Origin of the sequence: Macellibacteroides fermentans, assembly GCF_013409575.1 — a bacterium.
Lineage (GTDB): Bacteria > Bacteroidota > Bacteroidia > Bacteroidales > Tannerellaceae > Macellibacteroides > Macellibacteroides fermentans.
This window is the reverse complement of record NZ_JACCCY010000003.1, coordinates 1-57,671: the sequence shown is the minus strand read 5'-3', so window position 1 is coordinate 57,671 and position 57,671 is coordinate 1. Positions and strand designations below refer to the sequence as shown.

Below are 57,671 nucleotides of genomic sequence, written 5' to 3'. Positions count from 1 at the left end.
CAGGTAGTTGTAGACAGAGCTTCGGCTATGAGCATCATTTTTGCATCACCTAAAATTGATATCAGTAATGAAGTTTTACTAAAGTTAGGTTATTCAAAATAATTGCTTAAATTTGTGCGCTTTATAAGAATTAGTAACATGAAATATAAATTGAAAATGAAGAAACTTATTATCTTTTTAATGATGATTCTCCCTCTGGGAGCATTTGCCCAGGATGTTAAAATTGCATTTGTTAAAACACAGGAAGTGATCATGGCTATGCCTGAAGTTTCCGCGATGGAAAAGACAATGACAGAGCTTAACGAGAAATATAAAACTGAGTTGAAGCAGATGCAGGAAGAATATCAGAAGAAGTATTCTGACTTTGTTGCTCAGCAAGATTCTTTGACAGAGAACATCAAGTTAAGAAGAATGCAGGAAATTCAGGATATTCAGGAACGTATCAACAATTTCGTACAGGTAGCTGAACAGGATGTTCAGAAGAAACAACAGGAATTGTTTACTCCTATCCAGCAAAAAGTACAAGCTACAATCAAAGCTGTAGGAGACGAGAAAGGTTATATGTATATCATCGATCCTTCTGTATTACTTTACATAGGTACTTCAGGAGTTGATGCGACTCCGCTTGTAAAATCCAAGTTGGGACTGAAATAATAAAATACAATATTGTATCCTGAGGATGCCTTTCTTTGGAAGGCATCCTTTTTTATATGGGAGGAATCTATATGCTGAAAAACAATCCGGGTCCGATCGGCCTTTTTGATTCAGGTTACGGTGGTCTTACTATTTTTGAGAAGATACGTGAAGCTATGCCCGAATACGATTACTTGTATCTGGGCGATAATGCCCGTGCTCCTTATGGATCGCGCTCTTTCGAGGTGGTTTATCGCTTTACTTTACAAGCGGTAGAAAAACTATTTGAAGAGGGATGTCACCTGGTAATTCTTGCCTGTAATACGGCATCAGCCAAAGCCTTGCGTACGATTCAGCAAAATGATCTGCCCCATATAGATCCGAACCGGAGGGTGCTGGGGGTAATCAGACCTACAGTCGAGTTGGTCGATTCTATCAGTAAATCCAAACATGTTGGTGTGGTAGGCACAACCGGTACGATATCATCCCAGTCCTATTCGCTGGAGATAGGGAAGATGTTCCCTCATATCAAGGTTTCGGGTGAGGCATGCCCCATGTGGGTTCCCCTAGTTGAGAACAACGAGTTTAATGGTCCAGGTGCAGATTACTTTGTACAAAAACATTTGGATCTCCTCTTTACGAAGGATCCGCAGATTGACACCATCATATTGGGATGTACTCATTATCCCTTGTTAATGGATAAAATAAAGAAATATGTGCCTTCCGGAATTACGCTGTTAGCACAAGGTGAGTATGTGGCTGCAAGTTTGAAGGACTATCTGATGCGGCATCCCGAGATGGATCAAAAGATAACGAAGAATGGCGTAAGCCGGTTCCTAACCACCGAATCTGCCGCTAAGTTTGCCGAAGCAGCCTCAATTTTTCTGAATCAACAAATCGACGTACAGCAAGTGGCTATCGATTGAAAAATTGAAGTCTGATTTATACTAATGTATTCAATAGCCAATCGAAGGTGATTGACTAACCTTTGATTAAAGCCGATCTGCCCGGAAATAGTTTGAATTCCGTATGCTGAAGGAATAGGGGGATACAGGGTTTAGGTTACTCTGCCTTGTCAGGAAATGGATTTGCCAAAGGGTATAAGGGCTAAAGCTGCCATTTTAAAGTGCTGCATACCAAACGGTATCCCGATGATGGTAATGCAAAGCAATAATCCAAAAGCCAGGTGAGTAACGCAAATCCAGATCCCACCAAGTAAAATCCATAGCAGATTCATGATTATCGACAGGCAGCCTCCCGAGTTTCCGCTGTCGGTAACCTTACTTCCAAATGGCCATAAAGCCAACATGGCCAATTTTAAAGTCTGCAGTCCAAAAGGGATACCGATAATGGTTACCATCATAAGTAAACTCGCTACCAGATATTCGATGCTGGTAACAATGCCTCCGCAAAGAAGCCAGATAATATTACCCAGAAATTTCATTTTAGATTTGTATTAGACTGAATTAAAGCAATCGTTCGGTTGGATGAGGTTGTATGTAGCCGGTTACAACTATCTATTTCCTGTAACAAAGCATTTTTAACCAATAAGAAGCTATCCCTGAGTTCAGGTTTTACCGGTTTGGAAGGGGGAGCTTCCACATGTAGCGGATTAATTGGCTGACCGTTTTTATATACCCTGAAATCGAGATGAGGACCCGTAGATAAGCCGGTAGATCCTACATAGGCAATTACTTCGCCCTGCTGTACAGTACTGCCAATACGTATGCCACGGGCAAATTTAGACAGGTGCATATAGGTGGTACTGTAAGCCGAATTGTGACGGATTTTGATAAAGTTTCCGCCACCACCCTGAAATCCTTTGGCAATTACTACTCCGGCACCGATACTTTTTACCGGAGTACCTGTCGGTGCGGCGTAATCGATTCCATGATGAGCTCTGTAACGTTTTAAGATAGGGTGGAACCGGGCATTGGTATATTTGGATGTAATACGGAAGAAGTCCAACGGGGCTTTTAAAAATGCTTTTCGAAGGCTTTTACCCTCTTCGTCGTAGTATTCCTGAATGCTATCCTGCATGAATGGAATTGCATTGTATGTTTTGCCTTGATGTGTAAATACCGCTGCTTCGATCGACGAGATATTGAGTGCCGTGGTGTCATCAATATAGGCCTCATTGTAAATGGCCGAAAAGGAGTCGCCTTCCTTCACATCGAAAAAGTCGATTTGCCAGGCATATACGTCCGATAGCTTGATAGCCAACAGCGGATCGGAACCAACTTCCTTCATGGTATTCCACAACGACGAATTGATGGTGCCGCTAACAAACTTTCGTTTATAGGTAATTTCTTTGGTGAACGGATAGGCTGCCGGCAATTCCTCGCATAGATTAATAACAACAAAATCGGTCAGCGATTTAGGAAAGACGATATATTTGATGGTAGCCATGCTATCCGGAGTCGTAATTGTACAGAATTCCATTCCGGCTTTAAGTTTGGTAGGATCCAGTACACCTGAAGCACATTGGCTGATACTGTCGGCCTGTGCAGGAGTAAATCCTAAACGGGCAAAGATGGTTGCCGGATTATCACCCGGTTTCATAACATAATGTGTTACATCCAGCGAGTCGGTACAAATTCCATACTGGTATTCTCGTAAATCAACCACTTCTTCAACCGGTTTTTCTGGTTGTTTGCATCCAAAACCAATGGATAAAAAAGTAAAAGCTCCTACTAAAGCAAGCCAATTAGAGATGGTATTAAAATATTTGCAGGTCATTATTAATGGATATATTCAAGTCAGACTTCATTCAATGTTACAAACTTAGTGAAAAATCACCTATTTGAATCCCCAACTATTAAAAAAGAAAGTGAAAGTCCCAATTTAATAGATTAATACCCTTTTACTTGTAACTTTGTGCGCTCAAATAAAAATGAAATCCGGTACATGAATCGTATTTGGCACTTACCAAAGCCCGGTAGTTATAAAAGTAAACTATTTAAGCTTACCGGTCCCATATTTATCGAAAATCTCCTGATTATGTTGTTGGGGGTGGTCGATACGTTTATGCTCAGCAATTATGCCGATAGCTCAGTAGCTGTAGTCGGCGTAGCCAATCAGCTGCTTATGATGGTTTTTCTGTTGTTTAACGTGACCACAACCGGAACAACTGTATTGTGTTCTTTGTATTTTGGTGCAAAAGACAATAAAAGTTTTATTCAGGTGATGGGCGTATCCATCCTTTTTAATGCTTCTATCGGTTTACTAATAAGCGGATGTTTGTATTTCTGGGGAGAAAATATGCTTCAGATGATGAATATTCGTCCCGAGCTGATGCAAGATGCTACAGTTTATATGCGTACGGTAGGAGGTTTTGCATTCTTTCAGGCAATAAGTCAGACTATATCAGCCGTTTTGAGAGCCGCCAACAAGCCCAACTATGCCATGCAGGTAACGCTGATTATCAACATCCTGAATGTATTTGGAAATTACTCGCTTATCTTTGGCCATTTTGGAATGCCCTCTTTAGGAGTGCAGGGAGCGGCTTTGTCCACCACCATCTGCCGGGGTGTAGCCATGTCGTTGTTATTTGTAGTTCTATTCAGCAGGTTGGTTAAGCGTTTACCCCTCGACTATTTCAAGCCCTTTCCATTTGGCAAACTAAAGGCAGCTTTGAAAATTGGTATTCCGGCAGCTTCTGAGCAGATAAGCTACGATGCCTCACAGGTGATGATTGTCTATTTTATCAACATGCTTGGAACGGAAGCGCTGGCGGCAAGAGCTTATGTGGTAAACATTGTTATCGTAACCTATCTCTTTTCGCTCTCTTTAGCCCAGAGCTCAAGTATCTGTGCCGGCAATCTTATCGGGATGGGAAAGAAAAGGGCCACCTACCTCTTAACAATGTACGCGCTGAAGCGTTCGTTGATCGTAACAGGGTGTGCAAGTATGTTCATCCTTATCTTCAGCCGGACGATCTTGTCTCAGTTCACACAAAATGAAACCATAATTACCTTAGGCATAGGAGCCTTGATGGTCGACTTTATATTGGAACAGGGCCGGGCGGTTGTGTTGCTCTTCATACTTACATTACGTTCGGCGGGAGATGTACTTTTTCCGGTTATAATAGGTCTTTTTTCCATGTGGTTCTTTGCTGTGGGGTGTGGGTATCTGTTCGGAATTGTTTTTGGATGGGGGCTGGCCGGAATGTGGGTAGGCTTTGCTTTGGACGAATGTTCCAGAGGAACCTTGCTCTATTTCAGATGGAAATCGAAGAAATGGATGTTGCGGAATTTAATACGCCCAATTGTTAAAATAGACTAAACTCTATCTTTGCTTGGAACTTTTACCCCTGCTTCTACGTCTTACTTATGTGTGATTTAATTTTTATAGGTTTTATATGAAGAAGGGGATACTTTTAATTTTGTTTTTTCTGCCGTTTCTATTCTTCGGATGTAAGTCGGCCCAAGGGGCGAAAGCTTCTTTTACAGATTTAAATGGCGAATGGAATGTGGTTGAGATAAATAACAAAAAAGTAGTCCCCGAAGTATCAACCCAGGTTATGATATTTGATGTGTCTGCAAAGCGTATAAGCGGTCATTCGGGATGCAACCGGTTTTCCGGAGCAATTGAATACACAGACACACATAAAAATATAATTAAGTTTCTGCAAGTAGCTTCTACACGAATGGCTTGTCCGGATATGGAAGGCGAAATGGAGATGCTGGAAGCTATAAACAAAATTGTTAGATTTGAAGCCCTTGAAAAAGGCAAGCCGGTACAGTCTATTGCTCTGTATGGAACAGATGGAAGCAGACTAATGGTTATCGGCAAACGGTAAATAGTATTTAGTAGTTGTAAACAAGAAAAGGGTGCTCCCGCGATGGAAGCGCCCTTTTCATATTGTAATCAGTAGTCCAAATTTTTAATCTTTACCCTCAACTTTTGTAGGTTATCTATTTTTACGTATCAACCTGAAAAGTGAATCAGTAGCTAAAAGTATAGTTAAATCCGGCTTTAAACCATATACCCGGTTGAGGGATATTTCCCAGATCGTAATATACGGCGTCAAACAGATTGTTCACCTCGGCATAGAAGGTTGCCTTCTTAAGAGAATAGCTTATATTCAGATCTGCTACACAATAAGGAGCGTAGGCTTCCTCCCTTGCGGGCTTAAGTGCCTCGTACCGGGTAAAACTTCCGGCCCTGTCCTGCCAGCGCACATACCAGGTGGCAGAGATGTTTTTAGATAACTTGTGACTAACCTGGGCGCTGAATTTATGTTTCAGATAATCCAGTGCGTAATTGGAAATATATCCTTCGCTGGACTTGTCCTGGTCTATATAGCTATAGCCTAATGAAACCTTCTTAATAAAGAATGATTCGCCAAAGACCTCTTCGGGTAAGAAGGTGATGTTGGTCTCTATACCCAGATTATTTACTTCGGTCAGGTTTTTACTTTCCCATAAATCATCCGGATTTTGTTTTACCCAGTCAATCATGTTACTACCTTTTCTGTAGAATCCGGCAATATGTCCGTTCAGGAAGTGGGTTCCATATTTAATACCCAATTCAAAGGCCTCACTCTCTTCGGGTAAAAGATTGGGATTCCCTATGTTGGTTTTACTCTTATAATACAAATCGGTGAAGGTTGGCATACGCAACGACTTGTTCCAGCTTCCATATACCTTGGTGTTGGTGCCGATGCGGTAACTAGCATCGATGCCCGGATACAACCTTATCTTATTGTCGAGGTCGGTATGGTAATTGGCGAGCAATCCGGCCGAAAGAGTGAATCGTTTTAATAAAATATTATGTTCGAGGAAAAAACTCAGGTTACTACGGTTGGCACCTTTGGTGAAAAATATACCATCGGATGAAGGAACTTCCTGGGGTTGTTTAAGATCCGTACCCAACACGTTGCTTCGGATGCCTTCGTTGCGGAATTCCGTACCTGCAGTGGTTTGTCCCAGTGCCCACGAAGTTGAAGCATTAAGGGAAGAACCGAAAACCTGCGATTCGTGGTAATTGTGCCAGGTGTACCAGGAGGCAGGGTTATCGCGGAACAACTCGAAACGATCGGTGTGTCGTGTCCAATATAATTTGGGTGTGAAGCGAATCCGTCCTTTTGTCTCCGCACCGGCCGATAAGAAATACCGGCGTGTTTTGTCGTACTGGTTGGGATAGGCAGCCGAATAAAAACTATTGGCCCCGTAGCCTTTGTCGTTTATACCCGCCTGAAAGGATAGATCGGCCTCATCAGTCCTGGCTACACCTTGCCAGAATAGATTGAGTATCTTAAAATCGGTATTGTCTGTATAGCCACCCGAAGAATTGTATCCGGCCGAAAGACGCTGACTGAAATTACCAGACTGGTGGTTGATGCCCGCTTCCAGTTTCCACCATTCGTGCATACCTGCGGATACATCTGTAGTGATCACCTTTTCGGCTTTCGCTTTGGTAATGATGTTTATGGCTCCGGCAAAAGCGCTGGCTCCGAAAATACGGGAAGCCGGACCCGAAATAATTTCTATACGTTCAATGTCGGAAAGGTTGACAGGAATATCGAAGCTGTAATGACCTGTCTGAGGGTTGGAAAGATTCACGCCGTTAAGAAGTACGGCAATCTGATCGAAAGTTCCTCCGCGGATGGAAATATCGGCCTGGGTTCCCCCTTCGCCTCGTTGCCGCACATCCACGCCTGCGGCATACTCTAATAAATCCTGGATACTGGTGACCGGCGCCGCCGCAATCTCGCGGGCTGAAATAACCGTCACAATTCTGGCAGCCTGATTCAGCGCCATGGGTGCTCTTGAGGCGGTAACCTCCACTTCGTCCAACGAAACCGATGTTTCTTCTTCCGAAGCAGCATGCTTAATTACTTCCTGAGCCTGAGCTGTGTCTGGAAGGGCAAAGAGCAGGGTTGAGGCCGTAATAACGCCGATGTTCACCACTTTGTGCAAACTGCAGAAAACAGCAAAGTTCTTCCGTGCAAAACGACGGAAACGCAGTGCTTGTCCTGCAATCTTTTCAACTTTTTTCATTTGTAAATTAATTTGTTATTATAATGATAAAGAAAAAGGAACAGACTCTACCCGAAGGCTATGTAGCTATATCTTGAAGAGCCGATTCCATATTTATTTTTTAACAGGATAATCTTTATAAAGCAAATACTTTTTTCTCATTTTACGGTAATTGTCCAGCTCCGGCTTCCACGAATCACGAATCTCCTTTTCGCTCATTCCCCGGATAATCTGATAGCGTAGCTGTTTAGTACCGGCCAACAGATCGAACCACGAAGGTCTGGAGAAAAAGAAAGCCTGATCCTTGCCCGCCATCTTATAGAAATAGAGCAGGAAACGCAACGTTAATCCCCCTTCGAAAGGCAGTTCCCTCAGGTCGACTCCGTAGCACGTCTTCCCATTCTGAAGCGGTTTGGTATCAAAGCCCGGAAGCGGTTCGGGAGTAAAAGAAAACTCTCCGTATTTTTTGTCGGGATACCCTATCACCTGAAATGGAAAGAAGGTACCTCTTCCCACACTTATATTGGTTGCCTCGAAGAAACAAAGGGAAGGATACAGACGGATTGCCTGATCATTGGGCAGGTTGGGAGAGGGTTTTACAGGCAGCCAATAGGGATCACCGTGTTTCCAGTTCTCCATTTTCACAACCATCAGTTTACACGAATCCGGTGTACTGTCAAGCCATCCCTCTTCGTTTATCATCCAGGCAAGCTCGCCCACGGTAAGTCCGTGCAGCACCGGTATCGGATCTACCCCTACAAAAGACTCCATTCCCTTTTGTCGTACCGGTCCATCCACGTAATCGTTGGGGTTGGGGCGGTCCAGGACAATAAAATCTTTGTCGTTCTCCGCACAAGCCTCCATCACATAATGCATGGTACTGATGTAGGTGAAGAAACGTGCACCCACATCCTGTATATCAAAAACCACCACATCTATGCCTTCCAGCTGTTGGGCGGTTGGTTTCTTGTTTTTCCCGTAAATAGAAATGATCGGGGTGCTGGTTTTAATATCCCTGCTGTCGGCCACCTCTTTCCCGGCATCTTCAGTCCCCCGGAAACCATGTTCGGGGGCAAATACCTTTTTAACATCAATCCCTTTGTTAAGCAATGCATCCAGCAAGTGTACCTGCCCGTCTTCAATTACGGAAGTCTGGTTTACCACCAGGGCAACTCGCTTGTCTTTCAGCAAACGCGTAACAACCTCCATCCTTTCTGCCCCTAATTTCAAGGAAGATTTTTTTGGAGGAATACCCGGACCGGCCATTGTATACAATGGAAAGCACAGGATGAAAACAAACCAAGATATAACTTTCATTTTCTATACATCCCTTACTGGCAACAAAAGTAGCAAATGTCGCTATGATTCCCTAAATTTGCACCTATTAAATTGAACATTAACAGATGGACCCTATTGAGATAATTAACAGGTATTATTCCAATACCTCCGATGTGTATCATATACTGGTTACACACAGCCGCTCAGTGGCAGACAAGGCGCTGGCAATTGCACGGATGCATCCGGAGCTTAATCTGGATACCCGATTCGTTGAAGAGGCAGCTATGCTGCACGACATCGGCATCTATCTGTGCAATGCCCCCGAGATCGATTGCCACGGAGAGGCAGAATATATTTGTCACGGTTATCTGGGAGCCGACATCCTTCGCCGCGAAGGATTGCCAAAACATGCTTTGGTGTGCGAACGTCATACCGGAACGGGCATATCACCTCAAATGATAATCGAACGAAACCTGCCTATCCCTCACCGGGATATGCGGCCCGTAAGTATGGAAGAGCAACTTATCTGCTTTGCCGACAAGTTCTACAGCAAAACAAAACTGGAAAAGGAAAAGTCGGTCGAGAAGGTACGAAAAGGGCTTGCTCGTTTCGGAGACGAGACTCTTTTACAATTTGATACATGGTGTAAACTCTTTTTAGGGGAATAAACCAAGCATAATCGGGTTATTTATTATACATTTGCCAGCTGAAACTGCAAAGAAATACAGGATGTTTCATAAACATAAAATCCTTATCATATTATTTATCACCCTTTTGGGAGGTTTGGTGATACGCGCCCAGGAGGTTCGTGTAGCCAATGATTCTTCTGCTCCGGCCAGGCAGGATACGGTTTTTGTACCTAAAGATACCGTAAAGCTTACTCCCGATTCGCTTCAAATCAAGACAGATACCTTGATGGCTAAGGATACCGTCCGCAAAAAGAAGAATTCGCTGGATGCCGTGGTTACCTATCAGGCCAAGGATTCCATACTGATGACTGCCGGCAACTGGGCCTATCTGTTTGGGGAAGGGAATGTCAAGTACCGACAGATCGAACTTCAGTCGGAAGTGATCGAGATGAACATGGACAGTAGTCTGGTATTTGCCAAGTTCGGTCTGGACTCGATTGGCGAAGAATTTGGTTATCCGCTCTTTAAAGACGGAGAGCAGCAGTACGAAAGCAAAACCATGCGGTATAATTTCGGGACCAAGAAGGGATACATAACCGATGTAATCACTCAGCAGGGTGAAGGGTATGTTACCGCCGGACGCACCAAAAAGATGGCAAACAACGACATGTTCATGATGGGAGGGAAGTATACCACCTGCGACGACCATGACCATCCTCACTTTTATCTGCAGCTTTCCAAAGCGAAGGTACGTCCTAAAAAGAATATTGTAACCGGACCGGCCTACCTTGTGATAGAGGATGTGCCACTTCCGTTGGCTATCCCCTTTGGATTCTTCCCGTTTTCGGAAAGCTATTCGTCCGGTATCATCATGCCTACCTTTGGCGACGAGATGGACCGTGGTTTCTTTTTGAGGGACGGAGGTTACTACTTTGCCTTAAGTGATTATGTGGACCTGGCTCTTACCGGCGAAATCTATACCAAAGGATCGTGGGGATTGTCTGCCCGTTCCGCTTACCGTAAACGATACAAGTACTCCGGTAATTTCAATGCATCGCTGCTTACCACCATTCTGGGAGATAAAGTGGTGCCAAAGGAATACAGTAAATCCAAAGACTTTAAAATTACCTGGACGCATTCGCAGGATGCCAAAGCCAATCCTTACCGAAGCTTCTCGGCAAGTGTGAACTTTGCAACCAGCAGCTACGACCGCAACCAGCTTACCAATATTTACAATCAGAATTCCACCAGTAATACCAAAGGATCGAGTGTAAGTCTTTCACAACGTTTCCCCAACAGCCCCTTCAGCTTGTCGGCCACAATGAATGTGAACCAACGTTCCAGAGACGCCTCCATCTCGGTAACCCTGCCGGATGTATCGGTAACCATGAGCCGTATCTATCCGTTCAAGCGCAAACATGCCGTTGGCAGCGAAAAATGGTTTGAAAAGATATCTATGAGCTACTCCGGTTATCTGCGTAACAGCATCGATACAAAAGAGAGTAAGCTGATGAAGTCAAGCCTGGTGAAGGATTGGCGTAACGGTATGCAGCACAATATTCCTGTTTCTGCTACATTTACGTTTCTTAAATATATCAATATATCCCCATCGTTCAACTACACCGAGCGCTGGTATACCAGTAAGGTTATGCAGGCATGGAATGAAACGAGCAATCGGTTGATGCCTTCGGATACCATTTACGGGTTTAACCGGGTATATAACTACAACGCTTCATTATCTGCCTCAACTACGATGTACGGATTTTACAAGCCGCTTCCATTCCTCGGTAACAAGGTGGAGATGATCCGTCACCGTTTCGAGCCTTCGATCAGCCTTAGTGCTGCACCCGACTTTGGCGATCCGAGATACGGTTTTTATGAATCCTATACGTATATGGACGAAGACGGCGAAATGTACACCAATACCTATTCTCCTTATGCGAATCAGATATTCGGTCCGGCACCTCAGGGAAAGCAGGGATCGTTGAGCTTCTCCATCAGCAACAATGTGGAGATGAAAATCCGAAGCGACGAGGATTCTACAGGATTCAAAAAGATTAGTCTGATTGATAAGCTTTTGTTGGGAATGAGTTATAATATGGCTGCCGATTCCTTTAAGTGGAGCGATATGTCTATGAACCTCCGGTTGAAGTTCTCAAAAAGCTATACGTTGAATCTTAATGCCATGTTTGATACCTATACTTACGACGAGAGAGGACGTAAGGTGGATGTACCCCGATGGGAAGCAGGCAAAGGTTTCGGCCGGTTAAGGTCGACAAGTACCAACTTCTCGTATACATTGAATAACGAAACGTTCTCCAAATTGTTTGGCGGAGGTAAAACCGACGAGACAAAAAAGGAGGGAAGTCAGCAAGGTACAGGCGAAGAGGGTGAACTGGCAGACGGATTGAATCCCGAAACAGGCGCTCAACCAGCCGAAGGCGGCCGTTTACGCGAAAAGAAGAAAGAGGTTGGCGAGTTTGATGCCGATGGTTATCAGGCCAATAAAGTGCCATGGAGTCTTGCATTCAGTTACGGAATGGGCCTTGGGTATGGTGATTTTAATCCGAATACGCTGGAATATAAGTACAAGCTTACCCATAACCTGAGCTTCAACGGAAATATACAGCCAACCAAAAACTGGCGCTTTAACTTCAATGCAACCTACAATTTTGATAACAAAAAGATTGAATACATGAACTGCAGCGTAACGCGCGATTTGCACTGTTGGCAGATGTCGGGAAGCTTTATTCCCATCGGACCGTATAAATCGTATACCTTTACCATCGCCGTTAGCTCGTCGTTGCTTAAAGACCTTAAGTACAACCAGAGCAGCAGTTACCGCGAAGGACAGCAGTGGTATTAAGTATATTATAGATAAAACAAGAAGGGGTGCCAATAACGGCACCCCTTCTTGTTTTATCTATAATACGCTTACCAGGAAATGGGCTGCTGCCCGTTAGCTTGCAGGTATTCGTTTGTTTTGCTGAAATGTTTGTTCCCGAAAAATCCCCTGTAGGCAGAAAGGGGGGAGGGGTGGGCCGACTTTAACACCAGATTCTGCTTCGTGTCTATAAAGGCTCCTTTCTTCTGAGCATACGATCCCCAAAGAATATATACAATATGCCTGCGTTCTTCTGCCAGACGGTGTATAACGGCATCCGTAAACGTTTCCCATCCCTTGTTTTGATGCGAACCGGCCTGATGAGCTCTAACCGTAAGCGTGGCGTTGAGCAGCAGAACACCCTGGGATGCCCACCTCAGCAAATTACCGCTGGCAGGTCTTTGAATACCCAGGTCCGTTTCAAGTTCCTTGAAGATATTGACCAGAGACGGAGGGTAAGGGGTGCCATCCTGAACCGAAAAACACAAACCGTGTGCCTGTCCGGGTTCGTGATAGGGATCCTGCCCCAGAATCACCACTTTAACCTGGTTGAACGGGCAAGCATTAAAAGCCTCGAAAATATGTGGACCGGGAGGATATACGGTTGTACGCTTATATTCCTCCTTCACAAATCCGATAAGCTGACGGAAGTAATCCTTTTCAAACTCTCCGGACAATCGCTCTTTCCAGCTTTCTTCTATTTTGACATCCATGTAAATCAATATTAAATGAGAGGCATGCCTGCTTCCAGAGCCTCCTTGCGCATCGCTTCTGGCCAAATACTTGCCTGAATCTCGCCGATGTGACCCTTACGAAGGTAAAACATACACAAACGGGACTGACCAATTCCGCCGCCAATGCTTAAAGGAAGTTCGTCGTTAAGCAGTCGCTGGTGGAAGTAAAGCTCTTTCTTCTCCTCGGCATTACACAAGGTAAGCTGACGGAGCAAGGCCTCTTTGTTCACCCGGATACCCATGGAAGATAGTTCCATGGCACGATCCAGGATATCATCCCAAACCAGCAAATCGCCGTTAAGCCCCTTCAGTCCGTTTTCGGCAACGGTAGACCAGTCGTCGTAATCAGGAGCTCGTCCGTCGTGCTTCTGTCCGTCGCTCAACTGTGCACCGATACCCATGATAAATACGGCGCCGTGTTCCTTCGTTATCTTATCTTCACGCTCTTTGGGCGTAAGATCCGGATACATCTGGAGCAGCTCTTCAGAGTGAATAAAGAATATCGTGCTTGGCAAGGTAGGCTTTATCTCGGGAAACATCTCGTATACAAGATACTCCGTTCTAACCAGGGCAGCATAGATGCGGCAAACGATCTCTTTAAGAAACCCGATGCTGCGGTCTTCTTTGCGGATGGTCCGCTCCCAGTCCCACTGATCAACATAAAGAGAGTGAAGGTTGCCCAGCTCTTCGTCCGAACGGATGGCGTTCATATCCGTGTAGATTCCGTAGCCCTCTTCAATATTATAATCGGCCAAGGTCAGCCTTTTCCATTTAGCAAGCGAGTGTACAATTTCGGCTTTTGCATCGTCGAGATCCTTCACCGGAAAAGAAACTGCACGTTCCACACCGTTCAGATCATCGTTGATACCCATCCCTTTCAGTACAAACAGGGGCGCTGTAACACGTCGCAAACGTAATTCGGACGAAAGATTCTGCTGAAAGAAATCTTTAATCTGTTTTATCCCCATTTCTGTTTGCGCAAGGTTAAGCAAAGCCTTGTAACCCTTAGGTTTAATTAGGTAACTCATAGATTGTTATGTGTTTTTTGAAAAATCAAATTATGAGAGGCAAAGATACGGATTAATAGTAAATTAGCAATTTTATTTCTTAATTTATTGCATTTTGACATACTTTAAGCAAATATATAAAACAAAATAACAGATGATGCGAAGGTTCGGAAAATAATGTTTCGTCTGAACTCTTTGGTCGTAAGATTTGGTTTGCGTCAGAATTATATATACTTTTGCGCTGTAATTGGCTGGGTAGCTTAGTGAATAGAGCGTCAGATTCCGGTTCTGAAGGTCGAGGGTTTGAATCCCTCCCTGGTCACAGTTTAAAGCAGCAGGCGACATATCATACGATGTGTCGCCTCTGTTGTTTTTTAACCTATCGTTTCAAGAAAAACAAAAAAAGCAAATTCGATCTGTCATCTGTCATAAAACCATCCGGAATCCTTTGTGGATAAGGGATGCCTACAATGACAGATGCAAAAATCAATCCATCATCATCTGTCATCTGTCATCGACCCAACAGGAAAAGTTGAGGGAAAAACTACTTGTAGAAACTGTTTAGTGGATGAAATCGCTATTTTGAATCAAGTGTAGATTAGTTGAGGTTTTTTGAAAGATCTCCATTCTCTAATATTAGAACATATGCTTCAAAGTGAGTATATCATCTCTATCCATTGCCTCTTTTACAACTACTAACTATCCCCTAAGTAGTATATAATTAATCCGTTTAATGCAATGTTTGCATAATTCTGCAGCTGAGGTATTATCGTACTTCAGATATAAAATGATAATTCCACATCTGGGGAATTATGGTATTCCATCTGGAGTATTATAAGAGAATTACTTATCCGGACTCACCGCCCCGTATAGTGTGCCCTAAAAGCTGTCCTATTTCACTTTATTTCCTCTATTTACGAACAACTTAAATAAGCAGCCTGTTATACAAAATAAAGTTGAAACATTAATAAATTGAAATATGATACAAAAATTTCTTTTTCCTTCTAAACCAGATGCCACAGGCTTCTCCCTTTTTATTCTTGGATTCCGTATTCTTTTTGGCGTATTGATGATCACCCACGGGATGCAGAAGTGGGATAATTTTGATGCAATGTCGTCCGCTTTCCCCGATCCGCTGGGTGTGGGAAGTACCGTTTCATTGAGTCTGGCCATCTTTGCGGAAGTAATCTGTTCGGTAGCCTTTATTCTGGGGGCGCTGTACCGTCTGGCATTAATTCCGTTGATATTCACCATGGTAATCGCATTCTTTGTAATACATGCGGCAGATCCATTCAGCGCAAAAGAGCCTGCGTTTATCTATCTGATGGTTTATCTGATGACCTACATCACCGGACCGGGTAAATTTGCCGTAGACCGCCTGCTGGTTACAAAGAAACGCTCAAGATAATAACAGCCCCTTGCTGTAAACTATCATTTGCCGGAATCCAGGATGGGAAAGTGTAGCTTGAAACAGGTTATTTTCCCATCCGATTCAACTCCTATCTTTCCTTCGTGGCGAACCATAATCTGCCGGCAGAGACTTAACCCTATGCCGGATCCGTTGGGTTTGGTCGAATAAAAGGGAATAAATATCTTATCCATTGCCTCAGACGAAATTCCGGGACCGTTGTCTGATACGGTAATCAATACCTCGTTACCAACTTTAGCAGCCTTAAGCTCTATTTGTGGTTTTACCTGGTTAAGGCATGCTTCATGGGCATTCTTTAACAAGTTTATAATCACTTGTTCGACCAGACTGCGGTCGGCATTAAACATTAAATGTACGGGGTATACACTATATGTAAAATGGATACGATCTGATTCCACCAGTTGATGCAGCGATTTGAATAATAGGGCTACATCCATAGCTTGCCTCGTTGGCTGCGGTACACGGGTGAGTTTGCGGTAATTTTCAACAAAAGAAAGCAAGCCCTTGCTCCTGCGGTGGATAGTCTCCATCGCCTGTTTCATAATCCGGTATTCTTCCGTATCGGCATCGGCTGCAACATCCCGTTCGCTTAATGTTTCCGATAATGATAATATGGGAGCGATGCTGTTCATTATCTCATGGGTAAGCACACTGATCAGCTTCTGCCAGGCAATGGTTTCGGTTTCATCCATCATCGAATCGTGCATCCGGTTACGAAATACCTCCAGTGCCTCGTCCATCTTTGTGGATAAACTATCAATCTCCTTATCCGAATGCGGATTAGAAAAGTGAGAAGAAAAATCGGCATGATGAATTTCGGAGATCATTCGTTCCATTCGTTCCACCAATTTTCTGCGATCGGCATACAGCGAACAGGCCAGACCCACAATTCCGGCCAACACGAAAACTGCGCAAAAATAAAGCGTTTTCGTATAAAGCCATGCACCTGTCAGAGACAGCACAACGATACAGAGTATCTTGAGTATAAATAGCTGTTTGCTTGTAAGCTTCATGTTACTTTTCGTATTTACTTATTTTGCGATACAAAGCAAAACGGGAGATTCCCAGTAAGTCGGCCGCCTGATTCATATTCCCGTTGCTCAGTCCTAAAGCCCTCTCGATCGTATTTTTTTCCACCTCTTCCAGATTTAGACATTCATCGGCCAGTCTGCCAACGGATGTTTGCTTAAGCATGAAATCGTCTGCGTTTAGCATGTAACCCTGACAAAGAATTACAGCACGCTCCATGGCATGCTGCAACTCACGCACATTGCCGGGCCAACTGTACTCCTTAAGCTTACGGCAAGCCGATGCCGAAAGATTCCGGATATCCTTTTTGTATTTTCTAGCGTAATGTTGCATAAAATGATTGGCAAGGAGTACGATGTCATTTCCCCGCTCGCGGAGCGGCGGAATATGTAATTCGATGGTATTGATGCGATACAAAAGGTCTTGTCTGAACTCACCCTTCGCAACCATATCGTGAATATTGGCATTCGTTGCACAGATAAGCCGTACATTAATGGGGATAGGCGTTGTGGCCCCAAGGCGGATAATCTGCTTCTTCTCTATAACTGTAAGCAGTTTCGATTGCATTGCCGGCAACAGATTCCCTATTTCATCCAGAAATAGCGTTCCACCCGATGCCATTTCAATACGTCCCTGTTTCTCCTTTTTTGCATCGGTAAAGGCCCCTTTCGTATACCCGAACAGCTCGCTTTCAAACAGTTGTTCCGGTATACTACCCAAATCGATATGAACGAAGGATTTACCGGCACGAGGAGAGTTGGCATACAGCAAATGGGCTATTAAGTCCTTTCCGGTACCGTTCTCTCCCAAAATAAAGATATTGGCATCCGTATCTTTTAATTTTTCGATGGTGCCGAATAACTCCTGCATCGCCGTACTTTCCCCTATAATTTCGGGTAAGATATGGTTGCTTTCCAATGCCGCTACCTGTTGCTTAAGACTGGATATCTCGTTCTTGCTTTTCCGAAGCTCCAGGGCCGCTGAAACCGTTGCAAGCAACTTCTCCTTTTCCCAGGGTTTGGATATAAAATCGGTGGCACCCGCTTTGATTGCCCTCACCGCTTTATCGGTATCTGAATAAGCGGTAATAAATATAACCACCGTATCCGGATCCGCCTTTTTAATCTTTTCGAGCCAAAAGAAACCCTCTTGTCCGCTGCTTGCATCCCGGTTGAAATTCATATCCAGCAGAATAACGTCCGGGTGGAACGTGGAAATGAAATGTTCGATACGTTCGGGCTGTGTCGTAACTTTCACCTTTTCTACATGGGGTTGTAAAAGCAGGTTAAGCGCAAACAGAATATCTTCGTTGTCGTCTACAATTAGTATGTTACCTTGTTTTTGCATAGTATGGCAAATATAGGTATAATATCCGTATACAACAGGTGCGATAACGCATCATGTTTGTGCGAAAATGCACATAAATAAAAAGTGCTCAAATTGATATCTCTTTGTAAACTAGTCGGATATATTCTTGGCATCCCTTTTGTATTCTGTATTGCATGAAAAGAGCAATCTGCATACTATTTATTCTGCTTTCCTTTGATAAGGCATATGCCGGTGATACGCTTCGTATCACACTGGAGGAGGCTGTGCTGCTGGCGCAAAAGCAATCTCCGCAAGCGATTGCTGCACGTCATCAGTACAGGGCAGCCTATTGGGCATGGCGATCACACAAGGCCGATTACTTGCCGGGTATCTCTTTTAGTTCCAATACAACACTAAACCGCTCTATAAGTTCCATTACGTTTTCCGACGGAAAGGATGGGTTTGTGCACCGTAACCAGCTGCTGAATGATGGAGCTGTTACGATTAGTCAGAATCTCTCTTTTCTGGGAGGAAACGTATATTTTCAAACGGGGTTGCAGCGACTGGATATTTTTTCAGATAAACAGGTATCCTACAGGTCTACCCCTTTGGTAATAGGATACTCTCAAAACCTGTTTGGGTATAACCACCTGAAGTGGAACCGGAAGATCGAGCCGGTACGGTATCAGCAGGCAAAGAAAATGTATATAGAGACCCTCGAGCTGGTTGCTGCCACAGCTGTTGGTAAATTCTTTCAACTGGCTACGGCACAAAGTAACTGGAGGTCGGCCTCCTATAACTATGCTGCGGCGGATACCTTGTTCCAATATGCCCGGGGAAGATATAAAATAGGAACCATTACCGAAAACGAGATGCTTCAGCTGGAGATCAATTTCCTGTCGGAGCAGACCAGCAAACTAAACGCAGCCATCGAGGTAAGCGACAATGTGCAGGATTTGCGAAGTTTTCTGGGCATAAACAACACTGTAGAGATCGAAACGATTGTAAGTGACTCGGTACCGGTATTTATCGTTCTGGAAAAGGATGCCCTGAAGTATGCCCACCGGAATAGTCCGGATCTGGAATCGTTCGCCTTACAGGAACTTGAGGCCGAAAGTATGGTGGCAAACACCAAAGCTGCCAACCGACTGAAAGCGGATCTGTATGTTGAGTTCGGATTAACGCAGGCAGACCAAACCCTGCGTTCCGCCTACCGAAGTCCCCTCGACCAGCAGCTTGTAAGTCTGGGTATCCGTATTCCTATCCTGGATTGGGGCGTTGGCAGAGGCAGGGTTGAGGTTGCCAAAAGTAACTTGTCTAAAATAAAAACCAATCTGGCGCAGGCACGTACGGACTTTGATGCCAATGTTTTCAAGATTGTGAAGCAGTTTAATCTGCAGTCGGATAAAATCCGTATTGCCCGGATGACTGCCGATCGTGCCGTTCGCCGGAATGAAGTTGCCTACAGACTGTATTTGCTGGGGAAGTCCACTGTGCTCGATCTGAATGCCTCAATCTCCGAAAAAGATAGTTCGCAACGTGCCTATATCAACGAACTTAAAATTTATTGGAGTCTTTATTATGGGCTACGCAGTATTACCGGGTACGATTTTGCCTCAAACGTTCCCATTTATCTGCCCGAAGTGCAATTCAATAACTAAGAAAACCAACTAAAAGCAAAATGGATAATCAGAATAAGTCAGCTTCCTTCCATGAATCGACAGATACATCGATGGATAAACCCCTCCCAAAGAGATCTGTCTGGGTACGGTACAGATTGTATCTGTGGGCGATAACCGCTTTCTGTGCTTTTATAGTGTTTGTAATTTATAATTTGTCGGGTGTAAAGAAGCTGCGGATCGATGCCAATAAAATTGGTGTTGCAGAAGTGGAACAGGCCAAGTTTCTGGATTATGTGGATGCAGAGGGGATTGTGCAACCTATTCTTACAATCAAACTCAATGTATTGGAAGCAGGTATGGTACAGCAGTTGGTTGCCGAAGAGGGAGCCATGTTACGAAAAGGAGATACCATTTTAGTGATGAATAATCCGGAGCTGACCCGCATAATTGAAGAGCAGGAAGACGAATGGCAGAAACAACGCATCCTTTATCAGGAGAGAAGGCTGGAAATGGATCAAAAAACAATACTTTTGAAGCAGCAGACCTTGCAAGCCGAATTTGAACTGAACCGGTTGGCGAAGGATTTCCAGTTAGGCGAAGAGGAATTCAGGATGGGTGTTAAAAGTAAGGCTCAGCTTGAGGTGCAACGCGAAGAGTATACTTTCAAGGCGAGAAGTACCGCTTTGTTGATGGATGGACTTAGACAGGACAGTTCTGCTACTTGTCTGCGACGCGAATTGATGGAAAATGATCTGGATCGTGCCCGTAAAAACAGATTGCATGTCGGCAACCGGCTGGATAATTTAGTTGTGCGGGCCCCTATGGATGGTCAGCTTAGTTTTCTGAATGTTACACTCGGACAGCGGGTGGGGCAAGCAGAGAATATAGGAGAAATAAAGGTGATGGACAATTATAAAATAAATACGTTGTTAAGTGAATATTATATTGATCGAATCATGGTGGGACTTCCGGCGTCCGTAACCTATCAGGGAGTGAAATATCCGTTAAAGGTTTCCAAGGTGGTTCCCGAAGTGAAAGATCGTCAGTTTAAGGTAGATATGGTTTTTACCGGAGCGAAACCGGAGAATGTACGTATCGGGAAAAGCTATCGTGTACAGGTGGAATTAGGCTTGCCGGAAACTGCAATAGTGATTCCCCGGGGTGATTTTTATCAATCCACTGGCGGTCACTGGATTTATAAGTTGAATGCGTCCGGAAGTAAAGCCATTCGCACACCTATAACCGTTGGCAGGCAAAATCCCGTACAGTATGAAATACTGAGCGGATTGAGTGCCGGAGACAAAGTGGTGGTGAATGGATATACCCGCTTGGGAGATGTGGAAGAATTAGTAATAAACGAGTAACTATAAACAATAAAATATGATTTTGTACTTTTTAAAAGTTGCATGGAGAAACCTGCTCAAATATAAGGCTCAGTCTGTTATCAGCATCTTAGGCCTGGCAATCGGATTTATGGCTTTTTCGTTTACGATGTCCTGGATTTCCTTCGAATATTCGTACGATTCCTTTACTCCCGATGCCGACCGTATTTATCAGGTGGTGAAGGTGGATCCTAAATTGACCGGTGGTATACAAAATATAACCCCCGAACCGTTAGCCCTCTACCTTGAATCGACCTTCCCGGAGGTTGAGGCAGCTACATCTATCGATATTTCTACATCTGTAGATGAATATAAGGACTTCTTTTATTATAATAATCAAAAAGATTCTATTGCCAATTGTATTCAGATCATTACAGATACTTCGTTTTTTAATGTGTTTTATGCAGAGAACAAGCCACTTATTAACCATCCTATCCCTTCGGATGTATTTTATGCCACAGAATCAATGATGCAACGGCTGAAAGCAGTGGGTGAAGATCCAAATCCTTTTTTTTCCGGATCAATCCCCGATAGAAGCTACCATAGCAATGTACCCTTTGATGTAATACAAATAAGTCCGCGCCGGCCACGTAAAGACAAAGATTGTGACTGGTGTTATTCACACACAATTACATTTCTTAAAGTTAGGGAAGGTGCCGATGTAAATGCATTGGCTAAAAAGATGAGTCAAATCGAAGTCGAAAATTCTCAACAGGGGATAATGTCTTTCAAGCTTATTCCGTTGAGGAAGGCACACTATCAGATACCAAATGAACAGACTGTCATTCAGTTTAATCATTTAAAGATTTTTGCTGCGGTTTCTTTGATGGTAATCTTTTGCGGTCTTTTTAATTATCTTATGCTCTTTGTAAACAGAATAAAAATGAGAGGGAAAGAGCTTGCCCTGCGAAAAGTAAATGGTTCGTCGGACAAACAGCTTCTGATGATGTTGATGACCGAATTCTTGTTGGTTTTGTTTATATCTCTTTTTATAGGAGGCTTGCTGACCGAATGCCTTTACCCCTCATTTTTGAAACTGTCGATGATAGAGGCTCCAAGATCTTATTTTATGCTTGAAGCATTATTGTATGGTTGTTCCATTGCCATCATTTCGATTGTTACAGCATTTTTCCCCATTCGTTTGCTGATGAAGCGAAGTATCAGGGAAAATATCCAACCGGAGACGAAAGTATTTGGAGGAATTCAGAATAGGTTTACGGTGGTAAGCTTGTTGATCCAATTGATATTTGGCGTGTTGTTGCTATTTTGTTCGCTTGTTTTTTATCTGCAGTTACGAAATCTAAATCGTTCGGATATTGGATTTGACAGGTTCAATATTAATACGATTCAGTCCTGGTATGGAGGAATTCCCATAGATGAGATACAGAAAATTAAGGGGGTTGAAGAGGTGATACCGTTTAACCGGATATTTTTACCGCGCGGCGGACGAGCAAGCAGCAAAATTTCGGAGGCAGGCGACAAGAAATTTACTGAAGCAGTGGAGGTTGAAATTGTTAATGTGAATGGTCCGGATTTTACACAATTTTTCTCTATCCCTATTTTGTCCGGAAGGAACCTGCGACAGGGTATAGTGGAAGAGTGCCTGATAAATGAAACTGCCAAACGAGTGCTTGGCTTTGATGATCCGATAGGGAAGAAGCTACAGGATTGGGTTATCGTAGGTGTCATTCCGGATCTGTATATTGATTCGCCGTTATTGCCTGTTCTGCCCTGTGTGTACAGATCTCTGCAGAGTAAAAAGCCGGATAATGGAGGTGTTTCGGGTTTTTATGCTTATAAATATAGTCCGGACAATAGAATTGAAACCGAACAGGCTATTTTAGCTGTATTTGCTAAAAGCGGTGTAACAAAGGGAGTCACCATACTAAATATGGATGATGTTTATACCGATTATACCAAATCGGAACGATACCTGCTTGTATTGTTGGGCCTGATGACCTTAGTAGCCCTCCTGATTGTGACTTTCGGGGTCTATTCCATGATTACATTTTCATGTAATCAACGGAGGAAAGAGATTGCAATCCGCAAAGTAAATGGAGCATGCATCTCAGAGATATTTAGGTTGTTTATCAAACAATACGTTTTTGTAACCGTACTGGCGTGTATTATCGCTTTCCCCATGGGAGTTTATGTGATGCAGCGTTGGTTGGAACAATACGTCTGCCGTATCCATTTGGAGTGGTGGATTTTTGTAAGTGTATTTGGTCTGATTCTTCTGATTGTGCTTGCCGGCATCTTATCAAAGTTATATAAGGCAGCCAGTGAAAACCCGGCGGAAACAGTGAAATCGGTCTGATTCAATACACTCGTAAAAAAGAATGAATAATAATATGTAATTTTACTATCATGATTAAAACAGTAGATTTAAAAAAGATTTTTCGATCGGAAGAGGTTGAAACATGGGCATTGAACGATGTAAACATCGAGATTGCGGAAGGCGAATTTGTGGCTATAATGGGGCCTTCGGGTTGTGGAAAGTCAACCCTGCTTAATATTCTCGGTTTGTTGGACAACCCCTCTTCCGGCTCCTATATACTGAATGGAACAGATGTGTCGTATTTGAAAGAGAGTAATAGAACCGACCTGCGTAAAGGTGTGATAGGATTTGTGTTTCAGAGTTTTAATTTGATTGAAGAGCTCAACGTTTTTGAAAATATAGAATTGCCCTTGCTTTATATGAAGATTCCCGCAAACGAACGGAAAAGGCGCGTGAATGAAGCGATGACCCGTATGGCCATATCGCACCGAAAAAAGCACTTCCCCCAACAGCTTTCGGGTGGTCAGCAACAGCGCGTTGCCATTGCGCGTGCAGTTGTTGCAAATCCCAAATTGATTCTTGCCGATGAGCCCACCGGAAATCTGGATAGTAAAAACGGTGCTGAGGTGATGAATCTGTTGTCCGATTTAAACCGCGAAGGTACTACCATCGTAATGGTTACCCATAGTGAGCACGATGCAGGATATGCTTCGAGGATAATTAATTTATTTGACGGCAGGGTTGTACCCGACACGATTTCCTATTGACACTAATACAAATACTATGTTGAAAACCTTTGTTACTTTAATTTTCCGTAACTGGTGGCGAAATAAAACATTTGCATGTATTGCTATTCTAAGTTTAACGGTTGGCATTGCATTTACGAATATGCTGGTAGCATTTGTTACCCACGAATATAATATCGAATACAGCAATCCTAATAAAGAACGTATCATCTGGACTATGCAGGATCTGCCTTCAAAGCCCGGAGAAAAGGTTGCTTATATGCAATCCGGGATTCCCGACCAATTAAAGGAAAAGTATCCGGAGGTTGAAGATTATTTGCAATTGAATAGTTTACCGGTCAAGTATATTGAAGTTGGTCACCAATCCTTTGATCCAATCGAAATAATAAACGTAAATCCGTCCTTTCCACTGTTCTTCCCGTTTGAACTTCTATACGGATCGTGGAATACCTTTGATAATCCCCGGTCGATTGCCTTAAGTGAAAAACAAGCCGGCAGATTATTTGGAAAGCAGAATGCAATTGGAAAGGAGATCCTTTTGGGGGTGGAAGACTTCGACGGTAAGGTTACAAAACAAGTATATGTTGTAAACGCAGTGGTAAAGGATCGAAGTCAGTCGGCTGTAAACTTCGACGGATTAATTTATGATCCTGAAAGTCTGTGGGGTGGAGCTACCCTTTTATTTATGACTCAAGAAGCTGATTTAAAACGTTTTGAAGCGAAAGTAAATGAGGATAAGATCCAGACATTGGCCGGAGGGAAATACTTTTTTATTACGTTGGATAATGCCTTGTCCACCACTTATAATCAACAGATCCTGAGTTTTTGGCATTGCAGGAAAGACAACTTGCTAATGGTTGGATTGATCTCGGCAATTCTTGTTTTATTTATAGCTGTTTTTAATTACTTAAACATGAGTTTATCTCGTGTAATACAACAGCAGAAGACCTTACAGACGCAAAAGTTAATGGGCGCTACACAGCGTGAGATTCGTATTCAGTTGTTTGGAGATCTCTTTTTTATGGTTATTATCGCCTTCCTGCTTTCATTGTTGCTAATGAATGATTTCCTGCCAATCTTCAATAAGATTGTTTCATCCGGGTTTTCATCCTCCTATTTTTATAGTAAAGAATTTTTTCCTTATACAGTAAGCATCGCATTATTCCTTGCAATTACGGCATCACTGTTTATCAGTTTGAAATTAGGCAGAGTCAATACCGATTATTCAAAAACTTATTTAGTGAAACAAAAGAACAGATGGGTAGGAGTGTTGGTCTCAGTCCAGTTTGTGATAGCCATCGTATTGTTAATAGCCATGTTCACCGCAAACAGTCAGCTGCAGTTATTGGAAAGGGGAGGAGACAGGTACCGTAATGTTGTTGAACTAAACGGAGATAAGAACCGGATGGCATCGTTGAAATCGGCTATTACATCTGTTTCGGGAGTGACGGGTGTCTCTACGTCTGATGTTTCTCTTTTAAATTCATGGATTATGCATGCAGATATGAAAAAAGAAGATGGAGCAGAATTTCAGTCAGCGATATTGCAGTTATCCGGAGATACCGGCTTAATCAGAGTTTTGAAGATTGAACAGATAGCCGGTGAACCATGGATAAACATCCATGATAAATATTCCAACGCTGTTTTTGTAAATAAAGCATTTGTCGATCTAGTGGCTAAATCGACGCAGGATATACTTGGAGAACCTTTGAAGAAATATGTGGATTCTGGTGATACATTATCTGTGATTGCAGGTGTAGTTAGCGATTTCTATATTAACTCGCTGGAAGAAAAAATATTACCTGTAGTAATTACACAATCCAAAACACAAGGAAACGGGACTGCCTCCATGCAAATTCGACTGGATGGCAGTGACAATAATAAAACTATACATGATCTCAATTTACTCTGGCGACAATATCTGCCGGATGAGTATTTTTCTTATACCGAGATGTATGAAACGTTTATTCAGCGTAATGGCAAAATTATTGAGATGACAGCAATGCTTAGGATGTATTCAATTATCAGTGTTATACTTATATGCTTTGGTCTGTTTGGCATATCTTACTACTCTGTTCGCCAACGTACTAAGGAAATCGCTATTCGGAAAATAAACGGAGCAAAGACGTATCAAGTCGTAGGTCTGTTGGTTAAGCCTGTTTTTTTGTGGATTGCTATCAGCTCTATTGTTGCAATCCCTTTGGCCTGTGTAGTATCTGAACGGTGGTTGCAGGAATTTGCTTATCGCATTGATATCTCTGTTTATTCTTGCCTTGGTTCATTACTCTTAGTCTCTGTTGTTTCTCTTGCGTCGGTTAGCGCAATTACATGGAAGTCGGCTTTAAGTAATCCGGTGGATAGTTTAAGGCGGTGAAAAGATATTCAATGCGTAGAAAGCTGCTTATTTGTGAGCTTAGAATCCAATGTTTAGCTATTTTTACAGCTTGTAATGATATTGCGATCTATTGATTCTGTTTTGCCATTATTTATGAATTGCAAATGTGCCAGTTGTGAAATTAATAGACTTGAATATCTGATTCTTTGTGAGAAGTGTGGTAATATAAATTGAGCTCTAAATAGTTAGTAAATGGGAATCGTATTTGAAGAATTTGAAGATCAGCTTGAAAAGTCCGTATTGGAAGAGGGACTTCGATATTATATAGCAGGTCGCGTACAGAGGTTGATTGAACTTGACAATGGAAAATTCAGAACATTTCTACAAGATACGGAACGTATTATCGTTAATTTGACTATTTCCGATAAGAGGGTTGAAAACTATAGCTGCGAATGCCCAGCTAGTAATGGGGTTGTATGTAAACACATTGTAGCCTCTCTTTTTGAAGTTAGAAAAGACTTGCAGGATTATCTTGTTACGTCGAAAACAATGGAGGCAGAAGATGATGCTAATTCTTTACCCGATGAGATTCTGAATGATTATAGGATAGATAGGATTCTTGACGCATTGAATGTAAATGAACTTAAAGATTTTGTTCGGCGTACCTGTACCGATGACCGGGATTTCCGGGCTCTTTTCTTGTCGCAATTTGCTAAAGTTAATGTGCCGGATTCCTCCTCAAAACCGATTTATGCAAATCAAATTAAGAATTTGATTCAAGCTTCTACCGATCGACATGGTTATATGGACTATCGGGAGGTTAAAGAATTCCATTCTGCCCTATCGGAAATTCTTGATATAGCCGCAATGTCTATTAAGAATGGAAATAACAGTCAGGCTTTAACTATAATTTTTTCTGTATTGGAAGAGGTTACCTCTGTGATAATTAATGCAGACGATAGTGATGGTTATCTAATAGGCGCTATTGATGAGGCTTTCGACCTGATTAAAGAGATTATCGAATCCAATTTAGATGAAATACAGCGTGGTGATCTGTTTAATGAGCTGATGATTGCATTTGAGACTGGTAAATTAGATGGATGGGCCTGGCATTTAAACCTTATTGAGTTAGCGATCCAACTTTTTAAAAAACCAGAGGAAAAAGAACGGCTTCGTATTAATATTGAAAGTATTCATCCTACAGGAAATAGTTGGGATAGGAATTATAGAAAAGCTCAGGAGATGATGTACGAATTATTGCTTATGACAGAGAGCGAAGAGGCTATAAATCAATATTTGATAGAAAATGTTTCAAATCCTGATTTTAGAGAAAAATTAGTAAAGCGAGCAATAAACTCTAAAGATTATAAATACGCACTGAAACTATTGAATGATGCCATTGAGCTAGATAAAGAAGAGTCTTTCAGGCGGTGTGATAAATGGAGGAAATATCAGTTAGAAATCTATCGGAAAACCGGAGATATTGAAAATACGATACGATTAGCTCGCTATTTTATATTAGAGGGAAGCTCCGAAGAGGAATCATTTAAAGAGTATTATGATCTTTTAAAGACAACTGTTCCGGGCGACTCGTGGAATGTTTATCTGGAGAAAATGATAGCAGAACTTATTGCAAAAGATTATTGGTATAATTATGAAAAACTGGTTCATATATATGTTTGGGAGAAGTACTGGGATCGTTATCTTGTCCTCTTGCAAAAGAACTTAACCCTTCGTAGGATTGCAGATGCAGAAGAGGATTTAAGTTTATTATATAAAGACCAGCTTATTGATCTTTATGATTCTGAAATACGAGTATTCGTTGAAAAAAATGTGGGAAGGTCTTACTATATTGATGCTTGCCGATATATAATGAATATGAAGAGACTTGGTGGTGACGATGCTGTGAGAAACCTTATTATCGATCTCAAAGCAACATATAAAAACAGAAGAGCATTGCGTGAAGAACTTAATAAGATATACGATACGGGATACTGAATTTATTCATGATCCAATTTGTTCGTGATCCTCCATCTTGATCCAGCGTTATTGAATTTCTTTCAGTATAAAGATAAGATTTCTTTCAGTATAATAAAAGAACATTAGTGGGATATGTTGTTGCAAATTGTTTTCTTTACTAAATGCACTGATAGTCTGACGATGAACACCAATAACACGAGCAATTTCTAGCTGTGAGGTTTTGTTGTGAATCATTCAACGCTAAGATTGAAGCTTTTAAAAGGGTATTTAGAGGGATCAAAGACGAAGCATTCTTTTTATTTAGAGTGTGAAAGTGACATGCATAGCATTGATTCCTAAACTTTTTACGTTGATCCAGATTTTCTTTTGATTTGTCTGAGGGGGAGGGAATAAAAAAAGGAGAGTAAAACTACTCTCCTTCTGTGGGCGTTGACGGATTCGAACCGCCGACCCTCTGCTTGTAAGGCAGATGCTCTGAACCAGCTGAGCTAAACGCCCGAAATGTTTTTTATTTATGAAAGGTGGGCGTTGACGGATTCGAACCGCCGACCCTCTGCTTGTAAGGCAGATGCTCTGAACCAGCTGAGCTAAACGCCCTTTCACAAAATTTTATTTTTGTTGTGTCTTTCTCTTTAAGACGGTGCAAAGATACGGCTTTATTTTATTCCTCCAAACATTTCAGCCAAAAAAATAAAAAAAATACAACTTTACAGGTTTCTCGACAATAATAATTACCTTTGCATCTCTATATTAATAATGTATATGAAATTTTCAACACTGACAGCTATTTCTCCTGTAGATGGACGCTACAGAAACAAAGCCGAGGGTTTAGCGGCCTATTTTTCAGAGTACGCACTTATTAAATACAGAGTGCAGGTAGAAATTGAGTATTTTATTACGCTTGCAGAGTTCTTACCCCAATTGAATTCCACCGTATCTCCATCTCTTAAAGAAGATTTGAGAAAGATTTATACGGACTTTTCGTTGGAAGATGCTGCACGGATCAAAGAGATCGAGAGTGTAACCAACCACGACGTAAAGGCTGTCGAGTATTTTATAAAGGAAAAATTCGATCTGCTGTCTTTGGAAGATTGCAAAGAGTTTATCCATTTTGGCTTAACATCCCAGGATATAAACAATACATCAGTTCCGTTGTCTCTGAAAGATGCCCTCAATGAGGTGTATTATCCTTCATTGCAAGAGGTGATTGATCTGCTTAAACAATATGCTACGCAATGGATGGATATACCAATGTTGGCAAAAACACACGGTCAGCCTGCTTCTCCAACCCGTTTGGGTAAGGAGGTCATGGTTTTTGTTTACCGTCTGGAGCAACAACTGGCGTTATTGAAATCTGTTCCTATTTCTGCCAAGTTCGGTGGTGCAACCGGAAACTTTAATGCTCATCATGTGGCTTATCCCGCATCAGACTGGCGCGCCTTCGGTAACCGGTTTGTAGGAGAGGTGCTGGGGCTTCAAAGGGAAGAGTGGACAACACAGATATCGAACTATGATAATCTTTCGGCAGTGTTTGACGGGATGAAACGTATTAATACGATCCTGATCGACTTGAATCGCGATTTCTGGCAATATATATCCATGGAGTATTTCAAACAGAAGATTAAAGCTGGTGAAGTGGGCTCGTCTGCCATGCCTCATAAAGTTAATCCCATCGATTTTGAAAATGCAGAAGGAAACCTTGGAATGGCTAATGCTATTCTGGAACATTTGTCTGTTAAGCTGCCGGTTTCGCGTTTACAACGCGACCTTACAGACTCTACTGTATTGAGAAATATAGGTGTTCCGATGGCGCATATAGAAATTGCGTTTAAAAGTTTAACAAAAGGCCTCGGTAAGTTGTTATTAAATGAACAAGCTTTGTATCGTGATCTTGATGCCTGTTGGGCAGTGGTTGCCGAAGGTATTCAGACCATCTTGCGTAGAGAAGGTTATCCAAAGCCTTATGAAGCTCTTAAAGCACTTACAAGAACAAACGAAGGTATCACTGCTCAGTCAATTAGTAGTTTTATAGATGAATTAAATGTTAGTGACGAGGTAAAGAATGAATTAAAGGCTATAACGCCGCATAATTATACAGGAGTTTAGTGTTAACAAAGGGCAACCGTGAGGTTGCTAGTAATTACTTATTATTCAATTATATCAAATGAGCACAGAAGAAAGAGATGAATCTCAACCGCGTCCGAGAAAGATAATTCCAAGTATCAGACGGGAAAACACAGACCAGGAAGGTGAAAGAAGACCTTACAATCAGGGTTACAACAGACCTGAGGGAAATAACTATGAACGTAGACCCTATAATCGTCCCGAGCGTGATGATCGTGGAGGTTACAGATCTTACGACAATCGTCCGTCGTATGGAGAAAACTGGAATTCATACGGAAACAACGACCGTCCGTCACGTCCGACTCGTCCTTATGGAGATCGCGACGGAGGCAATGCGCGTCCTTCGTATGGTAATAATCGCCCGTCTTACGGCAACAGAGAAGGAGGTTATAATAAACCCTCATATGGTAATCGTCCTTCATATGGTAACAATGAACGCCCCTCTTATGGTAATAACGATCGTCCGTCTTACGGAAACAATGATCGTCCGTCGTATGGTAACAACGACCGTTCGTATGGAAACCGTCCATCTTACGGAAACAATGACCGTCCGTCGTACGGCAATCGTCCTTCGTATGGCAACAACGACCGTGGCTATGGTAACGAACAACGTCCGTTTAACCGTCCGTTGAGACCTAATTTCGACAACAGACCGTCCAGACCCGTGCCTAATTCGGCTTCGGCAGCAGAGGGTGATACAACGGCAGACGGCATAAAGAAAAGAAGACCGCGTGTAGGTGATACCCGCGTAAATTCGTACGATAACAGAGATAATCGCGGCGGAGGAAGACCTTCATTTGGCGGTAATCGTCCTTCTTATGGTAATAATCGCGGTGGAGGTTATGGTAACCGTCCGCAGCAGAGACGTACTAGCGATTATAATCCGAATGCTAAGTATAACTTCCAGAAGCAGCTTAAGTATAAGGAAGTGCTGGCAGATCCGAACGAACCGATCCGTTTGAATAAGTTCTTGTCTAATGCCGGTGTTTGTTCAAGACGTGAGGCCGACGACTTTATTCAAAATGGTGCAGTAAAGGTAAATGATGTAGTTGTAACCGAGTTGGGTACCAAAATTACACGTGCCGATAAGGTAGAGTTCCAGGATAAGCAGGTTCAGATTGAAAGCAAAGTATATATCGTGCTTAACAAACCAAAGAACTGTGTAACTACGTCTGACGATCCTCAGGAACGTTTAACTGTTATGGATTTGGTTAAGAATGCTTGTCAGGAGCGTATTTATCCTGTAGGACGTCTTGATAGAAACACAACCGGTGTGTTGTTGTTGACTAACGATGGCGACCTGGCTTCCAAACTTACTCATCCTTCTTTCAAAAAGAAGAAGATTTATCATGTTTGGTTGGATAAGAATGTTTCTATTGAAGATATGGAGAAAATTGCAAATGGTATTGAGTTGGAAGATGGAGAAATCCACGCCGATGCAATTAGCTATGCAAGTGAAGAAGATAAAAGCCAGGTGGGTATTGAAATTCACTCAGGCCGTAATCGTATTGTACGTCGTATTTTCGAATCTCTGGGTTATCATGTGGTGAAGTTGGACCGTGTTTATTTTGCCGGTCTCACCAAGAAGAACCTGAGCCGTGGAAAATGGCGTTACCTGAACGAAAGAGAAGTGAATGCACTTCGAATGGGTGCATTTGAATAATATACAGGCATAGCCGGTTTGAGATATAATCGGCTATCTTGTTTAATTACCGTTAGAAAAAAAGAAGAAAATGGAAACCATTGTTAGAACAAAAATTGTAGATGTACTTAAAAGCGAGGCTTTTGGTACGACTGTTAACGTGAAAGGATGGGTACGTACCCGCCGTGGAAGTAAGCAAGTAAGTTTTATAGCTTTGAATGATGGATCTACAATTAATAATGTTCAGATTGTTGTTGATGTTGATCTTTTTGGAGAAGAGTATCTCAAGCCTATAACAACAGGTGCATGTATCAGTGTGAATGGTGAGCTTGTGGAGTCGCAGGGACAAGGACAAAATGCCGAAATTCATGCAAAAGAAATTCTGATCTACGGAACGGCAGATCCTGCAACTTATCCTTTGCAAAAGAAAGGTCATTCGCTTGAGTTTTTAAGAGAAATTGCGCACTTGCGTCCTCGTACAAATACTTTCGGAGCGATATTTCGTATTCGTCACCATATGGCGATTGCTATTCACCGTTTTTTCCATGACAGAGGATTCTTTTATTTTCATACCCCGATTATCACAGCTTCTGATTGTGAAGGAGCGGGACAGATGTTTCAGGTAACTACCCTGAATCTGTATGATTTGAAGAAGAATGAGGAAGGCTCTATTATTTATGACAATGATTTCTTCGGCAAACAGACCAGCCTTACTGTTTCCGGTCAGCTTGAGGGTGAATTGGCTGCCATGTCGTTAGGTTCAATTTATACTTTTGGTCCTACTTTCAGAGCAGAGAATTCAAATACACCCAGACACCTTGCCGAGTTCTGGATGATCGAGCCTGAAGTTGCCTTCAATGAGATTGCAGAGAATATGCAGTTGGCCGAAGACTTCATCAAATATTGTATTCAGTGGGCTTTAGACAATTGCAAAGAGGATATTGAATTCCTTAGCAAGATGTACGATAAAGAGCTTATCGAGCGATTGGAGTTTGTATTGAAGAATAGCTTCGTTCGTTTGACCTATACCGATGGTGTTAAGATATTGGAAGAGGCTGTTGCAAACGGTCATAAGTTCGAATACCCGATCTATTGGGGAGCCGATCTTGCTGCCGAACACGAGCGCTATTTGGTAGAGAATCATTTCAAATCGCCGGTGATCCTTACTGATTATCCAAAAGAAATCAAATCATTCTATATGAAACAGAATGAAGATGGAAAAACGGTACGTGCTATGGATGTACTGTTCCCCAAAATCGGAGAGATTATCGGAGGCTCACAACGTGAGGAAGATTATGAAAAGTTATCCCGCAGAGCAAAAGAAATGGGAGTTCCTGAAAAAGATATCTGGTGGTACATGGATACCCGTAGATTCGGAACTGCTCCTCACTCTGGCTTTGGATTAGGATTTGAACGTTTACTGCTTTTCGTAACCGGAATGACGAATATCAGAGATGTTATTCCTTTCCCCCGTACGCCAAAAACAGCAGAATTTTAATTCAGACTTACATCTGGTGTAACATAAAAAGGTCCGGCTATCCTGTGATAACCGGACCTTTTCTATTTAATCTTCGTAATCTATTTCGATGGGGATCTGTCGTTTGAAGGCCTCTTTAAAGGATATTAAAGTCTCCGTACGAGCCAGACCCAGCGGTTGGAGCTTGTTGTGAATAATGTTTAGCAGGTGCTGATTGTTTTTAGCATATATCTTGATAAACAAGTCATACTGTCCTGTAGTGTAGTGACATTCTACAACTTCAGGTATTTGTTTAAGAGCTTCTGTAACCGATGGGAATTGTCCGGGTGTTTTCAGGTAAAGTCCCATGTAAGCGCAAGTCTCGTAACCAACCTTTGTGTTGTCAACAATAAATTCAGACCCTTTTATAACTCCCAGGTTTGTGAGCTTCTGTATCCTTTGATGTATAGCTGCACCGGATACATTACATTCTCTGGCGACTTCCAAAAAAGGCATACGTGCATTGCCAATAATTAGTTTTAATATTTTTTCGTCAAGTTCGCCAAGTTGATGATGTGCCATATTGTTGTATATTTGTCTGAATTGAAAACTGTTTCTTACATTTTAATACAAAAGTAAAGAAATTTCTGTTAGTATTTATATTTTGTGTGAAAATAAATTTATATTGATATCTTTTGTTGTTGAAAAATTAATTAAACCTGGAATGAGTGATTCGAGTCTTATAGTTTGTAAGTATTTGCCGGATTCTAATGAAGAAATAGTAAGGCAGGTAGAGTTGACGTATAATGATGCTTTTCCGCTTGTAGAACGTCGGGATTTTGTTGATGTGGTCTATTTGCTTCGTAGTGAAAAAAGATTTAATTTGGAGCTTATAATGCATTCAGATAAATATGTGGGTTTTATTACCTGGTGGGATTTTGACTCATTTGTTTATATAGAGCATTTTGCTATTGACGAAAAGCATCGCAACGGGGGATATGGTGGTAAGGCTTTGTCGCTGTTTCTGCAGAATTTAAAAAGAATGGTTGTTCTGGAAGTCGAACCTCCTCTGGATAGGATTAAAATCAGCCGGATTTCATTCTATAAAAGAAATGGTTTTCATTACCATTCGTTCCCTTATAAGCAACCCCCATACAGGCCCCAAGATCCAATGTTACCAATGGCATTTATGACTTTCGGTTACGATGATTCAATCGATCTCGAAACAATTAAACAGACTATATATAAACATGTATATAGATGGAGTTAATAAAAAAAGAGCCGGATTTTAAAATCCGGCTCTTTTCTATAATATAATACTTCTCTTTTAGTCTACTTTCAAACCTGCAGAGTAGTTGATCTTTAATGCATATGCTTCACGAAGAGCCTGTTTTACATCTGTGATAACACCCATTTTTGTTTCTTTGTCTGCCTTAATAGACACTGTCATAAAGGGGGCATCCTCTTCTTTCATACTTGACTTTTCCTGAGCAATGTAATCCTGAATTTCCGATGTTTCAGCAAACTGATCATTTAACTGAATACGTGTTTCAGAACCTAATTTTCCTCTCAATTCCTGAGTGGGTTTTCCAACATAAATAAATGTTACCAATGACTTTTTTTCCAGCTTTTGAAGCTCAGTTGCTTGTGGAGCCTTAAATACCACTTTCAAAGTTACTTCACGCATTGATGTTACCATCATGATAAAGAACAAGAAAGCAAATACTAAGTCAGGTAATGATGATGTATTCAATTCAGGCATCTCGCGACCGCCTGCGTTACTAAACTTTCCCATTACTTTTTATCTCCATAATTTTTAGGCTCTGCTTCAGATATCTTTTGTGGATAAATCTGAATTACAGCGTCTTGTTGTTCTTCTGTCAAAGCTTCAAATAACTTTCCAAACTTTTCTTTGGATATCTCATTTCTTAATTCGTTATAAGCTCTCGCCAACTCATTTTGAACATCGATATATGCTTGATACTCTGTTCCACGGTCATTCTGCAAGGATATGATGTGGTTCTTAGTAATCATTACTTTTCCAAAGAATGGAACATCTTCTTCAACCTTTTCCGGTTTATGCTCATCGTTAAAAGGATTCTGAACGAATTCTTTAACAAGGTCTTTCAATTGCTTGATATCGACGTATTGATCGCCGCAAAGAATTTGGTTGTTACTGTTAATCAGTACTACAAGCAGATTTCTTTTTTTAATATCAACATCCTGGTCCTTTTGTTCTTTGGGTACTGGAGGTGGCAAACGTCTTGCCAAACCACGGTCTGTATCCATTGAAGTAGTAATAAGGAAAAAGATAAGCAACATGAAAGCGATGTCGGCAGATGAAGAGCTGTTAATTGATGGAGCTTTTCTTTTTCTTCTAGCCATACTGTTTTTGTTGTTTATTAATTCTTATTACTAATTTATCTACTTAAAACTTTCTTGATTGAAAAATAAGATAATGAAACCAAGATTAATGCAATCAAAATATAAGTGGTAAATAACCACATATCTGTTAGTTTCAACCAGAAATCAGTATTATGTTCTCCATCATATCCTACAAGATTAAGAAGAGTTCCGTCTCCCATAGAATAAGATATGATAAGAATTGCAGCTGATACAGCTAAAATTCCTAAAGGCATAATAGCCGATTTTGGATCATGTTGTACAAGAGATGCTATGTCCCACAATGCAAATACTGCTAAAGCTACCAATGTAGCTGCAAAAATTGCATAAATCCAATTTAAAAGCAAGCTTGTATATACAGGTTCTACCATTTCAGCTGCAGGATCTACAACCCCACCAAAATAGTAAATCCCCAAAACAAGAAGGGATATTAGCGATACAGCTAATAACGTCCAGCTTGATGTTTTTCTAATTTTAGTAACTGACATGGTTTAATTATTTTTTGAATTTTAAGTTGTATTTAATAACAAGGTCAATCAAAGTGATTGATGCATCTTCCATCTTGTTCAAAATACCTTCCAATTTGCTCAACAAATAGTTGTAGAATACCTGAAGAATCAAAGCAACGATAAGACCACCGATTGTTGTGATCAAAGCCACTTTCATACCACCTGCTACAACCGTTGGGCTGATATCACCTACTTGTTGGATTTTATCGAAAGCCATAACCATACCTACTACTGTACCCAAGAAACCTAATGATGGAGCCATAGCAATAAACAATGTAATCCAAGAAAGGTTCTTTTCAAGCAAACCACCTTGTACACCACCGTATGAAATGATTGACTTTTCAACGATATCAACACCTTGGTCGATTCTCATTAATCCTTGATAAGCAATAGACGCAATTGGTCCTCTTGTTTCACGAGCAATTGTTTTTGCACCTTCTACATCACCTTTTTCAAGAGCTTCTTCGATTTTCTTAAGTAATTTTGAAGGGTTTGTATCAGCTAAACTAAGATAGATAATTCTTTCCAAGCTAAAAGCCAAACCAAAGATAAGAGCGATAGCAACCAAGCTCATAAAGTCGGCACCACCTTCAATAAATTTTGTTTTTAAAGCCTTGTGGATACCACCTTCAACAGCTGACTGGTCAGCAGCTTGTTCAGTCTGAGGAGCAGCTTCATCCTGCGCCATTGCTGCATTAGAGATACCCAGGGTAAATAAACCCAAGAATGCGATAATTGCAAATAACTTCTTCATTGTGTGTTTAATTTTTAAGATTAATAATTCTCTTATTTATTTTTGTTTTTGTTTTTAATAATTCATGATATTATGCGGAGAGAGCGGGATTCGAACCCGCGATACGCTTTAGGCGTATACACGCTTTCCAGGCGTGCCTCTTCAACCACTCGAGCATCTCTCCAATACAAACGCAAGCTCCCTATCCTCAAAACGAGCGCAAATTACAAAAAAAATCTCATCTGCAAATGAATGAGCGCACAAATCTAAAGTTTTTGCTTGATATATCAACAACATTGAGGGCAATAATTTTAAATAAGCCCTCAAAATAAATCAGAGCCATTATTTATTAACTATTTTAAATAATTCCAATGTGTTGTTTCTGGTAATTTCTACAGTTTCTTTAACACTTAATCCAAAAATCTCTGCAATTTTTTCGGCTGTCTTCCAAATGTATATTGGAAGATTGGTTTTTCCTCTGTAGGGTACCGGAGGCAAATAGGGTGCATCTGTTTCTAATACAATTTTATCTATAGAGGTTCTTTTTAAGACTTCCCGTAATGTGGAATTTTTATAGGTTACCACTCCATTGATGCCAATTTTAAAGTTATTTAACTCCAGAACGGCGTCTAACTCTTTTTCATTTCCGGTGAAGCTGTGAAATACCCCGCTCAGCTTGTCGTTACCAACATTGTGGATACATTGTAAAACTTCGGGAAATGCTTCTCTTGTATGTATCGCTACCGGTAAATTCATTTTTACAGCCCAACGCAGCTGCTCCTCAAAAACAATTTCTTGTTCTTTCAGGTAGGTTTTATCCCAGTAGAGATCTATTCCTATTTCTCCAATCGCACAGTATTCTCTTATCTCTAATAAAGACTGAATTTGTTCCAATTCTTTTTCATAGTTGCAATCAACACTAGTTGGATGAAGCCCCATCATAGGAAATACAAAGCCGGTATAAGCGTCGCAGAGAGAAAACATGCGATCAATTGATGTCGAATCAATATTGGGAAGTAATATCTTATCTATCCCGGATTCTATAGCTTCATGAATCAAAAGATCTCTGTTTTCATCAAACTCTTCAGCATATAAGTGGCTGTGGGTATCTATCAGATTCATACCTCTCTAAACATAAGATTGTTGGCAACCTCTTTTAGAATTACTTTTTTAGATGATTCTGCGCTTATCGATTCAAGTGCTTCCATCCCTTTTGCAAAGAAATCCTGTATTTTTTCTTCTGTGAGTTTGCGGATTCCCATCTTATCATATAGTTGGGTAATGGCTGAAATTTTTTCTGAAGCAATAAATTCCCGGCTGTTCATCCATCTGTTTAACTCATCCAACTGATTCGTGTTTGCAAGTTTATAGGCATTCGTTAGTAAAAACGTTTTTTTATTACATAAGATATCACCCCCTATGTTTTTGCCAAATGTTTCCGGGTTGCCATATACATCCAGCAGATCATCCTGAAGTTGAAAAGCCAGACCGATTTGAATTCCAAAATCATAAAGAAGAGATGCGTCTTTCTCTGAAGCTCCTCCGATTATCGCCCCAAGTTTTAAGCTGCAAGCAAGTAGAACAGCTGTTTTAAGCCGGATCATTTCGATATATTCTGCTACTGTAACATCGTCTCTTGTTTCAAATTCCATGTCCAGCTGCTGACCTTCGCAGATTTCGAGAGCCGTTTTTGAAAATAAGTTTATTACCTCACTTAATTTTTTTGAAGGTGCTTCGGCAATCAGCTGGTATGCATAGATCATCATGGCATCTCCAGACAAGATTGCCGTATTTGCATTCCATACTTTATGTACGGTAGGCCTGTTTCTTCTTTTATCAGCCTGATCCATCAGATCGTCATGCAGCAAAGTGAAGTTATGGAATACCTCGATGCCCAGAGCTGGTAGTATTGCTTTATCAACATCTTCGTCAAATAGGTTGCAGGCAAGAAGTGTAAGTGCCGGCCTGATTCGCTTTCCCCCTATCTCAAGAATATATTCAATCGGTGCATATAAGGATTGAGGGTGTCTGGAAAAACGAAGTTGGGATACTTCATTTTCTATTCTATTAAGTGTTTCTTTAAATGAATACATGACTGATTATTTGAAATGAAAAAGGCTGCAGAACGAACGCAGCCTTTTTTATATTTATAAAACTAAAGTACTATTGAAGTCTGAAAGTAATAGGCACTGTATACTTAACACGTACAGGTTTTCCTCTTTGCTTTCCAGGAGACCATTTAGGCATCGTGTTGATTACGCGAAGAGCCTCTTTATCCAAAGATGGGTCTACACCACGAAGCACTTCTGCATCTACGATAGAACCGTCTCTGTTTACAACGAATGCACAAATTACACGACCTTGAATACCGTTTTCCTGTGCTATAACCGGATATTTGATAGATTTAGCAAGGAACTGTAGCAATGCAGCGTCACCACCAGGGAACTGAGGCATAGTTTCTACAACAGTAAAGATAGGCTGTGAAGATTCTTCTTCTTCTTCTACAACTTTAGGTGCAACATAGGTTTGTGTCTGAGCTGCTTTCTGGTTATCTTCAGAAGTTACAATATCTTGTTGTTCAAGATCCACATCATCTTCCACAACGTTCAATACTTCGGTTACAACCGGAGCAGGGGGAGGAGGAGGAGGAGGAGGAGTGTTTTCCGGACGAGTAATTTCAATCTGCTCCTCTGCAATAACATCAGCAACACCTTGATCTTGTGCAACCTTTACATCTCTGTTACTCCATTCGAATGCAACGAACAGAATAGCAAGGCCAACAACCATACCCATTAGCAGGGATGTCATTTTGCCTTTTTCCAGGTCTGCTTTCGGTGATTTTTTGATTTCCATACGTTTATAATGTTTTATGTGTTTTTCAATACTGCAAAAATACAAATTATTTTATACCACAATCATTAAAAAACAAAATAGTTGATACTTTTTGTCTTTTTTATATTAACCCGTAAAAATTTTGGCCAATTTATACCTTACGACCACTTTTTTACGTTTAATTAGTGAAATTTGTATTTTCCCTGAATTGCGCGGTAAAGTAAAAACTTTTTTTTCAGAAAAATGTACCTTTGACCGCATTTTGTTTAAAAAAATATGAGAAATATTCTTCTGATGCTTTTATTTACTCTTGTTGCGGGATCGCTTCATGCTCAAGAGGGAGAAGAGGTTTTTACTTTTCTTCGTTTTCCTTCGTCTTCAAGAGCAAATGCTTTAGGCGGACATACTGTTTCATTAATTGAAACAGATCCTTCGTTGATTTTTCATAATCCTGCATTATTGGGAGGCGAAATGGATCAAATGGTGAATCTGAATTATATGAATTATATTGCCGACATCAATGTGGCAAGTGCTCTTTACGTTAAAGCTATTGCTGAAAGAAGTACGATTGCCCTTGGTGCTCATTATATAAATTACGGGCAATTTGATGAAACGTCGGTAGGTAATGAGCTCATTGGCCGGTTTTCAGCCAATGATATTTGTTTGAATGGCTTTTATGCTTATGATCTGACCGATTTTTTGCGTGGGGGGGTGACTCTTAAATTTCTTTACTCTTCTTTAGAAAAATATACATCAATCGGCTTGGGGGTAGATGTTGGACTGAGTTATTATAATCCCGATAAGGGATTTTCTGCCGGATTTACGCTAAAAAATATGGGGGCTCAGCTTAAAGCATATAATGAAGATCGGTTGCGTTTGCCCTGGGATGTGCAAATTGGATTCACAAAAAAAATGAATCATGCCCCGTTCCGGCTTTCAGTTACAGGTATGTATTTAAATAAATGGAAATTTTCGTCTGTTGACGGTGTCAATAAAGTGGAGGATAGCTTTGTTAAAACATTCTCAAAGCATCTGGTTTTTGGGGTTGATTTTATTCCTATCCAGAATTTTTGGTTGGGAGTGGGCTTTAATCCAAAAGCTAATGCAGATATGAAATTGCAGAATGGTAATAAACTTGGCGGATTTTCGATGGGGGCCGGAGTAAAAGTGAACCGGTTCGATGTAGGTGTATCAGTTGCCCGTTATCATCCGTCTGCTACCTCCTTGATGCTTAGTTTTTCTATGTTCCTTGGAGATATTGCTCCCTGATAATCCATAAAAATAGTACATTTGTGTCGGATTTATTGTAATGAATCCGACGACCCTGTTGTTTAGCGGAGTAGATACTGTTAAGCACTGTTTGTTTTTAATAATTACGCAAAAAAGAATATTACATAATGGAGAAGAAAATTGTAATTGCAGTAGATGGGTACTCTTCTTGTGGGAAAAGTACGATGGCTAAAGATTTGGCAAAAGAGATCGGATATATTTATATAGATAGCGGAGCCATGTACAGAGCGGTGACTCTTTATTGTCTGCAAAATGAAATTATTGAAAATGGGGTGGTTGACGAAGTCCGCTTAAGGTCGGCAATGAATCAAATTCATATTTCATTTCAGATGAATAATGAAAGTGGCAAACCCGATACCTACCTTAACGGAGTAAACGTTGAAAAGGAGATACGAGGAATGGAGGTTGCCAATCATGTAAGTACCATTGCAGCCATAGGCTTTGTTAGGCAGGCTATGGTTGAGAAGCAACAGGAAATGGGACAGCAAAAAGGAGTTGTCATGGATGGACGCGATATCGGGACCGTGGTATTCCCTAATGCTGAACTTAAGATTTTTGTTACCGCATCACCGGAGGTGAGGGCTCAAAGACGGTACGACGAAATGATGGCGAAGGGAGAGCCTGCTATATTTGAAGATGTGCTTGCAAATGTGAAAAAAAGAGATCTTATAGATACAACGAGAGCTGAAAGTCCATTGTGCAGAGCTGAAGACGCACTGGAACTTGATAATTCTCATTTGTCTATCGCTGAACAAAAGGCGTGGTTACTTGTTCAATTTAACAGAGTAACAAGAGAATAAAGCAATATGATAGAAGTAGAAATAGATAATGGATCGGGCTTTTGTTTTGGTGTGGTAAACGCGATAGGAAGTGCCGAGCGTGAGTTGTCTTCGACAGATAAGTTATATGTACTGGGAGACATCGTTCATAACAGTCAGGAGGTAGAACGCCTGCAGCATCAGGGTTTAGAAACAATTGAGCATGCAGATCTGACCTCGCTTAAAGGTAAGAAAGTGCTGCTTCGGGCACACGGGGAACCGCCTTCCACTTATCAGATAGCGAAGGAAAACGATATTACGATTGTTGATGCAACATGTCCGGTAGTGTTGCAGTTACAGCGTAAAATACATAAGCGGTATATGGAAACCCGCTCTGAGGATGTACAGCTTGTAATTTACGGCAAGAAAGGACACGCCGAGGTAAATGGCCTTGTTGGACAAACCGATGGTACAGCCATTGTTGTAGAAAAGGTGGAGGATTTGGAACAGCTCGACTTTACAAAAGGAATAGTCTTGTTTTCTCAAACCACTAAACCACTACAAGGGTTTCAGGATATAATTGCTTTTATTAAGGAGCGAATTGCTGATGATGTGAAATTTGAGAATTTTGATACGATATGCCGACAGGTTACCAATCGTATTCCAAATATAAAAGTTTTTGCTCCTAAACATGATTTTATTTATTTCGTTGCAGGTAAAAAGAGTTCGAATGGAAAGGTATTGTTTGAAGAATGCCGGAAGGCCAACCCAAATACCATTTTTATATCAGAAGCTGCAGAGATTACAGAACCGCTGCCTGCTTGGGTAAAGAGTGTGGGGGTCTGCGGGGCCACATCCACGCCTAAATGGCTTATGGAAGAAGTTGCAGGTAAAATAAAGTCGATGAATCCGTGAAGTGATAAAATGTTTTCAGATTTGTGAAGAAAGCTAACAAAATTCTCGCTATTATTATTTTATTCTTACTTTTGCAGCGAATTAAAATATTCTATGGATATGACAACTATCAAATGTATTGGTATTTTAACTTCCGGTGGTGATGCCCCGGGGATGAATGCTGCGGTACGTGCAGTAACTCGTTGTGCAATATATAACGATATTGAAGTTAAAGGAATTTACCGTGGATACAAAGGATTGATTACAGGCGAAATTGAACAGTTTAAAACTCAAAATGTAAGCAATATAATCCAACGGGGTGGCACAATTCTGAAGACGGCTCGTTGCCAGGAATTCAGAACCCCTGAAGGTCGTAAACAAGCTTATGATAAATTAAAGGAAGAGGGAATTGATGCGCTGGTTGTAATTGGTGGTGACGGAACCCTTACCGGCGCAAGGATATTTGCACAGGAATTCAATTATCCTATCGTAGGTTTGCCAGGTACAATTGATAATGATTTATTTGGTACGGATGTAACGATTGGTTACGACACAGCTTTAAATACAATTATGGAGTGTGTCGACAAAATCAGAGACACCGCAACTTCGCACGATCGGTTGTTTTTTATTGAGGTTATGGGTCGCGATGCCGGATTCCTTGCATTAAATGGTGCAGTTGCCGCAGGAGCTGAAGCTGCTATTATTCCGGAAATTGCTATGGAAAAGGATCAATTGGCTGAAACCATTGAAAGCGGTTTTCGTAAATCTAAAAACAGTAGCATCGTTTTGGTTGCCGAAAGCGAAGTAACCGGAGGTGCTATGGGTGTAGCCGAACGTGTAAAAAGGGAATATCCTTCTTTTGATGTTCGTGTAACCATTCTTGGCCATTTACAACGAGGAGGTTCTCCAACAGCACAGGATCGTATCCTGGCCAGTCGTATGGGTATTGCTGCGATTGATGCGTTATTGGACGACCAGCGAAATGTTATGATCGGTATTCAAAACGATCAGATTGTATATGTACCTTTCTCCAAGGCTATCAAAAACGACAAACCTATCAATCGGGATTTGCTTGATGCCGTTCGGATTCTGTCTCTGTAACAGCATGATACTATAAAAAGACACCCTCTTTGGTTTTGGCCGAAGAGGGTGTCTTTTTTAAAGTTTATTGTTATTTACCGGAGGAAGTATCAATCGTAATGAATTATCTTTTGTAAAATACCTCCATGCCCAGTTTAAGAAAATTATCAATTTATTTTTAATTGTGAGTATCAGCATCAGATGTAAAAACATCCAGACAATCCATGCAAAATACCCCTCAAATTTAATGAATGGTAAATCTACTACCGCTTTATGATTCCCGATAGTTGCCATTGAACCCAAGTCTTTATATTCAAACTCAATAAGGTCCTTGTTCTGCTCTATGGCTTTTAGATTTTTTGCCAGACGTATAGCTTGATTAATGGCTACATTGGCAAGTTGCGGATGTCCATTGGGGTATTTAGGAGTTTCCATATAGGCGATATCTCCAATGGCAAATACGTCGACACAACCCAGTACTCTGTTGTAACGGTCAACATGTATTCTATTTCCTCGTACGATTGTATTCTCTGGTAATCCTTCTATAGCATTACCTGTAATACCTGCTGCCCATATTACTGTTCCTGTTTTTATCTCTTCTCCGTTATTAAATACTGCAATTTCTCCGTCATAACTAGTCATATGCAATCCGGTTCTCACAACCACTCCCATCTCTTGAAGATATTTTTGGGAGGCATTCTTGGCCGTGTCACTCATATTGTTCAGGGTATTCTGACTTCCTTCTACAAGTATAATTTTCAATTTTTTGAAATCAATATCCGGATAGTCTTTCGGTAAAACGGTATTCTTGATTTCAGCAAAGGCGCCGGCAAGTTCCACTCCGGTTGGTCCTGCTCCAACAATAAGTATATTCAGTAATCTCTCCTTTTCCTGCTCTGAAGCCGAAATGATGCGTTCGAATGTGAGTAAAATATGATTTCGTATCGCAATCGCATCAGAGGTTGATTTTAGCGTGAGCGAATGATTCTCAATCTGAGTATTGCCAAAGAAATTTGATTTACACCCAGTTCCGATTACTAAATAATCATAGGCAAAGTTTCCAATATTTGTGATCACTTCTTTCTGTTCCCTGTCTACTTTGCTTACTTCTGCAATTCTTATATGAATATTCTTTTTCTTTTTAAATACGCTTCTAAGAGGGAAAGAAATGCTGGAAGGGTCTATCTGAGCTGTGGCAACCTGATAAAGCAGAGGTTGGAACTGATGGTTGTTCAGCTTGTCTAAAAGCGTGATTTCAAACAATTTTTCATCTAATTCATTTACTAGCCTGATGCCTGCAAACCCGCTTCCTACAATAACAATCTTTTTCTTTGTATCCATAGCAGTAAACTTTTCATTCATGTTTATTGAATATATGGAGTCTGCTGTGAAGAAAAAATGCCAAGTACTCCTTTAAATTCATTCTTAAACCATATGGATAAAACCTATAATCGAAAGAATTGTTTTAAAATCGCAAGGAAAAAGCCTGGATTGTAGCTTTAATATAATTTGTAATTCGTTCTTAAGACTTTAAATTCGGTACGACGGTTAATCTGATCAGCGATATCTTGTTGTTCGGGTGGCAGATTCAGAATAAATTCTTCTGTTAGTTTGTCCCCCTCTTTCAGAAAGTCGAAACTTCGTGCCATTTTTTTATTAATTTCCTTAGGCATATTTTTTCCATATCCTTTAGCTTCAAGTCTCTCCTTTTCTATGCCTCCGGCTATCAGGTAATCTACCACCGACTGGGCTCTGCGCTGAGCCAGCGACTCGTTGTACTCGATACTCCCTTTCCGGTCTGTATGGGCTGCGAGTTCAATCGTTATATTCGGGTTATCATTCAACATTTTTATTAACTCATTGAGCGCCGTTTTTGAGTCTGGCCGTAAGCTGGCTTTGTCAAAATCATAGAAGATATTTTCAATTAAAACAGGTTTGGATATGGGTGAGAGGAAGAAGTCTACTATGTAGGTTTCGTTTTTTTCTTCCGCAGAAGTCACCAGTTCGAAATTCTGATTAAGATAGCCTCTGGCGCTAGCCATCATAACATACGAATTATTACGTTTTAACTCTACTTTATAAGAGCCATCTTTCTTGGCCATTACTTTTTCATTTAATCCGTCTTTGCCAACAATCCGTATAACAGCATCTTCTATGGGATATTCATCCGCATCAGATACGATACCTTCAATTTGTACTGTTATTGAAGGCAGATCGAATGAGAAAAGATGATCATTTCCTCTGGCATCATTTCTGTTGGAACTGAAAAAACCCGTCTCTTTTGTGCCGGCAAAGGTTATTCCGAAGTCGTCCGCTGCAGAATTTATAGGAGTCTGCATATTTTCAATCTCCCATTTTCCATCAGGAGTTCGGGTTGCCTTATATAAATCTAAGCCTCCCATGCCCGGATGTCCGTCTGAAGCAAAATAGAGTGTAACGGAATCTCTTACATATGGAAATACCTCATCACCTTCTGTATTGATCTGAGGACCCAGGTTTTCTATCGGTCCAAAATCATTCCCTATGGCACGTGCCCTGTATATATCTTTACCTCCATAGCCACCCATGGCATCAGATACAAAAAAAAGATATTTCCCATCTGGTGAAATGGAAGGATGGGCAAGGGTTGTGACCGAATCTTTCAATAATTGAACTTTTACACCCTTTCCCCATTTGGCATTACTACGTGAAGAAACATAGACTTCGGCTGTTCTGGAAGATTCAGGATCTTGCGAACAATACGTATAATACATGGATCTTCCATCAGCGCTGAATGAGGGTGTTCCTTCATCAAACTCTGTATTAACTTCATCCTCGATCTCTTCGGGAGCAAGCCACTCGCCTTTCTCATTTTTTTTTGCCAGATAGAAATTGTTATTCCCAAGTCCGGTTATAGCGCTGATCTTGCTCTCTTTATCTTTTGTTCTGGAAGATGCGAAATAGAGTTGGTCAAAATTGCTGCCGTAAAACATGGGACTGAATTCACTCCGCCGGGAGTTGAATTTATCCATCTTTTTTACAGTATATCGGGTAGGTGTTTTTTTCCATTCAGGAGCAAGCAGGCATCCATTGATTCCGTTCAGTGCTAATTTATTTTGCGGATTTAATTTTAAGAATGCTTCGTATTGCTTGATAGCATCCCCATATTTACCTGTTTTATGAAGCATTTGGGCCAATCTGAGTATAGCTATACTGTCTGGGTAGTTGTAGCGTATTGCATTCATATATGCACTTGATGCTCGCGGTGTGTTGTTTATTATCCGGTTGCACTCCGCCATTCGGAAGGCGATATATCCTCTTAGATCCCGATTTTGAGGTTTTGTTTTTGTGTATACTTTACGGTATATGGCTGCTGCTTCATAATATTCGCCAATACGATGTTTTTCTTCTGCATCACTCAGCTTAGCCGATTTACAGGAGAAGAGAACTAAGGCTACAAGTAGAAGCCATAAATAAGACAAAAAACAATACTTCATAACACGTAATGCATGATTATAACAAAGTAACTGATTTTTTTTATATTTATTATGCTTGTTTGTACGATTCAATAAAAAAGTAATGCTTAGAACAGGATGACTCAATTATTGAATCAACTTTATTAAGTATATTAACGTTTATGATGTTGTATTTTCCTTTATAGTATATATTTGTGTTTTATATTTCATTTAATCTAAAATGCTATGGAACAACAAAGATTACAGTCTCTGGATGCCTTGAGAGGCTTCGATATGTTATTTATTATGGGAGGAAGTTCCTTTTTTGTCGCTTTAAGTAAATTTTTGCCTGCTTCAATTTGTGAGGCGATTGCAAGACAGATGGAGCATACTGCCTGGTCTGGTTTTACATTCTACGACATGATTTTTCCACTTTTTCTATTTATTGCCGGAATTTCATTTCCCTACTCATTGTCTAATCAGCAAGCGAAAGGGATTCCCAGAAAAACAATTTATTTACGTATTCTGAAGAGGGGTTTTATATTAGTCCTTTTAGGTATTGTATATAATGGCGCTTTGCAACTGGCCATCGGCGAAATAAGGTTTGCCAGCGTGTTAGCCCGAATTGGTATTGCCTGGATGGTTGCGGCCCTGATTTTTATGAACGTAAACAGATTGGGACGCGGTTTTATTTGTGCTTTTATTCTTATTGGCTATTGGCTTCTTCTGGCCTTTGTTCCTTCGCCCGAAGCAGGAGGTGCAGATCCGTTTAGTATGGAGGGCTCAATTGTAGGTTATATTGACAGAATAGTTGTTCCGGGTCGTCTCCATCTCACTATTCACGATCCCGAAGGATTTATGTCTACTTTCCCAGCTATTGTTTCAGCAATGCTCGGTATGTTTGCGGGAGAATTGGTTAAAAGTTCGGCCGAAAAACTTACTCCTATGAAAAAAGTGGGGTGGTTACTTTTAGCAGGATTCTTTTTGTGTATTGCAGGCAAAGCGTGGGACGTTGTTTTTCCAATAAATAAGAATCTCTGGACAAGCTCTTTTACATGCTATGTAGGTGGAATATCAATGATCTTGTTCGCCGTTTTCTATATGATCATCGATGTTTGGAAATATCGTAAATGGACATTCTTTTTTACGGTGATTGGATTAAATTCTATTACTATATACCTTGCTCAGAGGATTATTAATTTTGATGGGATCTCTAAGTTCTTCTTGGGAGGAATTATAAAATTCTTACCTGAAAATCTGGCTTTTCTGGTATCTTCTATCGGTTACATAGCGGTTTGTTGGGGCTTCCTTTACTTTCTATACAAGAAGAAAATATTTTTGAAAGTGTAAACGGATGTCAACGGATACTCTTCGCGATTAGATACGCAATAAATTTTGTAACTTTGCACCCTGTTATAATGTAAAAACGGATAATCCGTTTACGGAAAGGAAAAAGTATATGAATATTGCAGCATTGGTTTCGGGAGGAGTAGATAGTTCGGTCGTGGTTCATCAGCTGAAAGAGGCTGGGTATGATCCTACTATTTTTTACATCCGGATTGGTATGGAGGATAAAGATGGTTACATTGATTGTCCGGCTGAAGAGGATATTGAAATAACGACTTATATTGCCCGGAAGTATGGATGTAAGATGGAGGTGGTGTCACTTCATGAAGAATATTGGGAGAATGTTGTAAGTTATACGATTGATGCTGTAAAAAGAGGTCTTACCCCGAATCCGGACATGATGTGTAATAAGCTTATTAAGTTTGGTTGTTTCGAACAAAAATGGGGGAAAGAATTTGATAAAACGGCTACCGGGCATTACGCAACTACTACCGAGTTAAACGGTAAGGTTTATCTGTCAACGGCTAAAGATAAATTTAAGGATCAGACTGATTTTTTGGCTCAAGTGGATTATTTGCAAATATCAAAGCTTATGTTCCCAATCGGGAATCTGCTTAAGTCGGAAGTTCGCGATATTGCAGAAAAACAAGGACTTCCAAGTGCAAAACGGAAGGATAGTCAGGGAATCTGTTTTCTTGGAAAGATCAACTACAATGATTTTATCGAACGTTATCTGGGTAAACGCACGGGTAAGATAATAGAATTGGAGACCGGTAAGATTTTGGGTAAGCACAATGGTTATTGGTTTCATACCATCGGACAACGCAAAGGTCTTGGTTTGAGTGGCGGTCCTTGGTTTGTAATCAAAAAAGATATCAGACGAAATATTATATATGTTTCCAACGGCTATGGTGTTGAAACACAATTTGGCAAAACTATTAATCTTCAGGGATTCAATTTTATCACTGAAGATCCGTGGGGAGAATTTGATGATGAAAGAGAAATTACATTCAAAATTCGTCATACTCCGGAATTTACGCATGGACGAATCCGCAGAATAGGCGATCTTTACCGGATTGAGTCCGACGAGAAGATACAGGGAATAGCTCCCGGACAGTTCAGTGTCGTTTATGATAAAGAGAGCCACCTTTGTTTGGGAAGCGGGATGATAATAGACGATCAGGTTTAATTCTATTTAATCATACACATAAAAAAAGGCTGTCCTATTCAGGACAGCCTTTTTAATTATTATTTTGGTTTTAAATAACGTACAGTGTGCTGATGGATTGATCATTGCAAACGCGACGAATTGCTTCTGCAAACATGTCGGCAACCGAAAGAACTCTAACCTTTTCACATTTGTTTGAATAGGGGATCGAGTCGGTAAAGATCATTTCTGTAAGAGATGATTCTCCAACGCGGGTAGAAGCCGGGTCGCTCATTACAGCGTGACTAGCAATAGCACGAACCGATTTTGCTCCATTATCCATCATCAGGTTGGCTGCTTTTGTAATGGTACCTGCAGTATCAACCATGTCGTCAATCAGCAGAACATCCATTCCTTTTACATCTCCGATAATTCTCATTTCAGCAACTTCGTTAGCCCGTAAACGAGACTTGTGACAGATAACCATAGGTACTCCAAGGTATTTAGCATAGCTGCTGGCACGTTTTGTACCACCAACATCCGGAGTGGCAATTACAAGATTTTCGGCATTCAATGAATTCTTTATGTAATCAAGGAAAATTGCCGACGCATATAAATGGTCTACCGGAACATTGAAAAAGCCTTGAATCTGATCTGCATGAAGGTCCATCGTTATTAATCGGTTGATACCAGCTACAGCAAGCAGATCTGCCATCAATTTAGCTCCGATAGATACACGCGGTTTGTCCTTTCTGTCTTGACGAGCCCATCCAAAGTAAGGAATCACGGCAATAATTGAATGTGCAGAAGCACGTTTTGCAGCATCAATCATCAGGAGTAATTCCATCAGGTTGTCCGCGTTTGGAAACGTAGACTGAACCAAAAAAACATCTTTTCCGCGAATAGATTCTTCGTATGAAACCGAAAATTCTCCGTCGGCGAAGTGCTGAATGTTCATTTGTCCGAGAGGACAACCTAGACTATTGCAAATTTTCTCTGCAAGATACCGGGAGTTGGTTCCCGAAAACACCAAGAAAGGAGTTTGTGCACTCATTATCTGAATATTTATCTTATTTGTGAATGATCCGTAATGTTCCGCAAAAGTACAAAACATTATTGTAATAATGTTCTATAACATCAAAAAGATTGGCTCAAATTTTATTTTGACTTATAGGTAAACTTTAGAACTTTCCCCGAAAATGCAGGAATAACCACTTTGAAAGGGCACACATGAGTGAGTGTACTAATTGAGGTTTCACCTGAAAGCAAATCTGTTAAACCTGCAGCTTCATTGTCATTTATTCCCAAATATGCAAAGGCTTCTTCCGGGAATCTGACCTGAACAGTTTGCTCGGATTTGTCAAAATTAGCCAAAACTAATAACACCTCATTGTCATGCTTCCGCATAAATGCATATTGCCTCCCTGTATTAAAACATTTATTACTGGTATTAGCGTATGACAGGTCATAAAACAGACCGCTTGTTATAGCCTTTTCTGTTCTTGCGATGCGTAATATTTTTTTATAAATGTTTCTGATTTCACACTGTTTCTCTGTAAGTCCGGTTTCATCAAACCGCCCATTGTTAACCCAATTCCTTACCGATTTAATACTCCAATAGTCAAATATTGAGGTACGACCATCCACTCCGCTGAAACCTTCTTCATCCATTCCGGATTCGCCTAATTCTTGCCCAAAATAGATCATTACCGGATTTACATGCATGAAGGCTAAAACCATCATGGCTGGAATCCCTGAGCGAGCATTACCTGCAAAAAAATTGGAGGCAATGCGTTGTTCGTCGTGATTCTCCATAAACGCGAGCATCTTATCTTGGAAACCCTCTACCGCCTGCCAGCATTTAGTAATGCTGCAGGCCGAAGTTTCTTTTCTTATTACAGCTTTTAGTGTGTCGTATAATCCCACTTTGTCATACAGATAGTCAAATTTTCCTTTGGATAGGAAGATCCGGTAGAGGGACGGATTATAAACCTCTGCAATGAAGCATACCGGATAACAGTTGGTAACGTGGGTGATTGCCCAATGCCAGAACTCGACAGGAACCATTTCTGCCATATCGCAACGAAATCCGTCAATGCCTTTTCCTGCCCAGAACATTAAAATTTCCAGCATCTTATTCCATGTGTCCGGAATCGGATTGAAATAACTTACTTTTCCATTGGCATAGTCCACTCCATAATTTAATTTAATGGTTTCGTACCAGTCATTCATCCCGGGATTAGCGGTAAAACAGTCGTTCCCAGTAACCTTGGCAGGAAATTCACTGTATTCAAAGTCCTCTTGCTTGGCTCCGAAGTGGAATTGGAGGGTTTGTCCGGGTAGATAATAGAAATTATTACCGGGACTAAAAGCCTTCGACGTATTATCGGTCTGTCCCAGATCTACAATGAATGACTCCTTCGCATCCGAATGATACTGACGTGAAACATGGTTCGGCACAAAGTCAATGATGACTTTCAATCCTGCCTTATGTGTCCTTTCAATAAGGGCCTCAAATTCGGCCATGCGGTTTGGAACATCATCTGCCAGATCCGGATCAACATCGTAATAGTCTTTTATAGCATAGGGTGATCCGGCTTTCCCTTTTACAATGGCAGTATGATCTCGACGAATATTATAAGCAGAATAATCGGTCTTAGTAGCATGTTCTATAATTCCGGTATACCATATATGGGTTACTCCCAGCTCTTTAATGGATTTTAGGGCAGTATGTGTAAACGATGAGAATTTGCCTGAGCCATTCTCAGCAAGACTGCCATTTTTTACACATCTATCATTCATGTTGCCAAATAGCCGGGGTATAACCTGATAGATAATTGGTTTATCTTGTTGTTTCATAATTACAGTTTTATAATTGTATTACACCGAAACCTTTATTAAAAACACTTTAATCTGTTTGTAATTCTTTTTTCCTGGCAGAAAGAGCCCGAACCAGCGTTTCATGTTTGTTTTCATTTATTACCTTTTCAAAGGCCTTTACCGCTGCTGTATAGCCAACGCCCGAAATAAGATCTACATTTTCCAGATCAAAGGTTTTAAATTGTCCAAATTCTTCGGCCTCAATCAGAACATCGCACATTATCCGATCTTCCAGCGTATTGGCACGAAACATATAATGATAAGACCTCTCGGCTATATGCATCAGGGTCTGTTTGTATTTCTGAGGTATAAGCGGCGTAACATTTACTCCGATAATTTTATCACATTCTCCTCTGATGATAGACACCGGGAAATTATGAAAAAGTCCGCCGTCAACATAATGTATTCCTTTAATTACGACCGGATTGAAAATTATAGGCACACTGCATGAGGCAGTTACGGCTTCAACGATAGGTCCAGTTCTGAACTCATGACTTTCACCATTATCAAGATCTGTTGCCATAACGACCATGGGTATTTGCAGATCCTCAAAATTTTTGGCTCTCAAATGACGTTTTAGAAAGTATCGGAAGCGTTTACTGTCGAAAAGTCCGGCTTTGGGAATTTGTAATTCAGCAAATTCAGAAAACTCCCTTCCGGTAAAGAGATCCTTAATTTCATCAGCAGAATAACCATCGGCAAACAAAACGCCCATTAGAGCTCCGGCACTTGTGCCAGCAATAATGTCGGGCTTAAGTCTGCATTCTTCCATAAGCTTAAATGCCCCAATGTGCGCAAATCCTTTTGCCCCACCACCGCTAAGTACAAGGCCTAGTTTGTGTTTTGTATTATTTGTATTATCTTTCATTAATTGTTATTTAATTAGCATGAAACAAATATGCTACAATTTTTTCTGGATTTACTGTATTGTTTATTAAAAAAGAACAAATATGTAAAGGATAATAGTCTGCCAGTAAATTCCGAATATAAATCTTTTAAAGATACAGAGAAGAGTTGACAGAACCATCGTTTATGTGTAAATTTAACATCTGTCGCTTAAATGTAATAAATAAATGCTATTATCTTTGCACACACAACAACAAAACAACAGCATTATGTCAATGTCTCGCTTTAATGCAGTAGAAAAAGCTTCAAATAGAAAAGCCGTTGAAGCAATTACACCAAACGAAAAGGTCTCGGAATATTTTGGAGAGAACGTATTTAACCGAAAGGCGATGAAAAAATACCTCTCGAAAGAAACCTACAAACTTCTTACCGAAGCAATAGATAGCGGAACAGCAATAGATCGTGAAATAGCCAATCATGTGGCTGCCGGGATGAGAATGTGGGCGTTGGAGAAAGGTGTTACTCATTATACTCACTGGTTTCAGCCTCTAACCGACGGAACAGCCGAAAAACACGATGCTTTTGTTGAGCACGATGGTACGGGAGGAATGATTGAAGAGTTTAGCGGAAAACTGCTTGTACAACAGGAACCGGATGCTTCCAGTTTCCCCAGTGGAGGGTTACGTAATACCTTTGAAGCCCGAGGATATTCGGCCTGGGATCCTTCATCTCCTGCTTTTATAGTGGATGATACATTATGTATTCCGACTGTTTTCATCTCTTACACCGGAGAAGCACTTGATTATAAAACGCCTCTTATCCGCTCCATAGAAGCATTAAATCGGGCGGCTGCCGATGTTTGCCGTTATTTTAACCCGGAAGTGAAAAAGGTGATTAATTACCTTGGATGGGAACAGGAATATTTCCTGGTAGATGAAGATTTATATACGGCACGTCCAGACTTATCGCTTACAGAACGTACCCTGATGGGCCACGAAAGTGCCAAAAATCAGCAGTTGGATGATCATTATTTCGGAGCCATTCCTTCACGGGTGCAGGAGTTTATGAAAGATCTTGAAATTGAATCCTATAAATTGGGCATCCCAGTTAAAACACGTCATAATGAAGTTGCTCCCAATCAATTTGAGTTAGCCCCTATCTACGAAGAGTGTAATTTGGCTAACGATCATAATCAGCTTATTATGTCTGTAATGAAACGTGTAGCCAGACGTCATAATTTCAGAATTCTGCTTCACGAAAAGCCTTTTGCCGGTGTGAATGGTTCAGGGAAGCACAACAATTGGTCGTTAGGTACCGATTCGGGTATTAACCTGTTATCTCCCGGAAAGAACAGAGAAGAAAATCTTCGGTTTATTACTTTCGTCGTAAATACGATGATGGCTGTATATAAACATAATGCGTTGTTAAAGGCCAGTATCGCTTCGGCCAACAATGCGCATCGTCTGGGTGCTCACGAGGCACCTCCCGCAATCATCTCTATTTTCCTGGGAACGCAGATTTCTGAAATTCTGGATAAATTCGAAAATAGTTCCATTGAAGATGCGATTCAGGTAGACGATAAAAAGGGTTTGAGTCTTGGTGTTGGCCAGATTCCGGAATTACTTCTTGATAATACAGACCGGAACCGTACCTCTCCATTTGCTTTTACCGGTAATCGTTTTGAGTTTCGTGCCGTAGGATCGTCAGCAAACTGTGCTTCAGGATTGTTGGCATTAAATTCGGCAGTGGCAGATCAGCTGAATCAATTCTATAACTGTGTGGAAACGCTTTGTGCCTCGGGAAAACCGAAAGAGGAGGCTATCTATGAAGTATTGAAAAGCTATATCAAAGAGTCTAAACCAATCCGGTTTGATGGAAACGGTTACAGCGATGAATGGAAACAGGAGGCTTTATCACGTGGCTTGGATTGCGAAACCTGTGTACCTTTGCAGTATGATGCCTACGTAAAACCTGAAACAATAAAGATGTTCAATAATGTAGGTGTCCTCTCTGAAAAAGAATTGTATGCACGTAATGAAGTGAAATGGGAGATTTATACCAAGAAGGTCCAAATTGAGGCCCGCGTTCTCGGAGACCTTTCACTGAACCATATTATCCCGGTTGTTATACGTTATCAGACGGTGCTGTTGGATAATGTAACAAAGATTCAGCAATTATTCAACGGATCCAGTGAGGAGCTTACAGCTGAGCCGCTGAGACTTATCAAACGTATTTCCGGACACCTTAACGCTGTTAATTCAATGGTGTTTGAAATGGTGGAAGCCAGGAAGAAAGCGAACAAAATAACGGATCAGCGTGAGAAAGCTTTGGCCTACCATGATACGGTAGTACCCTATCTGGACAAAATCAGAGATCACCTGGACGATCTTGAATTGATGGTTGACAATCAGATGTGGCCTTTACCTAAATACAGAGAGTTATTGTTTATCCGATAATAAAGAAAGGGGAGTCTCAATATTACCGGACTCCCCTTTTATTTACCATTTAATATATTTTGCTTTCATGATAAAATCGTAATCGTACTTTATCGCTTCCAGGGGAGTCATATTGTATTTCTCCTGTTCTACATAATAATCTTCCAAACCTGCTTTCTTTGCAACAGCAAACAATGCTTTGAAATCAACTTTTCCTTTACCCATCTCTGTACTACCATCGCCATCCAGGTTTGCATCTTTCAAATGCCAGTTAGCGAAACGACCGGGGTATTTCTTGACATACTCATGGCACTGAAAACCGCCATGAACCATCTGGGCCGTGTCGATCTGGAAAGTAACCAGCTTGTTCTCAGTGTAATCCAGCAATACATCATATGGAATCTTACCCTCAAGCATTTTAAACTCCTCGATATGATTATGGAAAGCAAAGCGTAGTCCGTTGTTGCGTGCAATTTCTCCCACTTTGTTAAACTGATCGGCCAGCCTTTTTACATCATCAATTGTTTTTATATCTTTTGCAGGATATCCTGCCTGAACAATCCACTTACATCCTGCTTCGGCTGTATCGGCCGCATTCTGTTTCCAAAAATCCCATCCTTTGGTATCACCCATTGGAAGCAGTCTGCTTCCGGTGTGCGATCCGGTTAAGGAAGCGCCTAAATCAGAAAGGTATTTCTTAAATTCGGAAGGAGTTTTTCCATAAAACTTACCGTTACGATATCCTGCTGCTTCCAGCCGCTTATATCCGATTTCAATTACTTTGCGGATTGTTCCGTCAAAATCCTTTTGCAAATCATCCCGTACGCTATACAATTGTAAACCGATGGCTTTTTCTTTAGGTGCCGATGCAGCCATAAGATCGTTCGGTAAAACACTCAGGGCAGTTAGCGCCACACCTGTTTTTAAAAAATCTCTTCGTGTAATCATATTAAATTTATTTCAGTTAAGTCGGAAGCCATAAAGGTAGAAAATATATTCTACTTTTGCATGAAAAATTATCATATAGAATGCAAGGGACTAAAAATCTGACAAGCGGACCCATTCACCGGCAACTTTTTAATTTGGCTGTACCTATTATGGGTACCTCCTTTGTGCAAATGGCATACAGCCTCACGGATATGGCCTGGGTGGGACGTCTTGGAAGCGAATCGGTTGCCGCTATCGGATCGGTAGGTATCCTTACATGGATGACAAACTCTATTTCGTTATTAAACAAGGTAGGATCTGAGGTGAGTGTCGGACAAAGTATCGGTGCTCAGAATGCCCCGGATGCCCGCAGCTATGCATCTCATAACCTCACTTTGTCTCTTATTATCTCAATTTGCTGGGGTCTGATCCTTTTTGTCTTCGCAGAGCCTGTCATGCAGATTTACAAATTGGAACCGGCTATCACAGCAAAGGCTGTCAACTACCTGCGTATTGTTGCTACGGCCTTTCCTTTTATATTTTTATCAGCTTCTTTTACAGGAATCTACAACGCATCCGGACAGAGTAAGATTCCCTTTATGATTAGCGGAATAGGCCTTTTGCTGAATATGATACTGGATCCGCTTTTTATCTTCGGGTTCGGGTGGAATACGGAA

At 41.0% G+C, this 57,671-nt stretch carries 48 protein-coding genes and 4 tRNA genes (1 of these 52 running past the window's edge); 27 read left to right on the top strand and 25 right to left on the bottom strand.

Features of this window, described 5'->3' with window-relative positions; translation table 11 throughout:
• From F5613_RS09615 to murI, 3 genes are all read left to right on the top strand, one after another.
• Window positions 1-102, top strand: partial view of an OmpH family outer membrane protein gene (locus F5613_RS09615; protein WP_179399609.1) — the final stretch only. It extends 414 nt beyond the left edge of the window; 102 of the gene's 516 nt are visible here — the last part of the coding sequence; the start codon falls outside the window, past its left edge; it ends in the stop codon at window positions 100-102.
• 54 nt (window positions 103-156) lie between these two features.
• The gene (locus tag F5613_RS09610; RefSeq protein WP_079684482.1) at window positions 157-654 is read left to right on the top strand and encodes an OmpH family outer membrane protein; all 498 of its coding nucleotides are present in this window, start codon (window positions 157-159) and stop codon (window positions 652-654) included.
• A gap of 71 nt (window positions 655-725) precedes the next feature.
• Window positions 726-1,559: a glutamate racemase gene (murI, locus tag F5613_RS09605; protein ID WP_179399608.1), complete on the top strand. Its 834-nt coding sequence runs from the start codon at window positions 726-728 to the stop codon at window positions 1,557-1,559.
• Window positions 1,560-1,708: 149 nt separating this feature from the next.
• On the opposite strand, the gene F5613_RS09600 is transcribed toward murI, so the two are convergent.
• Window positions 1,709-2,077: a YccF domain-containing protein gene (locus tag F5613_RS09600; RefSeq protein ID WP_179399607.1), complete on the bottom strand. Its 369-nt coding sequence runs from the start codon at window positions 2,075-2,077 to the stop codon at window positions 1,709-1,711.
• On the bottom strand, window positions 2,074-3,372 hold the full coding sequence (locus tag F5613_RS09595; RefSeq protein WP_179399606.1) for a M23 family metallopeptidase: 1,299 nt from the start codon (window positions 3,370-3,372) through the stop codon (window positions 2,074-2,076). The genes F5613_RS09600 and F5613_RS09595 overlap by 4 nt, the downstream gene beginning before the upstream one ends.
• A gap of 168 nt (window positions 3,373-3,540) precedes the next feature.
• Here F5613_RS09595 and F5613_RS09590 point away from each other — a divergent pair, with 168 nt between their 5' ends.
• Both F5613_RS09590 and F5613_RS09585 read left to right on the top strand, forming a co-directional pair.
• Window positions 3,541-4,917 carry an MATE family efflux transporter gene (locus tag F5613_RS09590; protein WP_179399605.1) on the top strand — a complete coding sequence of 459 codons (1,377 nt, stop codon included), beginning with the start codon at window positions 3,541-3,543 and terminating at the stop codon, window positions 4,915-4,917.
• A 76-nt stretch (window positions 4,918-4,993) separates the two neighbouring features.
• Entirely contained in the window at window positions 4,994-5,434 is a 441-nt protein-coding gene (locus F5613_RS09585) for an META domain-containing protein (protein WP_179399604.1), read from the top strand.
• A 145-nt stretch (window positions 5,435-5,579) separates the two neighbouring features.
• Here F5613_RS09585 and F5613_RS09580 read toward each other — a convergent pair whose 3' ends face one another.
• Both F5613_RS09580 and F5613_RS09575 read right to left on the bottom strand, forming a co-directional pair.
• Window positions 5,580-7,637, bottom strand: a complete 2,058-nt coding sequence (locus tag F5613_RS09580; protein ID WP_179399603.1) for a TonB-dependent receptor plug domain-containing protein — start codon at window positions 7,635-7,637, stop codon at window positions 5,580-5,582.
• A gap of 93 nt (window positions 7,638-7,730) precedes the next feature.
• The gene (locus F5613_RS09575) at window positions 7,731-8,882 is read right to left on the bottom strand and encodes an exo-beta-N-acetylmuramidase NamZ family protein (protein ID WP_394353471.1); all 1,152 of its coding nucleotides are present in this window, start codon (window positions 8,880-8,882) and stop codon (window positions 7,731-7,733) included.
• A 137-nt stretch (window positions 8,883-9,019) separates the two neighbouring features.
• Here F5613_RS09575 and F5613_RS09570 point away from each other — a divergent pair, with 137 nt between their 5' ends.
• Together F5613_RS09570 and F5613_RS09565 are read left to right on the top strand one after the other, a co-directional pair.
• Window positions 9,020-9,562: an HDIG domain-containing metalloprotein gene (locus F5613_RS09570; RefSeq protein WP_079684471.1), complete on the top strand. Its 543-nt coding sequence runs from the start codon at window positions 9,020-9,022 to the stop codon at window positions 9,560-9,562.
• A gap of 61 nt (window positions 9,563-9,623) precedes the next feature.
• The gene (locus tag F5613_RS09565) at window positions 9,624-12,389 is read left to right on the top strand and encodes a putative LPS assembly protein LptD (protein WP_179399601.1); all 2,766 of its coding nucleotides are present in this window, start codon (window positions 9,624-9,626) and stop codon (window positions 12,387-12,389) included.
• 68 nt (window positions 12,390-12,457) lie between these two features.
• Here the strand turns inward: F5613_RS09565 and F5613_RS09560 are convergent, their stop codons facing one another.
• Together F5613_RS09560 and asnA are read right to left on the bottom strand one after the other, a co-directional pair.
• Complete coding sequence (locus tag F5613_RS09560) at window positions 12,458-13,120, bottom strand: uracil-DNA glycosylase (RefSeq protein ID WP_179399600.1); 663 nt, start codon at window positions 13,118-13,120, stop codon at window positions 12,458-12,460.
• An 11-nt stretch (window positions 13,121-13,131) separates the two neighbouring features.
• Window positions 13,132-14,169 (bottom strand): aspartate--ammonia ligase, encoded by a 1,038-nt coding sequence (gene asnA, locus F5613_RS09555; protein ID WP_079684474.1) that lies wholly within the window; start codon window positions 14,167-14,169, stop codon window positions 13,132-13,134.
• Window positions 14,170-14,397: 228 nt separating this feature from the next.
• On the opposite strand from asnA, the gene F5613_RS09550 reads away from it, so the two are divergent.
• Both F5613_RS09550 and F5613_RS09545 read left to right on the top strand, forming a co-directional pair.
• Window positions 14,398-14,470: transfer RNA gene (locus F5613_RS09550), tRNA-Arg, on the top strand.
• A gap of 657 nt (window positions 14,471-15,127) precedes the next feature.
• Window positions 15,128-15,556, top strand: coding sequence for a DoxX family protein (locus F5613_RS09545; protein WP_179399599.1), 429 nt, complete (start codon window positions 15,128-15,130; stop codon window positions 15,554-15,556).
• 23 nt (window positions 15,557-15,579) lie between these two features.
• On the opposite strand, the gene F5613_RS09540 is transcribed toward F5613_RS09545, so the two are convergent.
• Together F5613_RS09540 and F5613_RS09535 are read right to left on the bottom strand one after the other, a co-directional pair.
• Entirely contained in the window at window positions 15,580-16,590 is a 1,011-nt protein-coding gene (locus F5613_RS09540; RefSeq protein ID WP_179399598.1) for a sensor histidine kinase, read from the bottom strand.
• A 1-nt stretch (window position 16,591) separates the two neighbouring features.
• Window positions 16,592-17,953 carry a sigma-54-dependent transcriptional regulator gene (locus tag F5613_RS09535; RefSeq protein ID WP_179399597.1) on the bottom strand — a complete coding sequence of 454 codons (1,362 nt, stop codon included), beginning with the start codon at window positions 17,951-17,953 and terminating at the stop codon, window positions 16,592-16,594.
• Between the two features lie 155 nt (window positions 17,954-18,108).
• Here F5613_RS09535 and F5613_RS09530 point away from each other — a divergent pair, with 155 nt between their 5' ends.
• The 6 genes from F5613_RS09530 to F5613_RS09505 all read left to right on the top strand — a co-directional run bounded on the left by F5613_RS09530 (window position 18,109) and on the right by F5613_RS09505 (window position 28,275).
• Window positions 18,109-19,575: a TolC family protein gene (locus F5613_RS09530; RefSeq protein ID WP_179399596.1), complete on the top strand. Its 1,467-nt coding sequence runs from the start codon at window positions 18,109-18,111 to the stop codon at window positions 19,573-19,575.
• A gap of 71 nt (window positions 19,576-19,646) precedes the next feature.
• Window positions 19,647-20,900, top strand: coding sequence for an efflux RND transporter periplasmic adaptor subunit (locus F5613_RS09525; protein ID WP_179400012.1), 1,254 nt, complete (start codon window positions 19,647-19,649; stop codon window positions 20,898-20,900).
• A 16-nt stretch (window positions 20,901-20,916) separates the two neighbouring features.
• A complete protein-coding gene (locus F5613_RS09520) occupies window positions 20,917-23,235 on the top strand; it encodes an ABC transporter permease (protein WP_179399595.1) in 2,319 nt (772 codons plus the stop codon).
• 50 nt (window positions 23,236-23,285) lie between these two features.
• On the top strand, window positions 23,286-23,963 hold the full coding sequence (locus tag F5613_RS09515) for an ABC transporter ATP-binding protein (RefSeq protein WP_179399594.1): 678 nt from the start codon (window positions 23,286-23,288) through the stop codon (window positions 23,961-23,963).
• A 16-nt stretch (window positions 23,964-23,979) separates the two neighbouring features.
• Entirely contained in the window at window positions 23,980-26,316 is a 2,337-nt protein-coding gene (locus F5613_RS09510; RefSeq protein WP_179399593.1) for an ABC transporter permease, read from the top strand.
• A gap of 213 nt (window positions 26,317-26,529) precedes the next feature.
• On the top strand, window positions 26,530-28,275 hold the full coding sequence (locus F5613_RS09505; RefSeq protein ID WP_179399592.1) for an SWIM zinc finger family protein: 1,746 nt from the start codon (window positions 26,530-26,532) through the stop codon (window positions 28,273-28,275).
• Window positions 28,276-28,680: 405 nt separating this feature from the next.
• Here the strand turns inward: F5613_RS09505 and F5613_RS09500 are convergent.
• Both F5613_RS09500 and F5613_RS09495 read right to left on the bottom strand, forming a co-directional pair.
• Window positions 28,681-28,755: transfer RNA gene (locus F5613_RS09500), tRNA-Val, on the bottom strand.
• A gap of 24 nt (window positions 28,756-28,779) precedes the next feature.
• Window positions 28,780-28,854 (bottom strand) — tRNA-Val (locus F5613_RS09495).
• A 165-nt stretch (window positions 28,855-29,019) separates the two neighbouring features.
• Between F5613_RS09495 and purB the strand changes: the two genes are divergently transcribed.
• The 3 genes from purB (at window position 29,020) to asnS (ending at window position 33,521) form a co-directional block, all read left to right on the top strand.
• Window positions 29,020-30,363, top strand: a complete 1,344-nt coding sequence (gene purB, locus F5613_RS09490; RefSeq protein WP_079683760.1) for an adenylosuccinate lyase — start codon at window positions 29,020-29,022, stop codon at window positions 30,361-30,363.
• A gap of 58 nt (window positions 30,364-30,421) precedes the next feature.
• Window positions 30,422-32,044 (top strand): pseudouridine synthase, encoded by a 1,623-nt coding sequence (locus tag F5613_RS09485; protein WP_179399591.1) that lies wholly within the window; start codon window positions 30,422-30,424, stop codon window positions 32,042-32,044.
• A 70-nt stretch (window positions 32,045-32,114) separates the two neighbouring features.
• Window positions 32,115-33,521, top strand: a complete 1,407-nt coding sequence (asnS, locus tag F5613_RS09480) for an asparagine--tRNA ligase (RefSeq protein WP_079683694.1) — start codon at window positions 32,115-32,117, stop codon at window positions 33,519-33,521.
• 66 nt (window positions 33,522-33,587) lie between these two features.
• Here the strand turns inward: asnS and F5613_RS09475 are convergent, their stop codons facing one another.
• Window positions 33,588-34,061: an Lrp/AsnC family transcriptional regulator gene (locus F5613_RS09475; RefSeq protein WP_179399590.1), complete on the bottom strand. Its 474-nt coding sequence runs from the start codon at window positions 34,059-34,061 to the stop codon at window positions 33,588-33,590.
• A 142-nt stretch (window positions 34,062-34,203) separates the two neighbouring features.
• On the opposite strand from F5613_RS09475, the gene F5613_RS09470 reads away from it, so the two are divergent.
• Complete coding sequence (locus tag F5613_RS09470) at window positions 34,204-34,749, top strand: GNAT family N-acetyltransferase (RefSeq protein ID WP_179399589.1); 546 nt, start codon at window positions 34,204-34,206, stop codon at window positions 34,747-34,749.
• A 57-nt stretch (window positions 34,750-34,806) separates the two neighbouring features.
• On the opposite strand, the gene F5613_RS09465 is transcribed toward F5613_RS09470, so the two are convergent.
• The 8 genes from F5613_RS09465 to F5613_RS09430 form a co-directional block, all read right to left on the bottom strand.
• On the bottom strand, window positions 34,807-35,274 hold the full coding sequence (locus tag F5613_RS09465) for an ExbD/TolR family protein (protein WP_179399588.1): 468 nt from the start codon (window positions 35,272-35,274) through the stop codon (window positions 34,807-34,809).
• Window positions 35,274-35,864, bottom strand: a complete 591-nt coding sequence (locus F5613_RS09460; RefSeq protein WP_179399587.1) for a biopolymer transporter ExbD — start codon at window positions 35,862-35,864, stop codon at window positions 35,274-35,276. Before F5613_RS09460 ends, F5613_RS09465 begins: the two co-directional genes overlap by 1 nt.
• A gap of 35 nt (window positions 35,865-35,899) precedes the next feature.
• A complete protein-coding gene (locus F5613_RS09455) occupies window positions 35,900-36,370 on the bottom strand; it encodes a hypothetical protein (RefSeq protein WP_179399586.1) in 471 nt (156 codons plus the stop codon).
• A gap of 7 nt (window positions 36,371-36,377) precedes the next feature.
• Entirely contained in the window at window positions 36,378-37,145 is a 768-nt protein-coding gene (locus F5613_RS09450; RefSeq protein ID WP_179399585.1) for a MotA/TolQ/ExbB proton channel family protein, read from the bottom strand.
• A 75-nt stretch (window positions 37,146-37,220) separates the two neighbouring features.
• A tRNA-Ser gene (locus tag F5613_RS09445) sits at window positions 37,221-37,308 on the bottom strand.
• Between the two features lie 158 nt (window positions 37,309-37,466).
• Complete coding sequence (locus F5613_RS09440) at window positions 37,467-38,246, bottom strand: TatD family hydrolase (protein ID WP_179399584.1); 780 nt, start codon at window positions 38,244-38,246, stop codon at window positions 37,467-37,469.
• Window positions 38,243-39,217 carry a polyprenyl synthetase family protein gene (locus F5613_RS09435; RefSeq protein WP_179399583.1) on the bottom strand — a complete coding sequence of 325 codons (975 nt, stop codon included), beginning with the start codon at window positions 39,215-39,217 and terminating at the stop codon, window positions 38,243-38,245. The genes F5613_RS09440 and F5613_RS09435 overlap by 4 nt, the downstream gene beginning before the upstream one ends.
• A gap of 70 nt (window positions 39,218-39,287) precedes the next feature.
• Complete coding sequence (locus tag F5613_RS09430; protein WP_179399582.1) at window positions 39,288-39,977, bottom strand: energy transducer TonB; 690 nt, start codon at window positions 39,975-39,977, stop codon at window positions 39,288-39,290.
• 255 nt (window positions 39,978-40,232) lie between these two features.
• On the opposite strand from F5613_RS09430, the gene porQ reads away from it, so the two are divergent.
• From porQ to pfkA, 4 genes are all read left to right on the top strand, one after another.
• Window positions 40,233-41,225, top strand: coding sequence for a type IX secretion system protein PorQ (gene porQ / locus F5613_RS09425; protein ID WP_179399581.1), 993 nt, complete (start codon window positions 40,233-40,235; stop codon window positions 41,223-41,225).
• Window positions 41,226-41,353: 128 nt separating this feature from the next.
• Window positions 41,354-42,046, top strand: coding sequence for a (d)CMP kinase (cmk, locus tag F5613_RS09420; protein WP_179399580.1), 693 nt, complete (start codon window positions 41,354-41,356; stop codon window positions 42,044-42,046).
• Window positions 42,047-42,052: 6 nt separating this feature from the next.
• The gene (locus tag F5613_RS09415) at window positions 42,053-42,919 is read left to right on the top strand and encodes a 4-hydroxy-3-methylbut-2-enyl diphosphate reductase (RefSeq protein ID WP_179399579.1); all 867 of its coding nucleotides are present in this window, start codon (window positions 42,053-42,055) and stop codon (window positions 42,917-42,919) included.
• A gap of 99 nt (window positions 42,920-43,018) precedes the next feature.
• On the top strand, window positions 43,019-43,999 hold the full coding sequence (gene pfkA, locus F5613_RS09410) for a 6-phosphofructokinase (protein WP_068183000.1): 981 nt from the start codon (window positions 43,019-43,021) through the stop codon (window positions 43,997-43,999).
• 57 nt (window positions 44,000-44,056) lie between these two features.
• Here pfkA and F5613_RS09405 read toward each other — a convergent pair whose 3' ends face one another.
• Window positions 44,057-45,319, bottom strand: a complete 1,263-nt coding sequence (locus tag F5613_RS09405) for an NAD(P)/FAD-dependent oxidoreductase (protein ID WP_179399578.1) — start codon at window positions 45,317-45,319, stop codon at window positions 44,057-44,059.
• Window positions 45,320-45,477: 158 nt separating this feature from the next.
• Window positions 45,478-47,454 carry a PorE family type IX secretion system protein gene (porE, locus tag F5613_RS09400; RefSeq protein ID WP_179399577.1) on the bottom strand — a complete coding sequence of 659 codons (1,977 nt, stop codon included), beginning with the start codon at window positions 47,452-47,454 and terminating at the stop codon, window positions 45,478-45,480.
• Between the two features lie 204 nt (window positions 47,455-47,658).
• Between porE and F5613_RS09395 the strand changes: the two genes are divergently transcribed.
• Both F5613_RS09395 and mnmA read left to right on the top strand, forming a co-directional pair.
• The gene (locus tag F5613_RS09395) at window positions 47,659-48,762 is read left to right on the top strand and encodes an acyltransferase family protein (RefSeq protein WP_179399576.1); all 1,104 of its coding nucleotides are present in this window, start codon (window positions 47,659-47,661) and stop codon (window positions 48,760-48,762) included.
• 109 nt (window positions 48,763-48,871) lie between these two features.
• The gene (gene mnmA, locus F5613_RS09390; protein WP_179399575.1) at window positions 48,872-49,948 is read left to right on the top strand and encodes a tRNA 2-thiouridine(34) synthase MnmA; all 1,077 of its coding nucleotides are present in this window, start codon (window positions 48,872-48,874) and stop codon (window positions 49,946-49,948) included.
• A 70-nt stretch (window positions 49,949-50,018) separates the two neighbouring features.
• Here the strand turns inward: mnmA and F5613_RS09385 are convergent, their stop codons facing one another.
• From F5613_RS09385 to F5613_RS09375, 3 genes are all read right to left on the bottom strand, one after another.
• Window positions 50,019-50,960, bottom strand: a complete 942-nt coding sequence (locus tag F5613_RS09385) for a ribose-phosphate pyrophosphokinase (RefSeq protein ID WP_079683762.1) — start codon at window positions 50,958-50,960, stop codon at window positions 50,019-50,021.
• 104 nt (window positions 50,961-51,064) lie between these two features.
• Window positions 51,065-52,765: an alpha-amylase family glycosyl hydrolase gene (locus F5613_RS09380; protein WP_179399574.1), complete on the bottom strand. Its 1,701-nt coding sequence runs from the start codon at window positions 52,763-52,765 to the stop codon at window positions 51,065-51,067.
• A 49-nt stretch (window positions 52,766-52,814) separates the two neighbouring features.
• Window positions 52,815-53,654 (bottom strand): patatin-like phospholipase family protein, encoded by an 840-nt coding sequence (locus tag F5613_RS09375; RefSeq protein ID WP_079683708.1) that lies wholly within the window; start codon window positions 53,652-53,654, stop codon window positions 52,815-52,817.
• A 247-nt stretch (window positions 53,655-53,901) separates the two neighbouring features.
• On the opposite strand from F5613_RS09375, the gene F5613_RS09370 reads away from it, so the two are divergent.
• Window positions 53,902-56,088 (top strand): glutamine synthetase III family protein, encoded by a 2,187-nt coding sequence (locus F5613_RS09370; protein WP_079683709.1) that lies wholly within the window; start codon window positions 53,902-53,904, stop codon window positions 56,086-56,088.
• Window positions 56,089-56,130: 42 nt separating this feature from the next.
• On the opposite strand, the gene F5613_RS09365 is transcribed toward F5613_RS09370, so the two are convergent.
• A complete protein-coding gene (locus F5613_RS09365; protein WP_179398966.1) occupies window positions 56,131-57,015 on the bottom strand; it encodes a TIM barrel protein in 885 nt (294 codons plus the stop codon).
• 80 nt (window positions 57,016-57,095) lie between these two features.
• Between F5613_RS09365 and F5613_RS09360 the strand changes: the two genes are divergently transcribed.
• Window positions 57,096-57,671: MATE family efflux transporter (locus tag F5613_RS09360; RefSeq protein WP_179399573.1), on the top strand; the 576-nt coding region annotated here is incomplete at its 3' end.

Coding starts and splice junctions, on each gene's coding strand:
- F5613_RS09610 (WP_079684482.1), top strand. CDS start 157: ATGAAGAAACTTATTATCTTTTTAATGATGATTCTCCCTCTGGGAGCA.
- F5613_RS09520 (WP_179399595.1), top strand. CDS start 20,917: ATGATTTTGTACTTTTTAAAAGTTGCATGGAGAAACCTGCTCAAATAT.
- asnS (WP_079683694.1), top strand. CDS start 32,115: ATGGAAACCATTGTTAGAACAAAAATTGTAGATGTACTTAAAAGCGAG.
- F5613_RS09565 (WP_179399601.1), top strand. CDS start 9,624: ATGTTTCATAAACATAAAATCCTTATCATATTATTTATCACCCTTTTG.
- F5613_RS09585 (WP_179399604.1), top strand. CDS start 4,994: ATGAAGAAGGGGATACTTTTAATTTTGTTTTTTCTGCCGTTTCTATTC.
- pfkA (WP_068183000.1), top strand. CDS start 43,019: ATGACAACTATCAAATGTATTGGTATTTTAACTTCCGGTGGTGATGCC.
- F5613_RS09465 (WP_179399588.1), bottom strand. CDS start 35,274: ATGGGAAAGTTTAGTAACGCAGGCGGTCGCGAGATGCCTGAATTGAAT.
- porE (WP_179399577.1), bottom strand. CDS start 47,454: ATGAAGTATTGTTTTTTGTCTTATTTATGGCTTCTACTTGTAGCCTTA.
- F5613_RS09515 (WP_179399594.1), top strand. CDS start 23,286: ATGATTAAAACAGTAGATTTAAAAAAGATTTTTCGATCGGAAGAGGTT.
- F5613_RS09560 (WP_179399600.1), bottom strand. CDS start 13,120: ATGGATGTCAAAATAGAAGAAAGCTGGAAAGAGCGATTGTCCGGAGAG.
- F5613_RS09570 (WP_079684471.1), top strand. CDS start 9,020: ATGGACCCTATTGAGATAATTAACAGGTATTATTCCAATACCTCCGAT.
- F5613_RS09545 (WP_179399599.1), top strand. CDS start 15,128: ATGATACAAAAATTTCTTTTTCCTTCTAAACCAGATGCCACAGGCTTC.
- F5613_RS09370 (WP_079683709.1), top strand. CDS start 53,902: ATGTCAATGTCTCGCTTTAATGCAGTAGAAAAAGCTTCAAATAGAAAA.
- F5613_RS09580 (WP_179399603.1), bottom strand. CDS start 7,637: ATGAAAAAAGTTGAAAAGATTGCAGGACAAGCACTGCGTTTCCGTCGT.
- F5613_RS09590 (WP_179399605.1), top strand. CDS start 3,541: ATGAATCGTATTTGGCACTTACCAAAGCCCGGTAGTTATAAAAGTAAA.
- F5613_RS09510 (WP_179399593.1), top strand. CDS start 23,980: ATGTTGAAAACCTTTGTTACTTTAATTTTCCGTAACTGGTGGCGAAAT.
- F5613_RS09455 (WP_179399586.1), bottom strand. CDS start 36,370: ATGTCAGTTACTAAAATTAGAAAAACATCAAGCTGGACGTTATTAGCT.
- mnmA (WP_179399575.1), top strand. CDS start 48,872: ATGAATATTGCAGCATTGGTTTCGGGAGGAGTAGATAGTTCGGTCGTG.
- F5613_RS09505 (WP_179399592.1), top strand. CDS start 26,530: ATGGGAATCGTATTTGAAGAATTTGAAGATCAGCTTGAAAAGTCCGTA.
- F5613_RS09460 (WP_179399587.1), bottom strand. CDS start 35,864: ATGGCTAGAAGAAAAAGAAAAGCTCCATCAATTAACAGCTCTTCATCT.
- F5613_RS09405 (WP_179399578.1), bottom strand. CDS start 45,319: ATGGATACAAAGAAAAAGATTGTTATTGTAGGAAGCGGGTTTGCAGGC.
- porQ (WP_179399581.1), top strand. CDS start 40,233: ATGAGAAATATTCTTCTGATGCTTTTATTTACTCTTGTTGCGGGATCG.
- F5613_RS09525 (WP_179400012.1), top strand. CDS start 19,647: ATGGATAAACCCCTCCCAAAGAGATCTGTCTGGGTACGGTACAGATTG.
- F5613_RS09575 (WP_394353471.1), bottom strand. CDS start 8,882: ATGGCCGGTCCGGGTATTCCTCCAAAAAAATCTTCCTTGAAATTAGGG.
- murI (WP_179399608.1), top strand. CDS start 726: ATGCTGAAAAACAATCCGGGTCCGATCGGCCTTTTTGATTCAGGTTAC.
- F5613_RS09450 (WP_179399585.1), bottom strand. CDS start 37,145: ATGAAGAAGTTATTTGCAATTATCGCATTCTTGGGTTTATTTACCCTG.
- F5613_RS09415 (WP_179399579.1), top strand. CDS start 42,053: ATGATAGAAGTAGAAATAGATAATGGATCGGGCTTTTGTTTTGGTGTG.
- F5613_RS09375 (WP_079683708.1), bottom strand. CDS start 53,654: ATGAAAGATAATACAAATAATACAAAACACAAACTAGGCCTTGTACTT.
- F5613_RS09430 (WP_179399582.1), bottom strand. CDS start 39,977: ATGGAAATCAAAAAATCACCGAAAGCAGACCTGGAAAAAGGCAAAATG.
- F5613_RS09530 (WP_179399596.1), top strand. CDS start 18,109: ATGAAAAGAGCAATCTGCATACTATTTATTCTGCTTTCCTTTGATAAG.
- F5613_RS09475 (WP_179399590.1), bottom strand. CDS start 34,061: ATGGCACATCATCAACTTGGCGAACTTGACGAAAAAATATTAAAACTA.
- F5613_RS09595 (WP_179399606.1), bottom strand. CDS start 3,372: ATGACCTGCAAATATTTTAATACCATCTCTAATTGGCTTGCTTTAGTA.
- F5613_RS09440 (WP_179399584.1), bottom strand. CDS start 38,246: ATGAATCTGATAGATACCCACAGCCACTTATATGCTGAAGAGTTTGAT.
- F5613_RS09435 (WP_179399583.1), bottom strand. CDS start 39,217: ATGTATTCATTTAAAGAAACACTTAATAGAATAGAAAATGAAGTATCC.
- asnA (WP_079684474.1), bottom strand. CDS start 14,169: ATGAGTTACCTAATTAAACCTAAGGGTTACAAGGCTTTGCTTAACCTT.
- F5613_RS09600 (WP_179399607.1), bottom strand. CDS start 2,077: ATGAAATTTCTGGGTAATATTATCTGGCTTCTTTGCGGAGGCATTGTT.
- F5613_RS09535 (WP_179399597.1), bottom strand. CDS start 17,953: ATGCAAAAACAAGGTAACATACTAATTGTAGACGACAACGAAGATATT.
- F5613_RS09380 (WP_179399574.1), bottom strand. CDS start 52,765: ATGAAACAACAAGATAAACCAATTATCTATCAGGTTATACCCCGGCTA.
- F5613_RS09385 (WP_079683762.1), bottom strand. CDS start 50,960: ATGAGTGCACAAACTCCTTTCTTGGTGTTTTCGGGAACCAACTCCCGG.
- cmk (WP_179399580.1), top strand. CDS start 41,354: ATGGAGAAGAAAATTGTAATTGCAGTAGATGGGTACTCTTCTTGTGGG.
- F5613_RS09365 (WP_179398966.1), bottom strand. CDS start 57,015: ATGATTACACGAAGAGATTTTTTAAAAACAGGTGTGGCGCTAACTGCC.
- F5613_RS09540 (WP_179399598.1), bottom strand. CDS start 16,590: ATGAAGCTTACAAGCAAACAGCTATTTATACTCAAGATACTCTGTATC.
- F5613_RS09485 (WP_179399591.1), top strand. CDS start 30,422: ATGAGCACAGAAGAAAGAGATGAATCTCAACCGCGTCCGAGAAAGATA.
- purB (WP_079683760.1), top strand. CDS start 29,020: ATGAAATTTTCAACACTGACAGCTATTTCTCCTGTAGATGGACGCTAC.
- F5613_RS09470 (WP_179399589.1), top strand. CDS start 34,204: ATGAGTGATTCGAGTCTTATAGTTTGTAAGTATTTGCCGGATTCTAAT.
- F5613_RS09395 (WP_179399576.1), top strand. CDS start 47,659: ATGGAACAACAAAGATTACAGTCTCTGGATGCCTTGAGAGGCTTCGAT.